This window comes from Pseudomonas sp. BJa5 (genome assembly GCF_030272875.2).
Lineage (GTDB): Bacteria > Pseudomonadota > Gammaproteobacteria > Pseudomonadales > Pseudomonadaceae > Aquipseudomonas.
In genome coordinates this window covers 1-57,671 of the sequence record NZ_JALRNG020000021.1, presented here as the reverse complement: position 1 = coordinate 57,671, position 57,671 = coordinate 1, and the positions used below count along the sequence as shown (strand labels likewise).

The 57,671-nt window shown below is 65.2% G+C and carries 42 protein-coding genes (1 of these 42 running past the window's edge); 19 read left to right on the top strand and 23 right to left on the bottom strand.

The features are described from left to right. The 13 genes in view from M2D63_RS13900 to M2D63_RS13840 are tightly spaced (at most 23 nt apart) and all read right to left on the bottom strand, a layout consistent with a single transcriptional unit that may run on beyond the window. Positions 1-831, bottom strand: the beginning of a protein-coding gene (locus M2D63_RS13900) for a hypothetical protein (RefSeq protein WP_285863522.1). Its footprint begins 1,089 nt before the window's first position; 831 of the gene's 1,920 nt are visible here — the first part of the coding sequence; it begins with the start codon at positions 829-831; its stop codon lies beyond the left edge, outside the window. Next, positions 831-2,135 carry a lipopolysaccharide biosynthesis protein gene (locus M2D63_RS13895; protein ID WP_285863502.1) on the bottom strand — a complete coding sequence of 435 codons (1,305 nt, stop codon included), beginning with the start codon at positions 2,133-2,135 and terminating at the stop codon, positions 831-833. Before M2D63_RS13895 ends, M2D63_RS13900 begins: the two co-directional genes overlap by 1 nt. Continuing rightward, a complete protein-coding gene (locus tag M2D63_RS13890) occupies positions 2,132-3,142 on the bottom strand; it encodes a polysaccharide deacetylase family protein (RefSeq protein WP_285863501.1) in 1,011 nt (336 codons plus the stop codon). The genes M2D63_RS13895 and M2D63_RS13890 overlap by 4 nt, the downstream gene beginning before the upstream one ends. 9 nt (positions 3,143-3,151) lie before the next feature. Continuing rightward, positions 3,152-4,288 carry a glycosyltransferase gene (locus tag M2D63_RS13885; protein WP_285863500.1) on the bottom strand — a complete coding sequence of 379 codons (1,137 nt, stop codon included), beginning with the start codon at positions 4,286-4,288 and terminating at the stop codon, positions 3,152-3,154. Then, a complete protein-coding gene (locus tag M2D63_RS13880; protein WP_285863499.1) occupies positions 4,281-5,246 on the bottom strand; it encodes a glycosyltransferase family 2 protein in 966 nt (321 codons plus the stop codon). Before M2D63_RS13880 ends, M2D63_RS13885 begins: the two co-directional genes overlap by 8 nt. Beyond that, positions 5,243-6,613 (bottom strand): O-antigen ligase, encoded by a 1,371-nt coding sequence (locus M2D63_RS13875; RefSeq protein ID WP_285863498.1) that lies wholly within the window; start codon positions 6,611-6,613, stop codon positions 5,243-5,245. The genes M2D63_RS13880 and M2D63_RS13875 overlap by 4 nt, the downstream gene beginning before the upstream one ends. Next, positions 6,610-7,698: a glycosyltransferase family 4 protein gene (locus tag M2D63_RS13870; RefSeq protein WP_285863497.1), complete on the bottom strand. Its 1,089-nt coding sequence runs from the start codon at positions 7,696-7,698 to the stop codon at positions 6,610-6,612. Before M2D63_RS13870 ends, M2D63_RS13875 begins: the two co-directional genes overlap by 4 nt. After that, a complete protein-coding gene (locus tag M2D63_RS13865) occupies positions 7,695-9,287 on the bottom strand; it encodes a lipopolysaccharide biosynthesis protein (RefSeq protein ID WP_285863496.1) in 1,593 nt (530 codons plus the stop codon). The genes M2D63_RS13870 and M2D63_RS13865 overlap by 4 nt, the downstream gene beginning before the upstream one ends. 20 nt (positions 9,288-9,307) lie before the next feature. Further along, positions 9,308-10,327 (bottom strand): polysaccharide biosynthesis/export family protein, encoded by a 1,020-nt coding sequence (locus M2D63_RS13860; RefSeq protein WP_285863495.1) that lies wholly within the window; start codon positions 10,325-10,327, stop codon positions 9,308-9,310. A 23-nt stretch (positions 10,328-10,350) separates the two neighbouring features. Then, a complete protein-coding gene (locus M2D63_RS13855) occupies positions 10,351-10,998 on the bottom strand; it encodes a CpsD/CapB family tyrosine-protein kinase (protein ID WP_285863494.1) in 648 nt (215 codons plus the stop codon). Further along, the gene (locus tag M2D63_RS13850; RefSeq protein WP_285863493.1) at positions 10,999-11,745 is read right to left on the bottom strand and encodes a sugar transferase; all 747 of its coding nucleotides are present in this window, start codon (positions 11,743-11,745) and stop codon (positions 10,999-11,001) included. It abuts the gene before it with no gap. Continuing rightward, positions 11,742-12,812, bottom strand: a complete 1,071-nt coding sequence (locus tag M2D63_RS13845) for an NAD-dependent epimerase (protein WP_285863492.1) — start codon at positions 12,810-12,812, stop codon at positions 11,742-11,744. The genes M2D63_RS13850 and M2D63_RS13845 overlap by 4 nt, the downstream gene beginning before the upstream one ends. Further along, the gene (locus M2D63_RS13840) at positions 12,809-14,161 is read right to left on the bottom strand and encodes a UDP-glucose/GDP-mannose dehydrogenase family protein (RefSeq protein WP_285863491.1); all 1,353 of its coding nucleotides are present in this window, start codon (positions 14,159-14,161) and stop codon (positions 12,809-12,811) included. The genes M2D63_RS13845 and M2D63_RS13840 overlap by 4 nt, the downstream gene beginning before the upstream one ends. A gap of 400 nt (positions 14,162-14,561) precedes the next feature. On the opposite strand from M2D63_RS13840, the gene M2D63_RS13835 reads away from it, so the two are divergent. After that, complete coding sequence (locus M2D63_RS13835) at positions 14,562-16,271, top strand: sulfatase-like hydrolase/transferase (protein WP_285863490.1); 1,710 nt, start codon at positions 14,562-14,564, stop codon at positions 16,269-16,271. A gap of 379 nt (positions 16,272-16,650) precedes the next feature. Next, positions 16,651-21,621 (top strand): DUF6543 domain-containing protein, encoded by a 4,971-nt coding sequence (locus tag M2D63_RS13830; protein WP_285863489.1) that lies wholly within the window; start codon positions 16,651-16,653, stop codon positions 21,619-21,621. A gap of 17 nt (positions 21,622-21,638) precedes the next feature. Here the strand turns inward: M2D63_RS13830 and M2D63_RS13825 are convergent, their stop codons facing one another. Next, positions 21,639-22,595: a LysR substrate-binding domain-containing protein gene (locus M2D63_RS13825; protein WP_285863488.1), complete on the bottom strand. Its 957-nt coding sequence runs from the start codon at positions 22,593-22,595 to the stop codon at positions 21,639-21,641. Between the two features lie 146 nt (positions 22,596-22,741). Between M2D63_RS13825 and M2D63_RS13820 the strand changes: the two genes are divergently transcribed. The 3 genes from M2D63_RS13820 (at position 22,742) to M2D63_RS13810 (ending at position 26,029) form a co-directional block, all read left to right on the top strand. Then, positions 22,742-24,115: an L-serine ammonia-lyase gene (locus tag M2D63_RS13820; RefSeq protein ID WP_285863487.1), complete on the top strand. Its 1,374-nt coding sequence runs from the start codon at positions 22,742-22,744 to the stop codon at positions 24,113-24,115. A 141-nt stretch (positions 24,116-24,256) separates the two neighbouring features. Beyond that, positions 24,257-25,555, top strand: coding sequence for a serine/threonine transporter (locus M2D63_RS13815; protein ID WP_285863486.1), 1,299 nt, complete (start codon positions 24,257-24,259; stop codon positions 25,553-25,555). Between the two features lie 66 nt (positions 25,556-25,621). After that, positions 25,622-26,029, top strand: coding sequence for an OsmC family protein (locus tag M2D63_RS13810; protein WP_285863485.1), 408 nt, complete (start codon positions 25,622-25,624; stop codon positions 26,027-26,029). 95 nt (positions 26,030-26,124) lie between these two features. On the opposite strand, the gene M2D63_RS13805 is transcribed toward M2D63_RS13810, so the two are convergent. The 3 genes from M2D63_RS13805 to M2D63_RS13795 are packed head-to-tail and all read right to left on the bottom strand — an operon-like array spanning position 26,125 to position 28,399. Then, a complete protein-coding gene (locus M2D63_RS13805; protein WP_285863484.1) occupies positions 26,125-26,544 on the bottom strand; it encodes a DUF1810 domain-containing protein in 420 nt (139 codons plus the stop codon). 40 nt (positions 26,545-26,584) lie between these two features. Further along, positions 26,585-27,067, bottom strand: coding sequence for a thioesterase family protein (locus M2D63_RS13800; protein WP_285863483.1), 483 nt, complete (start codon positions 27,065-27,067; stop codon positions 26,585-26,587). Positions 27,068-27,094: 27 nt separating this feature from the next. Further along, a complete protein-coding gene (locus M2D63_RS13795; protein WP_285863482.1) occupies positions 27,095-28,399 on the bottom strand; it encodes an MFS transporter in 1,305 nt (434 codons plus the stop codon). 256 nt (positions 28,400-28,655) lie between these two features. Between M2D63_RS13795 and M2D63_RS13790 the strand changes: the two genes are divergently transcribed. The 7 genes from M2D63_RS13790 to M2D63_RS13760 all read left to right on the top strand — a co-directional run bounded on the left by M2D63_RS13790 (position 28,656) and on the right by M2D63_RS13760 (position 40,013). Further along, positions 28,656-29,798 carry an acyl-CoA dehydrogenase family protein gene (locus M2D63_RS13790; protein ID WP_285863481.1) on the top strand — a complete coding sequence of 381 codons (1,143 nt, stop codon included), beginning with the start codon at positions 28,656-28,658 and terminating at the stop codon, positions 29,796-29,798. Between the two features lie 185 nt (positions 29,799-29,983). Then, positions 29,984-32,665, top strand: coding sequence for a LuxR C-terminal-related transcriptional regulator (locus M2D63_RS13785; protein ID WP_285863480.1), 2,682 nt, complete (start codon positions 29,984-29,986; stop codon positions 32,663-32,665). Between the two features lie 257 nt (positions 32,666-32,922). Then, positions 32,923-34,068 (top strand): acyl-CoA dehydrogenase family protein, encoded by a 1,146-nt coding sequence (locus M2D63_RS13780; protein ID WP_285863479.1) that lies wholly within the window; start codon positions 32,923-32,925, stop codon positions 34,066-34,068. Between the two features lie 31 nt (positions 34,069-34,099). Continuing rightward, positions 34,100-35,239: an acyl-CoA dehydrogenase family protein gene (locus M2D63_RS13775; RefSeq protein ID WP_285863521.1), complete on the top strand. Its 1,140-nt coding sequence runs from the start codon at positions 34,100-34,102 to the stop codon at positions 35,237-35,239. 23 nt (positions 35,240-35,262) lie between these two features. Beyond that, positions 35,263-37,080: an SDR family oxidoreductase gene (locus M2D63_RS13770; protein ID WP_285863478.1), complete on the top strand. Its 1,818-nt coding sequence runs from the start codon at positions 35,263-35,265 to the stop codon at positions 37,078-37,080. Positions 37,081-37,141: 61 nt separating this feature from the next. Next, positions 37,142-38,245: a thiolase C-terminal domain-containing protein gene (locus M2D63_RS13765; RefSeq protein ID WP_285863477.1), complete on the top strand. Its 1,104-nt coding sequence runs from the start codon at positions 37,142-37,144 to the stop codon at positions 38,243-38,245. A gap of 70 nt (positions 38,246-38,315) precedes the next feature. Continuing rightward, entirely contained in the window at positions 38,316-40,013 is a 1,698-nt protein-coding gene (locus tag M2D63_RS13760; RefSeq protein ID WP_285863476.1) for an AMP-binding protein, read from the top strand. Between the two features lie 916 nt (positions 40,014-40,929). On the opposite strand, the gene M2D63_RS13755 is transcribed toward M2D63_RS13760, so the two are convergent. Then, entirely contained in the window at positions 40,930-42,300 is a 1,371-nt protein-coding gene (locus tag M2D63_RS13755) for a DUF1329 domain-containing protein (protein WP_285863475.1), read from the bottom strand. A gap of 25 nt (positions 42,301-42,325) precedes the next feature. Beyond that, on the bottom strand, positions 42,326-44,200 hold the full coding sequence (locus tag M2D63_RS13750; RefSeq protein WP_285863474.1) for a DUF1302 domain-containing protein: 1,875 nt from the start codon (positions 44,198-44,200) through the stop codon (positions 42,326-42,328). A 319-nt stretch (positions 44,201-44,519) separates the two neighbouring features. On the opposite strand from M2D63_RS13750, the gene M2D63_RS13745 reads away from it, so the two are divergent. From M2D63_RS13745 to M2D63_RS13715, 7 genes are read left to right on the top strand one after another with little or no spacing between them, the layout of a single operon-like run. After that, positions 44,520-45,707, top strand: a complete 1,188-nt coding sequence (locus tag M2D63_RS13745; RefSeq protein ID WP_285863473.1) for a lipid-transfer protein — start codon at positions 44,520-44,522, stop codon at positions 45,705-45,707. A gap of 57 nt (positions 45,708-45,764) precedes the next feature. Then, on the top strand, positions 45,765-46,205 hold the full coding sequence (locus M2D63_RS13740) for a MaoC family dehydratase N-terminal domain-containing protein (protein ID WP_285863472.1): 441 nt from the start codon (positions 45,765-45,767) through the stop codon (positions 46,203-46,205). Between the two features lie 10 nt (positions 46,206-46,215). Then, positions 46,216-46,635 carry a MaoC/PaaZ C-terminal domain-containing protein gene (locus M2D63_RS13735; protein WP_285863471.1) on the top strand — a complete coding sequence of 140 codons (420 nt, stop codon included), beginning with the start codon at positions 46,216-46,218 and terminating at the stop codon, positions 46,633-46,635. 26 nt (positions 46,636-46,661) lie between these two features. Then, on the top strand, positions 46,662-47,489 hold the full coding sequence (locus tag M2D63_RS13730; protein ID WP_285863470.1) for an SDR family NAD(P)-dependent oxidoreductase: 828 nt from the start codon (positions 46,662-46,664) through the stop codon (positions 47,487-47,489). Between the two features lie 50 nt (positions 47,490-47,539). Beyond that, complete coding sequence (locus M2D63_RS13725; RefSeq protein WP_285863469.1) at positions 47,540-48,121, top strand: DUF2889 domain-containing protein; 582 nt, start codon at positions 47,540-47,542, stop codon at positions 48,119-48,121. Between the two features lie 45 nt (positions 48,122-48,166). Beyond that, a complete protein-coding gene (locus M2D63_RS13720) occupies positions 48,167-49,573 on the top strand; it encodes a DUF1254 domain-containing protein (protein ID WP_285863468.1) in 1,407 nt (468 codons plus the stop codon). 25 nt (positions 49,574-49,598) lie between these two features. After that, a complete protein-coding gene (locus M2D63_RS13715) occupies positions 49,599-50,636 on the top strand; it encodes a DUF1254 domain-containing protein (RefSeq protein WP_285863467.1) in 1,038 nt (345 codons plus the stop codon). 192 nt (positions 50,637-50,828) lie between these two features. Here M2D63_RS13715 and M2D63_RS13710 read toward each other — a convergent pair whose 3' ends face one another. The 4 genes from M2D63_RS13710 to M2D63_RS13695 all read right to left on the bottom strand — a co-directional run bounded on the left by M2D63_RS13710 (position 50,829) and on the right by M2D63_RS13695 (position 57,441). Then, complete coding sequence (locus tag M2D63_RS13710) at positions 50,829-51,608, bottom strand: SDR family NAD(P)-dependent oxidoreductase (RefSeq protein ID WP_285863466.1); 780 nt, start codon at positions 51,606-51,608, stop codon at positions 50,829-50,831. A 63-nt stretch (positions 51,609-51,671) separates the two neighbouring features. After that, complete coding sequence (locus M2D63_RS13705; RefSeq protein ID WP_285863465.1) at positions 51,672-53,783, bottom strand: 3-hydroxyacyl-CoA dehydrogenase NAD-binding domain-containing protein; 2,112 nt, start codon at positions 53,781-53,783, stop codon at positions 51,672-51,674. A 29-nt stretch (positions 53,784-53,812) separates the two neighbouring features. Then, positions 53,813-55,615 (bottom strand): acyl-CoA dehydrogenase, encoded by a 1,803-nt coding sequence (locus M2D63_RS13700; protein WP_285863464.1) that lies wholly within the window; start codon positions 55,613-55,615, stop codon positions 53,813-53,815. 29 nt (positions 55,616-55,644) lie between these two features. Continuing rightward, positions 55,645-57,441: an acyl-CoA dehydrogenase C-terminal domain-containing protein gene (locus tag M2D63_RS13695; protein ID WP_285863463.1), complete on the bottom strand. Its 1,797-nt coding sequence runs from the start codon at positions 57,439-57,441 to the stop codon at positions 55,645-55,647. Positions 57,442-57,671 lie beyond the last annotated feature (230 nt).

Here is a 57,671-nt window from a genome sequence, read left to right as displayed (position 1 = left end):
GCTGTAGTAACCGGCGGCCTGTGGCGCCAGGGCATCGAGCACCCCGTAGCTGGAAGCCGGCGGCAGCACATAGGGCAGGTTGACGCCCAGGTCAGGCGTGCGGCCCAGCTGTTTAGTGCCCAGGCGCAGCGCCACCTTGCCGTCGGCACTGGGCAAGTCGCCCAGTTGCTCGGCCTGCTGGGCGAACAGGTTGGCGCTGCCGTCGAGCCAGAACGCCACCTTGCCACGGCCTTCCAGCTTCAGGCGGAAGGTCTGGTCGCTGCTCGATACCGGCAACGGCAGGCGGTCGAACTGCCAATAGGCGCGGTAGGGCCGCAGGCCAAGGTTCAACTGCTGGCCATCGCCCAGGCGCCGTACCTGCAGGCCGTGCACGCCGCCATGGTACTTGCCGGCCAGTGTCGCCTGCTGGCCGGCAGGTACGCGAAAGTACAACTCGACTCCCGGGCCGACTTCGGCGCTGAAATGCACCTTGGCCGGGGCGAACAGGGCACGGGTGCTGTCAGCGTGCTCGATGCGGTAGCGGCGGAAGCTGTAGCCGGGGATCTCCAACTGGTAGGGGGCACTGCCGGCGGCCAGCGGCCAGCGCTGCCGGCCACGGGTTTCGTCGGGTTTGATCAGCCGTTCGGCCTGCAGGTGGCCCTGGCCGTCGAGCAGGTACAGGCGCTCCTGGTTGGCATCGGCCTGCCAGGCCGGCTGCCAGCTGATGTTCAGGGTGTCGGGCTGGTGTGCGACGAAGTACAGGCTGCCGTCGCGGATATCGCCCCAGTACAGCGGTGCAGCCTGGGCACCGGCGCCCAGCAGCAGGGTGGCGAACAGCAGGCCGGGGCGCATCATGCGGGCCTGCGTTGCAGCATCTGGCGCAGCGGCGACAGGTCGCTGGGCAGCACCAGCAGGGTCTGCCACAGCGCTACGCCGCTGAGCTTGCAGTACAGCAGCAGCATCGCCAGGGTCACCGCCAGGTAGGCGATGGACGAGGCCATGGCGGCGCCGACGATGCCGTAGGCCGGGATCAGCAAGACGTTGAGCACCAGGTTCAGCGCAGCGCCCACACCCATCATCAGCGACACGGTGCCGGGGCGGTTCTTGCCCAGCAGGTCCAGGCGCAGGATGCTCGCATAGCACAGGCCGAACAGCCCGGGCAGCAGGGCCAGCAGCGCCGGGTAGGCCGGTTGGTACTCGGCGCCGAACAGGGTGACGATCAGCCACTCGCCGATCAGCGCCATGCTCAGGCACGCGCCGAGCATTACCGTGGCGGTCAGGCGCAGGGCCAGCGGGGTGAGCTTGTCCATGCCGGCGTCCTGTTGCAGCAGACGCTTCATCAGCGGCGTGGTCACCGCTTCGGGGACGATCAGCAAGAGTTCGGCGGCGGCGCTGGCCATGGCGTAATGGCCCAGGGCGGCGCTGCCGAGCATGGCGCTGATGAACAGGTAGTCCGAGCGCAGGATCACCTGCTGGAACAACAGGTCCGGGTGGCTCTTGGCACTGTAGCTGAGCAGTTCGCGCTGGCCGCTGCGGTCCCAGCACAGGCGGATCGAGTGCTGGCGCGCAAGCCAGTACAGGCCCAGCACCACCACCAGGCTCAGGCCCAGCAGCCAGCTGATCAGCGCCGCTTCCAGGGCCGCGTTCTGCCACATCCAGAACAGGCCGACGAACAACAACAGCGGCACCAGCGATTCGGTCAGGCGCAGGGCATTGAAGGCGCCGACCCCGCCGGTGGCGTTGTGCAGGGTCAACAGGCCGCTCTTGAGTACGGTCAAGGGGACGGCGAGCAGCAACAGCCAGGCCAGCAGGCCGAGCTGGGTGGTGACTTCCAGTTCGGTGCCGAAGGTGCGCGCCAGGGCCACGCAGATCAAGGTCAGGGCGCCGGCCACCAGGCAGCCGAAGATCAGCACCTGGCTGAGCAGCAGGCCCATGGAGCGCTGCTTGGCCGCCTGGTAGCCGACGGCGGTGTTCAGGCCACCGCTGGTGGCCGCGCTGATCAGGTCGGGCAGGGTGCTGAGCAGGGCGAACAGCCCGCGTTCGCTGGGGCCGAGGATGCGTGCCAGGAGCACGTTGCGCAGCAGGCGCAGGGCGATCATCGCCAGGCGCGTGCCCATGCTCAGCAACAGGTGGCGCATATAGCTGTTGCGGCTCATGTGCGCCCTCCGCGACTGATCCGCCAGGCCAGCAGCGACGGCCGGCTGGCGGTGCGCTGGCTGACGCTGATGCGCGGCAGCGCCAGGGGGTCGTCATGGCCCTGGCAGATGCCGGCCTGGGTGCCCAGGGCGAAGGGGTAGCGGTGCGCTCTCAAGCGTTCGCGTACCCGCGCATCGTGGTCGCCATTGGGGTAGCAGTACACCGGCAACGGCTGCTTGCAGCCTTGCTGCAGGGCGAAATGGCTGCGGGTCAGTTCTTCTTCCAGGCGCTGGTCGTCGAGCCCCGGCAGCAGGGCGTGGCTGGCACCGTGGGGGCCGAAGCTGATCAGCCCGGAGTTCTCCAGCAGGCGCACCTGGTTCCAGTCCAGGGCCTGGGGCAGGGATTCGGCCGGGCAGGTGTCGGTCAACAGGTGCAGGGCCTGGGGCGGTAGCGACTTGAGGCTTTGCAGGTACCTGGCCAGGATCTGGCTGCGGGCCTGCTCGCGCTCGTTCATGAACCAGGCCGCCGGCAGCGGCCGGCCGATCTTGCGCAGTTGTTCGACCAGCGCCCGGCGCGGCACTTCGCCGTGGCTGCCCCACAAGGTCTCGCCCAGGCTTTCCCACCAGAAGCGCTGGCGGCTGCCGATGTAGTCGGTGGAGAGGAAAATGCTCGCCGGCACCTTGTACTGTTGCAGCAAGGGAAAGGCATTGAGGGCGTTGTCGCGCCAGCCATCGTCGAAGGTCAGGGCGACCTTGGGCCGTTGCTGGCCGCGCGGCTGCTCATGGACCTTGAGCAGGTCCATCAGGTGCACGCAATCAAAATGCCGGTGCAGCCAGCGCAGCAGGCGCTCGAATGCCTCGGGGCCGACGCAGAGTTCATTGCGGTGGGGCAGGGCCGCGCTGATGTCGTCGGCCAGCACCCGGTGCAGCATCAGGATCACGCCGGCGCCGCGCAGTTGATTACGGCCTTTGGGGGAGTTCAGGTAGAGCCAACCGCTGGCACGCTTGAGACTGGTCTTGATCGGCATGTCAGGCTCTCATCGGGTCTGGTCCGGGTTCCATTGGTTGTAGCTGTGCCCGCGCAGGAACTGCCACAGGCCCACGCTCATGCCGGCCAGGGTCACCAGCACGAAGGCGGCCAGGCGAAACGGCTTGGGCAAGCGCCGGCGCTCATCCAGCAGACCGGCCACGGCGACGGTGTAACCGAGTAGCTGGGCCAGCAAGGTCAGGTGATAGAAGCCGTGGTCATCGAGCAGCCAGAAGTTGGCCAGCAACAAGGGCAGCAACAGCACCGGCGCCAGGCGGCGGATCAGCTTGTGGCTGATCAGGGCGATGGCATACAGGCCGTGCTTAAAGGGGTTGAGCAGCTCGCGCCGGGCAGCCAGGCTGATCAGACCGCCGACGGTGACGCGCTGGCGGCGGCTGAACTGACGCTCGGCTTCGTCCACGCCCTGGTCCAGCACCTGGGCCTCGTCGACATAGACCACGCGCTTGCCGGCCACCGGGGCGCAGGTGTTGATATAGAAGTCGTCGTTGACCCGCGCCGGAATCGGCTGGTACAGCTCGCGGCGCAGGGCCTGCAGGGCGCCGTCGGCCGACACCGTGCAGCCGGTATGGCTTTCCACCCGGCGCAGCCAGGCTTCGTAATGGCGGTACAGGCTTTCACCCACACTCAGGCCCTTGCCGGCGACGGGGATGATCATCTTGCCGACGGTGCCGCCCACCTCGGGGTCGGCGAAAGGTGCCAGCAAGGCCGCCAGGGTGCCGTCGATCCAGTGCACGTCGGCATCGGTGAACACCAGGATATCGCCCGTGCACTGGCTGACCGCGACGTTGAGCACGCTGTTCTTGCCCATGCGCGGCAGGTCCAGGACCTGGATGCGCGGGTCGTCGAAGCGCCGCGCCAGCTCCACGGTGCGATCGCTGGAGCCGTCGCTGGCGACGATGATCTGCAGGCTGGCGACCGGGCAGTCCTGCGCCAGCAGGTTGCGCAGCTTGTTGTCGATATTGCGTTCTTCGTTGTGCGCGGCCACGACCACGCTGACCCGTTGCGGCGCCAATGGGCCGGGTTGGTGACGACGGAACAAGGGGGCGGCGAGGGTGAGCAGCAGCGGATAGCCCAGCCAGGCATAGAAAGGCAACAACAGGCACAGCCAGAAAATGAACTCAGCCACGGGCGGGCCTCCTTGCGTTCCAGTTGAACAGACTGAGCACGAAGGCCGCGCCGGCCAGGTGCAGGCGAATCCAGTGCAGGCCCCACAGCTGCAGGCTGAACAACAAGTCGTTGTGGCTCAGGCTCTGGCGCAGGCTCAAGGCCAGGGCCGGCAGGGCGCTGATCAGCAGCAGGAACAGCGCCACATGGGGGAAGCCATCGAGCAAGGCCGACAGGGCCATGAAGTCCAGGGTCCAGGCACCCACCGACAACAGCGGGAAGCGCAACAGGCGCAGGCTCACGCCATTGCTGCGCAGCAGCTGCAACTGGCTGCCCTGGCGCCACATCTCCTTGCCCAGCCATTCGCTCCAGCTGCCTTCGTAGCCCCAGTGCAGGGCGGCCGGCTCGCGCAGGGCCAGCAGCCGTGCGCCGGCATGGCCCAGGCGCAAGGTCAGGTCCTTGTCTTCGCCGGTGCGCAGGTGCTCGTTGAAGCCGCCCACCTGGTCGAACCAGTGACGCTGCATCAGCAGGTTGGGGGTCGGCAGCCATTGCGCCCGGTGCTCGACGCGCCCGGCGCGCAGGGTGCGGCGCTGCCAGGCGCGGGCGAACCAGGGCGCCTGGCGCGGGGTGTCGCAGTCCAGGGCGAAGACATCGCCACGCTGGTCGGCGTGCAGCGCGAACAGTGCGCTCAGCCAGTCGTGCGGCATTTCGATATCGGCATCCAGAAAGGCCAGCCACTCGCCCTGGCAGGTGGCCGCGCCACGGTTGCGCAGGGCGCCGATGGTCAGGCCCGGCAAGGTCAGAACCCGGGCGCCGAGGCTGCGGGCAATCTGCGGGCCGTCGTCGCTGGAGCCGTTGTCGACCACCACCAGCTCGCAGTCAAGGCCGGCCGCCTCGGCGGCGTTGCGCGCCGACTGCAGGGTGCGGCCAATGTGCCGGGCCTCGTTGAACATAGGTATGACGATACTGATCTGCGTCATGCCGCCTCCTGGGGCAGACGCGCCCGCTCGGCTTCCAGGCGCAAGACACTGGACAGCGCGAGCATGATCCACAGGTACTTGTGGTTGGGCGCACTGAGGAACATCAGGAACAGGCCGATGGCGAGCATGCTCATGCACAGGTGGGTGAGCATGTCGGCCTGTTTGTGATTGCCCTGCTGCAACCACAGCCGCCTGGCGTACCAGAGGTTGTACAGGGCCAGGATCACCATGGCGGTGAACAGCAGGCCGGCCGGCACACCCACTTCACTGAAGATTTCCAGGTAGGTGTTGTGCGCCCGGCGGTACAGGTCGCCGACCTTGCGATTGGCCGAGAACGCCTTGGCATAGCCGGTGGTGGCGTAGTGCAGGGGGAAGGTGCCGGGGCCGGAACCGAGCAGCGGGTTCTCGCGGATCATCTTGCTGCCGACGACGATGTAGGAAGAGCGCCGGCCCAGGGAGTCGTCCTTGAAGGCGTTGACCCCGGACTTGAGGTAGGTCAGCGACTGGATCCGGGCGATGTAGGTGTCCGGCATCACCGCCACGGCGGCGGGCAGCAGGATCGCCAGGCCGAGCATGGCAAAGCCCAGGTGACGCGGGCGCAGGCGGGCGACCTGTTCGCGGTAGTGGACCAGCACGATGCCCAGGCTGATCAGCAGCACCACCAGGCCCGAGCGCGAGTTGGTCTTGGTCATGCCGGCCAGCAACAGCAGGCAGCAGGCGATCCAGAACAGCCTGTGCAAGCGGTTGGGGCTGTTGAGCACCAGCCACAGGGCCATGGGCACGGCGATGGCGATGAGCATGGCGAATACGTTGGGGTCCGAGAGCAGGCCGGCGGCGCGGCCCTCGTCCTGGTACTTGGCGGAGAACATGGCCATGATGCAGGTCAGGCCGACGCTCAGGGTCACCAGCCGGCACATCATGGGCAGGTTCAGCTCGCGGCCGATCAGCAGGGTGATGGCGAACAGCAGCAGGCCCACCGCCAGCTCACGGAAATGCCCAAGGGACATCTCGCTGCTGTCGCTGGCCCAGAAACTCAACAGGTACAAGGCCATGAAGCCCAGCAGCAGGCGCCACATGGAGCTGCGCAGGCGCTCGCCGGGCAACTGCTTGACCGCCAGTTGCAGCAACAGTACCAGAGCCAGGGAGGCGCCGATGAGCTTGGCAGCCGACAGGTCGCTGTCCTTGAACAGGCCTTCGAGGGGCACTACCGCGATGATCGCCAGCAGGCCCCAGGCCGGGCGCCGGTACAGCACCAGCAGGCCGACCAGGCCGATGGCCGCGCCGGGGGCCAGGTAGGGCCAGGGGCTGGCCAGCAGGACCAGGGCGGCAATCGCAAACAGACCGATCAACGACAGGGGAATGATCATGCGCAGGTCTCCGTGGCCGCGCCCAGGTAGACCCGGGCCCAGCGTTGCGCCAGCGTCGGCAGGTGAAAACGTTCGCGTTGGGTGTGCCGCGCCTGGGCGATCAGTTCGGCGGTCTGGGCCGGGTCCAGCAGCAGCGCTTCGAGCTGCGCGGCCAGTTCGTCGACCGCCAGTGGCCGGGCCAGCAGGCCGCTGCGGCCGTGTTCGATGACATCGGGGATGCCGCCCACGCCAAAGGCCACCACCGGTACGCCATCCTGCATGGCTTCGAGCAGGATCATCGGCGTGCCTTCGGTGCGCGAGCTGATCACCAGGGCATCCAGGCGCGCCATCCAGGCCCGCATGTCGCGCTGAAAGCCCGGCAGGCGGATACGCTGGTTGAGCCCGGCGGCATCGATGCGCGCCTGCAACTGATCGCGTTGCGGGCCGTCACCGAGCATCACTGCATCCAGCTGCGGATGGCGCTGGCACAGCGGGATCAGGGTGTCGAGAAACAGGTCGGGGCCCTTTTCACTGCTCAGCCGACCGACATAGCCGGCCAGCCAGCGGCCGTCGTCGTGGCCGGGATCGGGCAGGGCGCAGGCGTCGGGCAGGCCATTGGGAATGACTTGCAGCTTGTTGGCCGCAACACCGGCCCGGCGCAGCAGCACGGCGATACTCTCGGCCACGCAGACCACCCGGGCGATGGTCCGGGTGCGACACAGTTGCAGGGTCAACCAGCCGTAAAGACGCTGCTTGCGGCTGGTGGGGGTAAAACCGTGCTGGGTGCTGACCATCGGCAGGCCCCAGCGCCTGGCGACCACCCAGCCGAACACCAGGCCCCTGAAGTTATGGGCGTTGAGCAGCGGCCGCAGGTGCCGCTGTTTGCCCAGTTCGACCAGCAATTGGCCGAGGCCGTCGCAGCTCTGGCAGGCGACACCGGCGGCGCGAAAGCGCGCCACCAGGTCTTGCGGGGCCCCGAGGAACAGCACCTGGTGCTGTCCCGGGGTGGCCTGGCAGTGGTCCAGCAGCATCCGCTCGGCGCCGTAGAAGCCACCGCTGCTCAGCAGGTGGACGATCGGCCGGGTCGGGGTCAGGGCTATGTTCAATTGCGCACCCAATGGATCAGCCGTGGCAAGGTCCAGCCGCTGTGCGGGTTGGGCGTTTCCGGGGTCTGGTCGTTGATCACCAGCAACACCGGCAGGTCCAGTTGATGGCCGATCTGCGCCGGATGCTTGAAGCGATGGTCGAAGAACTCACGCACATAGACCAGGGCAATGGCCAGCAGCAGGCCGGTGAGCATGCCGAACGGCACGATCAGCAACGGTTTGGGGAAGGCCGCCTCGGATGGCTCGTAGGGCGCGCTGAGAATCCGCGCGTTGGACAGGTCGCCCGCCAGCAGGCGCTCGCCACGTGCTTCTTCATAGCGCTGGGTGTAGGTGAAGAAGGCCTTGTGCAGGGCGTCGATCTCGGTGTCGAGCTGACGCGCCTTGCTCTGGGTCTCCTGCAACTGATGCACCCGGCCTTTGTAGTCGGCAATGCGCTGGGTCTTCTGGGCGATCACGTCCTGGACCACGGCCAGGTCTTTCTCGCGTTCCTTGATGCGGTTGGAGACGACCTTGAGGAACTGCTGGCGGGTCTTGGCGATCTGTTCGCGTTGCAGCACCATCTGCTCGCTGTTGGGTTGGAACACCGCCAGGTCGCTGACGTAGGTCAGCACCAGGGTGGTCAGTTGCTCGCCCAGTTGCTTGATCTCGCGGTCTTCGAAGGCCACGTTGTCGACGGTGGTGGTGAAGGTGTAGGGGAACGCGAAGTCACGCATGCCGGCGTTGCTGGCCGCGGCCAGGCTGGACTTGAGGTACTCCAGCCACTGCTTGCTTTGCAGCAGGCGGTCGCGGTACAGGTTCAGCGCCTGTTCCTCGGTGTTGATGGCATTGAGGCGGAAGGTGATTTCCTCCTTCGGATCGGACGAGCCGATGCTTTCGAGCATGCCCAGGCGTTTGCTTTCCAGGTCATCCATGCGCGCCTGGTACTGCAGTTTCTTCTGCTCGTAGAACTCTTGCGGCAGTTCGTTCGATTGCAGGTTCTGGCGGTTTTTCAGGTAGTTGTCCAGCAACCGGCTGACGAACAGGGTGCCCAGTTTCGGGTCGGGGAAGCTGTAGGTCACCGAGACCACGTTGGAGCCGGGCAGGGTTTCGATCTTCAGGTCCTTGATCGCCTCGTCGGTGAGGGTGTCGAGCTGGGTGTCGCGCACCGGGTCGACCTCAAGGCCGAACAGCGAGCGTACCGGGTTGATCACATGCTCACGCAGCGGGTTGACCACCAGGCTCTTGATCGGGCCGAACACCAGGCGCTGCATCAGGCCCGGTGGCAGGTCGTACTGGCCTTCGTCGCGCAGCTGGCTGATGGTCTGGCGGATCAGGGTCGGCGAACGCAGGATGTTGCTTTCAGTCTCCATGTCGGCCAGCGACGGCGGGATGAACTTGTCGGTCTCCTGGGCCAGGGCGGTGTTGGTATCGCTCTGCGACAGCTTCTTCGACTGGACGATCACCTCGGCGGTGATGTCGAAGCTCTGTTTGAGCACCAGGGGCAACAGCAGGGCAATCACTGCAAAGACCAGGAACACCCGCTTCACCAACTGGCGGTTGGCGAAGAAGATCCTGAAGAATTCATGCAGGTAGTTTTCTTTCGTGTTCATGCTCATTCACCCGCCTTGAATTAGTCGTCGCTGTCTTTGTTGTCAACACGGTAGGCAAAGCTGAAACCGAAGCCCTGGAACAGCACCACGTCGGCCAGTTGCCGGGCCAGGTCACCGGCGCTGGCCAGTTTGGTCTTGGGTACGTAGAGCATGTCGTCCGGTTGCAGGTAGGCCACTTGCGCGGCGCTGGCATCCAGGGCCTTGTCGACGTTGTAGGGGAAGGCCTGCACCTGGTTGCCGCTGCGGCGCAGGATCATCACCGAGTCCAGCCGCGCCTTAATGTTCGGGCCGCGGGCCAGGGTCAGGGCTTCGAGCACCGAGATCGGCCGACGGATCGGGTAGGCACCGGGCTGGCCGACCTCACCGAGCACATAGACCTCGTTGGCGGCCGTAGACTTGAGCATCACGTCCACGGTCATGCGCCCGGGCAGGCTGGCGTAGCGATTGTTCAGGTAGGTTTGCAACTGATTGACCGTCATGCCCTGCAGCGGCACCGAGCCGATCTCGGGGAAGCTGGCCTGGCCGTCGGTGCCCACGGTGATCTCCCGGCTCATGCCGGTGGCCGGGTGGTTCAGGGCGCTCTTGAGGTTCTGCTCGTTGGTCAGCGGGCTGATCACCTGTACGGTCAGCTGGTCGCGGTTGGGCTGGAACAGGCTCTTGTTGCGGTAGGCCTGCTGGATGGTACGGCGAGCCTCGTCGGGGGTCTGCCCGGCGATGTTCACCGAGGTGTTGGCCCGTGGCAGTTCGATGCTGCCGTCGGGCAGCACCAGCTGGTTGCCGTTGAGCGAACTGGCCGAGAGGAACGCCAGGCCCACGGTGTCACCCGGCTGGATGCGGTAGGCATCGGAGCCGCTGGTGCTGATATGGAAGATCACATCGAGCACATCCTGTGGTCGCAGCACCTGCTCACGGCGCGGCAGTTCGGTGTCCTGGGCATTGGCCGGGGCGGCCGTCATGATCTGCACCGGCATTTGCCGGGATTCCTGGGTGGCGCAGCCGGCCAGGGTCAGCAGGCACAGCGCGAACGATGTGTATTTCATGGAAAGCTCCTGGGCTGCTGGCCTCAAAGGTTGTTGTACAGCCACTTGGGCATGTAGTACTTGCGTCGGTTGAAGACGCTGCCGATCAACCGCGCGCCGGCCTGGGTCAGGCGCTGGGCCGCCGCCTGGGCCGCCTCCCAGCGCGTTTCCTCGGCGCACACCACCAGGATCACGCCATCGACCAGGGTGCCGATCACCAGGCTGTCGGCGCTGGCGTAGACCGCCTCGCCGTCGATCACCACGAAGCGATAGTGCTCGCCCATGTGGCGCAGCAGCACCTTGAGCAGGTCGGGGTTCAGGCGCGCCTTGCCGCGTCGGTAGGTGCCGGCGGGCAACACGTCGAACGGCTGGTCGGACAGGCGCACGATGCAGTCCTGCATCAGTGGCGGGGTCTCCTGGTCGAACATCAGGTCGTTGAACCCGCGCAGTTTGTGCAGGCTCAGTTGCTGGCTGAGGTTGTTGCCGCTTGGGCTGCTGTCCACCAGCAATACCGGGCCGCCGCTCATCAGCGCCAACTGGCTGGCGAAGGCCAGGGCGCTGGTGCTGGTGCCGCTGCCGGTATTGGCGGCGGTCAGCAACAGGATGCGCTGGTCCTCGTCGAGCACGGTGGACGTCAGGTTGGTTTCGCTCGGGGTGGCGATGGTCAGACTTCTTGAAGTAGAACCGTCCATTCAACTTGCTCCGTGGCCGCTGAAGACTTTGAAAGGCGTCTTGAAGAGGATTTTCAGGTCCAGCATCAAGCTCTGTTCGTTGATGTAGCTAAGGTCCAGTTCGACGCGCTGGTCGAAGTCGATGTTGCTACGGCCGCTGATTTGCCAGAGGCCGGTCATGCCGGGGTAGATGCTCAGGCGCGCAAGGTGGTTGTCCTTGTAGCGATAGGCGTTGAACGAAGTGGGGCGAGGACCGACCAGGCGCATATCGCCGAGCACCACGTTGAACAGGTTGGGCAGTTCGTCCAGGCTGCTGCGCCGCAGCCAGTGGCCGATGGGGGTGACACGCGGATCCTTGTCGATCTTGAAATCGATGGAGTCGGCGCCGTGTTTGTTGAGGTGGCGCACCGAGTCCTTGAGCGCTTCGGCGTTGGCCACCATGGTGCGGAACTTGTACATGCCGAAGGCGCGGCCGCGATAACCGGTGCGTTTCTGCACGAAGAACACCGGGCCCGGGCTGCTGAACTTGACCAGCACGGCCAGCACCAGCAGCAGCGGCGAGATCAGCGCGAGGATGCACAGGGCGCCGATGCAGGCGAGTACCCGGTTGGTGCGCGACAGGGTCCAGGGACGCCCGCCGGCACGGCCGGTCATCCAGCCACGGCCCTGCATGTGGATCGCCGCGTCGATGCGTTGGCGGTGTGCCGGGTCCATGCGTTTGTCTTGGCGCAGTGCCTGCAATTGCGCACTCTTGGGTTGTCCTGTCATACCGCCCTCCGTTGATGCTCGGGTGTTGACCCGGTGACCCGCCTGTCGTCCCTGGTTAGGTGCGGGTAGTACTGATGAAACCAGGCAATAAAGCGCCCGAGTCCTTCATCGAGTGAAATGTGCGGGGTGAAACCGGTGACCTGCTCCAGGCTGCTGGCATCGGCGCAGGTGGCCAGTACATCGCCGGGCTGCAGGGGCAGCAGTTCGATCTCGGCCTTGCGCTGCAGGTGTTTTTCCAGCAGGGCGACGTAGTCGGTCAGCTCCACCGGGCGCTGGCCGCCGATGTTGAACAGGCGCCAGGGCGCGTGGCTGCTGGCCGGGTCCGGCTGCTCGCGGTTCCAGTCGGGGTTGGCCTGCGGCGCCAGGGGAATCAGGCGCACCAGGCTTTCGACGATGTCGTCGATGTAGGTGAAGTCGCGCTGGTGGCGGCCGTAGTTGAACAGCTGGATCGGCCGGCCCTCGGCAATCGCCCGGGCGAACTGGATCGGCGACATGTCCGGCCGGCCCCAGGGGCCGTACACGGTGAAAAAGCGCAAGCCCGTTGCGGCGATGCCGAACAGGTGGCTGTAGCTGTGGGCCATGGCCTCGTTGGCTTTCTTGGTCGCGGCGTACAGCGACAGCGGATGGTCCACCGCGTCCTGGACCCGGTACGGGGTGTGCTGGTTGGTGCCGTACACCGAGCTGGACGAGGCATACAGCAGGTGCTGCACGGGATGGCGGCGGCAGCCTTCGAGGATGTTGAGGAAACCGCACAGGTTGCTGTCGATATAGGCCCGCGGGTTCTCCAGGGAGTAGCGCACCCCGGCCTGGGCCGCCAGGTGGATCACCACCTCGGGTTGCTCGCGGGCAAACAGCTCGGCCACGCCGGCGGCGTCGTTGAGGTCCAGGCGATACAGCGCGAAGGGACGGGCCTGGGAAGACACCCAGTGCACCCGGGCTTCCTTGAGCGCAGGGTCGTAGTAGTCGTTGAAGTTGTCCAGGCCGATTACCTCATGGCCATCCTGCAGCAGGCGCAGGGTGCAATGAGCCCCGATGAAACCGGCGGCGCCGGTGACCAGTATTTTCATGGTGCCGGCGCTCCCGGCAGCACCTGTCGCAGGCCGATGCCGCTGTAGCTCAGGCCGTAGGTGGCGACCTGGTCGGGGTTGTAGAGGTTGCGACCGTCGATGATCACCCGGCTGCGCAGCTTCTTGGCCAGCAGGGCGAAGTCGACCACGCGGAAGGTCTTCCACTCGGTGCAGATCACCAGGGCGTCGGCGTCTTCCAGGGTGTCGTCGCGGGTGGCGCACAGGCGCAGGTCGTCGCGGTAGCCGTAGATGCGCCGGCATTCGGCCATGGCTTCCGGGTCATAGGCACAGACGGTCGCACCCTCGGCCCACAGGGCTTCCATCAGGTAGCGGCTGGGCGCTTCGCGCATGTCGTCGGTGTTGGGCTTGAACGCCAGGCCCCAGAGGGCGATGGACTTGCCGGCCAGGCTGCCGGGCAGGTGCTGTTTCAACTTGGCGAAGAGGATCTGGCGCTGGGCGTCGTTGACCTCGCTGACGCTTTGCAACAGACGCAGCGGCATGCCGCTGTTCTCGGCAGTGTGCAGCAGGGCGCGCAGGTCCTTGGGGAAGCACGAGCCACCGAAGCCGCAGCCGGGGTAGATGAAGTGGTAGCCGATGCGCGGGTCGGAGCCGATGCCCTTGCGCACCGCCTCGATATCGGCGCCCAGGCGCTCGGTGAGGTTGGCCAGCTCGTTCATGAAGCTGATGCGCGTGGCGAGCATGGCATTGGCCGCATACTTGGTCAGCTCGGCGCTGCGGTTGTCCATGAACATCAGTTTTTCATGGTTGCGGCAGAAGGGCGCGTAGAGCTCGGCCAACTGGTCCTGGGCCTGCTGGTCGCTGGTGCCGACGATGATCCGGTCCGGACGCATGCAGTCGGCCAGGGCGCTGCCTTCCTTGAGGAACTCGGGGTTGGAGACCACCCGCACCTTCAGGTTGTCCTTGGCCAGGTGCTGGAGCTCTTCCCGGGCCAGCTGGACGACCTTGTCGGCGGTGCCGACCGGCACGGTGGACTTGATGATCAGGGTGCGGTCGGCGTCCATCAGCCCGGCGATCTGCCGGGTCACCCCCAGCACGTGGGACAGGTCGGCCGAACCGTCTTCATCGGGCGGGGTGCCGACGGCGATGAAGATCAGCTCGGCATGCGCCACCGCATCGCTGGCCTGGGTACTGAACAGCAGACGGCCTTCCTTGATGTTTTCTTCGAGCATGCCCGACAGGCCAGGCTCGCTGATCGGGGGAACGCCCTGACGCAATTGGTTGATCTTGTGTGCGTCGACATCGACGCACAACACACGGTGACCAACGTCTGCCAGGGCAGCAGCTTGTACAAGACCGACATAGCCGGTGCCAAATACGCTCACGTCCATGTCGGCGCGCCTCGTATGGAGTAATGAGAATGAAACAGGTGTGAAGAGGGTATAGCCCACCGGCGACGGGTTGTGTCAATCAAATGGCATGTTTCGTCGGATTTACAATCGCTACAAAATGGGCTTTTTGCCATCAAGCCTTTTGAAATCCGTACCTTAGCGAATCTGGGCAGTGGCCATTGGCCGCTTGCCAAACCGATGAACGGTCATTAGCCCCTAAAAACGTGGCCTGTAGGAAGGGGGTTGTTTCACGAATGCAACGCTTTCGCGTTCTCGCCCTGTCAGAATTGGCACACGTAAGTTGAGTCAGATTATTGACGAATTCGGATTTGCGCTTTGTAACTGCGCTGCTAACGTGGAAGATGCCCGGGACGTAAAAGGGCCCATTTGCGAGGGAGCCATGCGCCGATATTTCAAGGAATTGCTGCTCGTCCTGTACCTGCTCAGCCACTTTCCCTACTACCTCGAACGCATTCAGGCCATCGGCCTGGGGCCGGCGTTGGTGTTGTATGGCGGGGTGTTCGTGCTGCTGGTGCTGGCCTTGCTGCTGTGCGCCAATATTCGCCAGGGCTGGCTGCGCTGGGGCTTTGCCCTGGTGTTCTCGGCCAGTGCGCTGTTTTTCGATGCCTACACCCGCATCACCGCCGATTACCTGACCTACAGCGCCTTCATCTCCATGGTCTATTCCGGCGGCTTCATCGGCGAGGCCCTGGCCCAGTACCACAGCGTGATCCTGCAGAGCCTGGGGCGTACGCTGCTGTTGCTGCTGGGCCTGGGCCTGCGCCCGCGGCGCCAGCTGCCGGGGCCGGCGCTGCTGCCCTGGGCCGCGCCGCTGCTGGCCATCGCCCTGTTGACCACTATCCTGTTCGTGCGCGCAGGCGAGGGCGCCCGTGGCCTGCCGATCATGTACACGCCGCTGGCCTACCTGAACCTGATGGCCTACGAATCGCTGAACAATCATGTCGGCCCACGCGAGCCGGTGACCCTCTCGCGCAGCGGGCCGGTGCTGGCCCGTGACATCGTGCTGATCATCGATGAAAGCGTCTCGGGCAACTACCTGGACCTGAACACCGCCCAGGGCGTGCGCAGCCACCTCAACCAGGCCCAACCCGGGGCGAGCATCTTCAACTACGGCTACGCCGCCTCCATCGCCAACTGCAGCGCCGACACCAATGTCACCCTGCGCTACGGCGGTACCCGCAGCGACTACCTGCGCATCAACTCGACCCTGCCGTCGATCTGGCAGTACGCCAGGGCGGCGGGCCTGGGCACCGTGTACATCGATGCGCAACGCACCGGTGGCAACCTGCAGAACCTGATGACCCAGACCGAGAAGCGCGACATCGACCAGTTCATCCAGTTCGACGACACCCCGGTGCAAGACCGCGACATGGCGGCGGTGGGCAAGCTCGTCGAGCTGCTGGGCGACGACCAGGCGCAACTGATCGTGGTGAACAAGGTGGGCGTGCATTTTCCGGTGCACGACAAGTACCCCGATGCCTTCATGACCTACCGCCCGGCCTTGCCCCGCGGGCAGTACGCCGACATCACCGACACCGGCCGGCGCGACGGCTTCAGCGGGCAGCCGGAAGACTGGGTGCTGTACCGCAACGCGTACAAGAACAGCCTGCTGTGGAACGTCGGCGAGTTCTTCAATCGCCTGTTCGCCCAGGCTGATCTGAGCCAGGCCGTGCTGATCTACACCTCCGACCACGGCCAGGACCTGCACGAGCGTGGCAATCCGGGGTTGAACACCCATTGCGACAGCGACCCGGTGGAAGAGGAGGGCCTGGTGCCGCTGGTGGTGATCCAGGGCAAGCAGCTCAAGACCCTGGACTGGGATGCGGCGCTGGCCAGCAACAAGGATCGCTCCAGCCACTACAACATCTTCCCGACCCTGTTGCAGTTGCTCGGTTACGACCCGGCCGGCTTCACCCCGGTCTACGGCCGCTCACTGGCGGTGCCGACCGAGGATGACTTCAGTTTCAACACCCGCTTCAACGCGCGGCTGGGGGCGGAGCCGGTGTTCAAACGCATCGACCTGAACCAGGTGGTCACGCCCCAGGGGCCTTTTGTCGAGCAGGCGCCTGTGCTGGGCGGGCGCGAGTGAGCCAGTGACACGCCCATGCCTTGGCATGGGCGTGTCCTGTAGGGAGAGTCCCGGTCAGCGATAAGTAATTACCACTTCGGGGCGTGGCGCACGGTTTTTCATGGGCGCTCACATTCCCCGGAGTACGCTCATGTTGAACAATCCCCTGCCTGTCCCCGATGCCCGCAGCGACGACTTCATCCTCTCGGCCGATGACAGCGGCATCAGCAAGACCCTGCAATACCTCATCGATACCACCCGCGACGCGCTCGGCCTGCTGGCACCGGTGGACAAGCACCGGTATCGACAGCTTTGCCTGGGCACCGCGCAACTGCGCAACGCACTGGCCAGGGAGGTCCAGGCGTTTTCCCGCGAGCTGGACGTCGCTAGCCAGGCGCAGTTGCGCACGGCACTGTTCGAGGAACTGGGGCGACACATCGACATTCACCAGACCCGGATCCGCGTGCCCGTCACCGGCGGTACGCGACCGCGGCGCAGCGCTACCGACGGCCTTGAGCCGGTCTACGAGAGCCGCAGCCTCTGGGACGCAGCCAGGCGCAACTTCGGGTTTCACCAGGGCAGTCGCTGGCTGACCGGCAGTGGTGAGCAATTTCACGCGGGGGCTGCCATCCTGGAAAAGGATCGGCCAGCGGGTGCCAAGGCGCTTACCTCCCTGGCGTTTGTCGACATCTGCCGCAACCTGGACCTGGGTGAGCATTTTCTTGACGCCTTCGAACGCGGCTACCCGACACGGATCAAGCCAGTGCTGCTTGGTTACCAGCGCGCGTGCCTGGAGCTGGCCGTGCTGGAAGCCTTGCGCAGTGGCGAGATCAACGCCGCCGAGAAAGTGCAGCTGCTGAGCGCCTGGGAGGATGAAGACAAGCCCTGGAGCAGCTACCGGCTGAACTTTGCCGGCAGCAGCGTCCCGATCACGCTGTTCCTGCGTCCTGCCGCGGGCCCGGTAGAGCCGATTTTCACCTACGTGCCCGGGTTCCCGGGGGAAATCAAACGCTATGCCACCCAAGCCATCGCCGAAGACGCCTTGCGCGACGCCTTGAGAGGCGCGGCCTCGAGCAGCGGCAGCCCCTGGTTCTTCAATCTGCTCAGCCGGGCTGACCAGCTCAGGTTATACAGCCACCTCAAGACCCCGGCGGTCGACACCCGCGAGCTGAACTGGCTGGCCCGGCAATTGTACGCCTGGTTCGCCGACACCACGCCAATTGCCCGGCGCTTGCACCTGGAGGTCGATGTAACTGGCCAGTCGCTGGCCACGGCCATGGGCAATGGTGTTTCCCTGCGCTACTACGCCGATCTCTCCAGTGGCTATCGACCGGTCAGCGACGTTGACCACCAGACCTGGCTCGAGGCCCTGGCCCATATTGGCAGCGAGGTGCTCGAGCTGCTGCTGATCCCGGTTCCGGGTGGTGCCCGCGGCCTGAACAAATTGATGCTCAGTGCCACCTTCAGCACCCTGGGCTATCAGACCTACCAGGCCAGTGTCGCCCTGGTCCGCGGCGAAACCGATCAGTTCGTGCAAGCCATGGCCGACATCATGGACCTGGCCATCACGGCGGCCCTGCAGGGCGCTGGGGCGAAGATCTCCCGGTTACGCAGCCAGGCCTTGATCCGCGCCTTGCACAGCCCGCAACTGGTGACCGATTCGCTAGGGCGCTCGCAGTTGAGCTGGCGCTCGACTCCGGCGCAGCACACATCCAATGCATCACTCAGTGACGCGCAGCGGCTCAGGTCGATGCTGGCGCCAGCAGTGTCTGCGCTGAACGACACGCAGCTCGAACGCCTGCTGGAGGTGAGCGGCACCTCGCGTACTGTGCTGGACGCTGTCTGGGCGGGCACGCTCGAGGCGCCCTGGCGACTGCGTGAAGCGCTGGACCTGCAGCAACTTCGGTGGCAACTGGACAGTCTGCTCAGCGCCCTGGAACAGCATCTCGCAGTGGTGCCGGCAATCGCCGATCAGGTGTTGCCTGCCCTGTTCGCCGTGCACTGCAATAGCCGGATTTCGATCTACGCCAGCGATCGCGTCACCTTGCTGGCTCAGTATCAACCCAGGCAGCCCGATTCGAGCACGCCTCACCTGCTACTTATCCGCCTGGGTGTCAACCTGTACGCCAGCCTGGCTGCGGGCGCGTCAGGGGGCGAGGTGTTCCTGGCCGCAGCCTTGCACGAGCATGACCGACTGCTGCCGGCCGCCAGGCTCGGGGCTGAGGACAGGACCACGTCGTTCGACCAGCGATTGCAGAATGTGACCGCGCAACAGACCGTTCACTTGAAGCAGAACCAGGCAGCACTCTATCAGGTGTTGCAGGATGGACGACCGCGAGCCAGCCTGGACCCCGAGCTGCCGGGGCATGGCTACGCCAGCACCGTTGGACCGGCCAGCGATGCCCAGGCACGCTTCGATGGACTGCTCTCGCGTTTTCCGGATCTGAGCCAGACAGCGGCGGTTCAGCTGTTGCGTCAGCACCCGGATATCCGCTTAGCTGCAGGTGACACCCTCAGTGCCCAGGTGCTTGAAGCAATAGACGACGTCCGTACCGACAGCCGTACCCAACAGGCCGTCAGCGCCCTGGAGGATCCGTTGGGGCGCGGCCTTGGCGATGATGCCGAGGCGTTGTTCGGCCACCTGGTCACCGCCTTGCAGACCTGGCCCGAGGCACTTGGCCTGAAGATTGTGGATGGCACCCATGCAAGGGTGCCCAGTCAGTGGGCGCGTTCTGACACCCAGCTGGCGTACTACGGCCAGACCTCCGCTGGCGATCACATCGAACTGCTCAGGAAGGGCGACACCTATGCCGGTTACGATGCGCGCAATGACGATGCGCTGGTGCCCAGGCCCGGGGATCATCCGTTGGTGGGCTCGGTGTTGCGCAGCCTGAGTGACACGCAGCGCGACCAACTGGGCTACGGGCTCAATGACAGCGCCCGGCTGGCCAGGCGTATCACCCAGTCGGCTATCGTGCTGTTGCGCGACTGGCGCGTTCCGCTTGCCGAGCTCACCACCTACGGCTTGAGCGACACACGCCTGGCGGCGTTCCAGACCACTGTGCAGATCAAGGCGAACAGCGTCGCCGCCGAGGGCATTTATCGACAGGATGGCAAGTGCTACATCCTGATCCGCAGGCAGGCTTACCAGGTTGTCCACGATGCCGAGGCGTCCACTACGCAGTGCGCTGTGTGGCGGATCGTCCGTCCGCAAGATGCGGTGGCCCAGGATCAGGGCAACCGTTATGTCTCCACTCGGCCCGGGCGCAGCGAGCCTGTGGTGCAGGACGCCATGGGCAGGTGGCGAGGCGTCGTCGTGGGCGGTGCGGCAGGGATGGAGCGCTCCCGCGACGGGACGCCGATCGATTCCCGGGTATATGTAATCCTCAACATACTTGTAAGAAATCAAACGAAGATTGACTCCAAGACAAAGGAAGTTGAAGACCTCTCCTCAAGCATGAGTGACAAGCTTCGCACGTCTCAGCTCACTGCCGATGATGAAGACATTATCAGTTTTAAAAAGCTGAACGATGAAGTAATAAAATTGCATGAGGAGGATGCGCGGAACTACAACAGGTTCGCCTCAGAGCTTGAACTAGATAAGGGATTTCGCTTCGAGTTTATGCATAACTACGCAATAAACTGCATCAGGCTTGCGGAACGCTATCACACCAAAGCGGTAGTCGACCAACTCGAGCACAATCAACGGACAGCCTCGCTGGGAGAAATCCATCCCGAGCTAAATCCAAATAATTTTCGCCCGCTGAACAGCTACAACATAGGCTTCCTGGAAACCAGGCTGCCGCTTTCGATGGCTCAGGAAGATGCTGTGGCAGGCGCTATGAGTAAAGTAGACATGTTGAAAGTCGGTTTGGTTGATGCACTGCGTCTTGAGCAGAGCTTCGATGTTGCGTGGGCGAAGATCCGCGAGTTGAAAAAGAAAATGCCCACCGACATGGAAGGCCGACGCCGGGAGCACAAGAAAATCACCGATGAGTTGAAAAGAAGTCTCCACCCCAAGGCCAGCAAGACACAGGTCAAGAAGATGATTGACCAGCTGGTTGACCTGCTGATCAATCTGCAAAATTGCCGCGACAGTCGTGCGTTACCTGCATCAAACTACGTTCGAATGGCGTTGGTCTTCTTTCACTGCAATCTTCTGATCGTAAGCGATACCACCAACCCAACGGCATCTTTTCAATTGCGCGGTGAGTTCAACGAACTCTACCAGAGTGTATTTGACGGCGTGACTAGCCTGGAAGCAGCAAGGCGTGCGCCTCCCGCGTTCAGGCTGGGCATGCTGGAAAGTAGTCAGTCCAGCCTGGAGGCTTGCCTGAGCCTGGCCGAAAGCCAGGCGCTGCCGGAGCTTGATCGCGACAAGCGCCACCTGGAAAAAGTGATTGGTTACATCCGCGAGATCAAAGAACAGGCCGACCAGGATGTGACTGCGATGTTTGGGCAGTCCGGCGTTGCCGTCGGGCACCTGCGCGATGAGGCGATAGACTATGATTTCATTCCGCCCCATAACATTGCGCGTACCACGGAACAGCGCCGCAAGGTCATTCGTGTGCGGCGTCCGCAGGGCGACTTGCTGCTCGAAGGCACTGTCGACCCGGACAACGCTGATGTCGTGCGTGTGACCCTGCCTGAAGGCTTTGGCGCGCAGAAGCAGACGACCTATAAGAAGACCGACAATGCCTGGCAGGAGCAGGTCGGCGCTGTCAGTCGCACGGATTACGCCACTGTGCGCAGCGAGGCCCGGCAACTGCTGGACGAGGTTGACCAGGCCAAGCGCCAGGCCGACCGCGAAGCCGGGGGTAAGATCAATCCGATCAACCTGTTCGAGTCCCTCGAACGCCGTGCCGTCAGACTCAAGGCGCTGGCCAGTACCCTGCGCTCCGACACGGATGTCGGCCACCAGGCGCTGATCAACCAGCTCACCCTCACTGCCGAAAGTCTGCTCGACCATGGCAAGGCACTGCTGATCAAGGGCTACAAGGACAAAAACTACCTGAGCGCAGCGCGGCTGCGCTACCTGATCGGCGAGGGGGAAGTGAGCGTGGAAAAGGGCGGCGTGCGTCTGGCGCGTGGCAAGGGCAACAACAAGTACTATCTCGACGTCTATTACATCCTTGACCGGCGCACGACGGGTGAGCGCCTATGGACAGCGCACTTCCATTATCCCCGGGCCGACAGCGGCAACCTGGATTTTGCCTGGAAGGCGGGGCACCTCAAGCGCCTGGACCAGGATCACCAGGGGCTGGGCCACCAGCAGGGCCAGGCGCAGGCCGGTGTGCCGGTGACGGCCATCTGGCGGGAAACCATCGACCGTGATACCGCTGGCAAGCTGTTCGCCCTGCTGCCGGCCTGACCTCAGCCTGGCATCTGTCACTCACCGGTGGACCTGGGCGCTACCAGGGGGTGCAAGCTGCGAAAGCCTTGCGCCTCTTCCACCAGCCAGTCATGCACGGCCCGGGCGCCGGGGTGGGTCAGGCCACCGGGCGGGTAGTGCAGCACGTAGCGCTTGTGATTGGCGATCGGCAGGCCGAAGGGCACGATCAGGGTGCCGCGCTCCAGTTCGTCATTGAGCAGGGTGCGCCGGGCGATGGCCACGCCGATGCCGGCGATGGCTGCTTCGATGGTCAGGTGGTTGCGGTTGAAGGTATGGCCGCGGCGCACATCCAGGCCGGCGGCGCCGATACCCTCCAGGTAGAACTCCCACTCCGCGTATTCGGAACTGCCGCGCCAGGCGGTGATGTCGTGCAGCAGCGGATAGTGCACAAGGTCGGCGGGCCCGTGCAGCGGCGGGCGGCCGCGCAGCAGGGCCGGTGAGCACACCGGAAAGATCTGCTCGTCTAGCAACGGGGTGGAGTGCATGCCCGGGTAACTGCCGTCGTTGAGGTCGATGGCCAGGTCGAAGTCACCTTCGCGCAGGGCCTGGCTGCTGTCTTCGGCCACCAGGCGCAGCTGGATGTCCGGGTAGCGTTGCTGCAGGCGCGGCAGGCGCGGCGTCAACCACTTGGCCAGGAACGAAGGGATCGAGCGCAGGCGCAGGGTGCCGCGAATCTCGCCGGCGTCCAGGCGCCGCAGTTCGGCATCGATGTTGCCGTAGGCTTCGCTGACCGTCTGGGCCAGGCGCTGGCCTTCGGCGCTCAGCTCCACGCCGCGGGCCCGGCGCAGGAACAGGCGAAAGCCCAGGCGCTCTTCCAGCTGGCGGATCTGCTGGCTGACCGCGCCCGGCGTAATGTGCAGCTCCTCGGCACAGCGGGTGAACGACAGGTGCCGCGCCGCGCAGGAAAACACATGCAGCCAGACATACATCTGGCCATTCATTTGCCGTCTCATCGTTTAGTTCTGCTAAAGGCTTGCTTAGAAAGTTTCGTTGGTCAATGCCACGGTGACCGGGCAGTATCGCGCAACTTCGCGAAACCCTTCAATTTTTTCATAGAGCGGTAAGGCGACATTCGTCGCTTGAGTGTGCAGGCATTAGCATGGCTATCAGTGTTTTCGACCTTTTCAAAATTGGCATCGGGCCTTCGAGCTCCCATACCGTCGGCCCGATGCGGGCGGCTGCCACCTTCGCCCAGGCCTTGCGCGAGCAGGGTTTGCTGGCCCAGGTGAGTCGCCTGGAGGTGCGCCTGTATGGCTCGCTGTCGGCCACCGGTGTCGGTCACGCCACGGACCGGGCCTGCCTGCTCGGGCTGATGGGCGAGTGGCCGGACCAGATCGACCCGCGCAGCATCGAGGCGCTGATCACTCGGTTGCAGGACAGCCAGGTGCTGCTGCTCGACGGCAGCCAGCCGGTGCCCTTCGATTGCGCCCGCGACTTGCTGCTGCTCGACGAAAGCCTGCCGTACCACCCCAATGCCATGACCCTGGAAGCCAGCAGTGCCACCGGCTCCCTGTTGCAGCAGACCTACTACTCGGTGGGTGGCGGCTTTATCGTCGAAGCCGGGGAAATCGGCAGCGTGGCCAGCACCGAACAGGTGCAGTTGCCCTATGACTTTGACAGTGCCGCCCAGTTGCTCGCCCTGTGCAAGCAGCACCAGCTGCGCGTGAGCGAACTGATGATGGCCAACGAGCTCGCCTGGCGTCCTGAGGCCGAGGTGCGCAGCGGCCTGCTCAAGCTCTGGGCGGCCATGCGCGAGTGCGTCGACAACGGCCTGCGCAACGAAGGCATCCTGCCGGGCGGGCTGCAGGTCAAGCGCCGCGCCGCCAAGCTGCATCGCAGCCTGCAGGAACTGGGCAAACCCAACGTGATCGGCTCGACCCTGAGCGCCATGGAATGGGTCAACCTGTTCGCCCTGGCGGTCAACGAAGAGAACGCCGCCGGCGGGCGCATGGTCACCGCGCCCACCAATGGCGCCGCCGGGATCATCCCGGCGGTGTTGCACTACTACATGAAGTTCAACCCGGACGCGTGCGACAACGACGTGGTCGATTTTCTCCTCAGCGCCGCCGCGGTGGGCATCCTGTGCAAGAAAAACGCCTCGATCTCCGGCGCCGAAGTGGGCTGCCAGGGCGAGGTCGGCTCGGCCTGCGCCATGGCGGCCGCCGGCCTTGCCGAGGTGCTCGGGGCCACGCCCATGCAGCTGGAGAACGCTGCCGAGATCGCCCTGGAGCATAACCTGGGCCTGACCTGCGACCCGGTCGGCGGCCTGGTCCAGGTGCCGTGCATCGAGCGCAACGCGATTGCCGCGGTCAAGGCCATCAACGCCGTGCAAATGGCCCTGCGCGGCGATGGTGAACACTTCATTTCCCTGGACCGGGTGATCCGCACCATGCGCGACACCGGCGCCGACATGCACGCCAACTACAAGGAGACCTCGCGCGGCGGCCTGGCCGTCGCCTTCGTCGAGTGTTGAGCCCGCTGCCGGCAGGCTGCCTGTAGGTGCGGGCTTGCCCCGCGAAGCGATGTGACTGACAGCTCGCAATCGCGGGGCAAGCCCGCTCCCACAGATCCCAAGTTATTCATACGCAACAAAAACAACTACAAGGCAATATCGATGACTGATGTAAATAGCACCACGACCCTTCGTGTGGAATCGGCTGCCCCTGCGCAAAGCAAAGCCTGGAACCGCCACGACACTACCTGGGTCCTGGGCCTGTACGGTACCGCCATCGGCGCCGGTACCCTGTTCCTGCCGATCAACGCCGGGGTAGGGGGCTTCTGGCCGCTGCTGATCCTGGCGCTGCTGGCCTTCCCCATGACCTTCTACGCGCACCGCGGCCTGACCCGCTTCGTGCTCTCGGGCAAGCGCGGCGCCAGCGAAGACATCACCGAGGTGGTCGAAGAACACTTCGGCGTCGGTGCCGGCAAGCTGATCACCTTGCTGTACTTCTTCGCCATCTTCCCGATCCTGCTGGTGTACAGCGTCGCCCTGACCAACACCCTGGGCAACTTCATGGAGCACCAGCTGCACATAACCCCGCCACCGCGGGCCGTGTTGGCCTTGCTGTTGATCTGCGGCCTGATGATCGTGGTGCGCAGCGGCCAGGGCATCATCGTCAAGGTCATGAGCCTGCTGGTCTATCCCTTCGTCGCCGCGCTGCTGTTGCTGGCGCTGAGCCTGATCCCCAACTGGAACGGCGCGTTCTTCGCCCAGGCCAGCGAAGGCATGTCCATGGAGCTGTTGATCAAGACCCTGTGGCTGGCGATTCCGGTGATGGTGTTCTCTTTCAACCACTCGCCGATCATCTCGGCCTTTGCCGTCGACCAGAAGCACCGCTACGGCGAGCAGGCCGACCAGAAGAGCGGCAAGATCCTCGCCAGCGCCCATGTGATGATGGTACTGACCGTGATGTTCTTCTGCTTCAGCTGCGTGCTGGCCCTGAGCCCGGCCGACCTTGCGGCGGCCAAGCAGCAGAACATCTCGATCCTGTCGTACCTGGCCAACCACTTCCAGACCCCGGTGATTGCCTTCGTCGCCCCGCTGATCGCCCTGGTGGCGATCACCAAGTCGTTCCTGGGCCACTACATCGGTGCCAGCGAGGGCTTCCAGGGCATGATCATCAAGAGCCTGCGCAGCCGTGGCAAACAATTGCCGGCCAAACGCCTGGAGCAACTGACGGCCTTGTTCATGGTGCTCACCTGCTGGGCGGTGGCCACGCTCAACCCGAGCATCCTGGGCATGATCGAGAACCTCGGCGGCCCGGTGATCGCCTGCCTGCTGTTCCTGATGCCGATGTACGCCATGCACAAGGTGCCGTCCTTGCGCAAATACTCGGGCAAGGCCTCCAACGTCTTCGTGGTGCTGATCGGCCTGATCACCTTGTCGGCGATCCTCTATTCCTTGCTCGCCTGATGCCTTAGTGTAGGGACTCCGTGCCGGGCCTCTGGGGCCTGGCCGTTGTCAAGGAAGCCTGCACCGATGAGCGATTCGACCGTCCACGCCGAACTGGGCGAGATCCCCTACAGCGTCAACCTGTCCGCTGGCGTGAACCAGTGGCTTGCCGATGAAAGCAAGGCACTCGGTGGCCACGACAGCGGCCCCAACCCCCACCAACTGTTGCTCTCGGCCCTGGGCGCCTGCACCGCGATCACTCTGTCCATGTATGCCCGGCGCAAGGAGTGGCCGTTGCAGCATATCCACGTGCAGCTGGATATCACCCGGGAAGATAAAACCACGCCCATGCACACCGAGATCAAGCGGGTGATCGAACTGCACGGTGAACTCGATGCGGCCCAGCGCGAGCGCCTGCTGGGCGTGGCCAATGCCTGCCCGCTGCACAAGCTGCTCAGTGGCAACATTGTCATTGCCAGCCAGTTGGCTGACTGAAGGCCTGTAGGAGCGGGCTTGCCCCGCGATCACGGTCCGCCAATCACACCGTAATCGCGGGGCAAGCCCGCTCCTACCGATCACAGCCTGCGCAGTTAGAGCAGGGCCAGGCTCCTGGGATCGGGCTCGCCGTTATAGAACTGATCCAGGCCAGCCTGGAACAGCGGATGGTCGGGGGCGACGCTGGCGAACAGGGTAAGACAGGAGCGCAGCTTCAGGTCGTCGGGGTGGCCGAGGATCTGCAGGGCGCTCTTGTCCTTGTGCTGCAGCAGGGCGCCGACACATTCCTCAAGACGTGGCCCCAGCAGCGGGTGCTGTAGATAGGCCACGGCCTCCTTGCGTCCGCTGATCGCATAGAAATCGGCGATGTCACTATGGGCCAGGCCATAGAGCTGCGGAAAGATGAACCAGATCCAGTGACTGGTCTTGCGTCCGTTCTGCAACTCTTGCAGGACCTTGCTGTAGACCGGCTGCTGGGCCTCGACGAAACGCTGAAGATCGGAGGGCTCGAACATGATCGTGTTCCTCGTCGTTACGCCAGAACAGTATGCCCCTTCATGGCGTGACCTCAAGGGTTTCCAGGGCCTGGCGCAGCCTGTGCGGCAAGGGCACCGGGCGCCGGCTCAGGCGGTCGACGTAGACATGGACGAAATGCCCCTGGGCCGAGGCCTGGCCACTGTCGTTGGCGAACAGCCCCACCTCGTAACGCACGCTCGAAGTGCCCAGCCGCGCCACCCGCAGCCCACCACAGACCCGGTCGGGGAAGGCGATGGACGACAGGTAGCTGCACTGGGTTTCCACCACCAGGCCGATGGTCGGGCACGTCTGGAAGTCGAGCAGGTCGTGCTCCAGCAGCCAGCCGTTGACCACGGTGTCGAACCAGCTGTAGTAAATGACGTTGTTGACGTGCCCATACACATCGTTGTCCATCCAGCGGGTGGTGATCTCGCGAAAGTAGCGGTAGTCGCCACGCTGCTGCACCAGGGGTTTGCTGGCGTTGGCCTGGGCCGGCGGGGCGCTGTGGAGGGACGGGGTCATGGAAAGCTCCTGAGCGTGGTGAGGGGGTCAGGCGACCTGGAGGGTGGTTTGCGGTGCACGAAACCCGCGCAGGACGATGAAGGCGGCCAACAGGTACAGGCTCATCACCAGGTACAGGCTGTGGCTGGTGCCGCCGCTGGCAGTGTTCAGGGCCGTGGTCAGCGGGGGGCTGATCGCCCCACCCAGGTTGCCGATGCTGCTGACCAGGGCGATGCCGGCGGCCATCGACGCCTTGGGCAGGTACTCGGACACCAGGGCGAAAAACACCGGGGTGATCGAGGTCAGCCCCATGACGGCCAGGCACAGGCCGGCCAGCGACAGCGCCAACGTGCCTTGCGCCAGGACGATCAGGCCCAGGCCGGTGCTGGTCAACAGGGCGCCAGCGGTGAAATGCCAGCGTCGTTCCTGGTGGCGGTCGGAGCTGCGACCGAGCAGGAGCACGCCGGCGATCGCGAAGAACTGCGGCAGTGTCGCGTAGAGGCCGATCTCCAGCAGGTCGGTGACGCCCCAGCTCTTGATCAGGGTCGGGGTCCAGAACACCACGCTGTAGGTGCCGCCGACCATCAGCACATAGGTCAGCGCCAGCATCCAGACCCGGGTGTCACGCAGGAACCGACCCAGCGAGCCGTGCTCGGCCTTGGCGCTGCTCTGGCCCTCGGCATCGAACGCCTGGCGCAGTTGGGTCTTCTCTGCGGGGCTCAACCATGAGGCCTGTTCGGGGCGGTCTACCAGGCAGAACCAGGCCAGGATGCCCAGCAGGGGCGCAGGCAGGCCCTGGACCAGGAACAGCCACTGCCAGCCGTGCCAGCCGTTGATTGCGTCGAAGTACTTCATGATGGCGCCCGACAAGGGCCCGGCGATCAGGCTGGCGGCAATGGCGCCGAGCATGAAGATGCCGATCATCCGCGCGCGCCGCGCCGGTGGGTACCAGTAGGTCAGGTAGAGCAGGGCGCCCGGGGTGAAGCCGGCTTCGAACACGCCGAGCAGAAAACGCAGGACATAGAACTGGGTCGGGGTCTGCACGAACATCATCGCTATGGCCACCAGGCCCCAGCAGACCATGATGCGCAGCAGGGTCTTGCGTACGCCGATCCGTTCCAGCATCAGGTTGCTCGGCACCTCGAACAGCAGGTAGCCGACGAAGAAGATCCCCGCGCCCAGGGCGTAGACAGCGTCGCTGAAGGCCAGCGTTTCCTTCATCTGCAACTGCGCGTAGCCGACGTTGATGCGGTCGAGGAAGGCCACCACGTAGGCGGCCAGCAGCAGCGGCATGATGCGCCAGCTGATCTTGCGAAACAGTGTCCGGTCATCCGGGGTGGCTGTCGGGTTCATCGCTGTCTCCGGGTTGTTGTTCTTGTTGTGAGGGGGCTCGGGCCGTTGTTTGCGCAAAGGCGGCAGGCTGGATGTTGCGTGCGTTGCAGGGCAGCGCACCCTCCCTGTTCGGGGGGGATAGGGAGGGGAGGAGTGGAGGGTCGCTGGCAACCTACCCGCTTAGAGGGGGGGGAGTGGCGGCCTGGCGGCCTAAGGTGGGGCAAAGGCGTCCGCAAGAGACGCAACCGTCGAACTCATCGAAATCAAAGGTATAACAATGATTCCTCGCACCCTTTTCGATCATGAGCATGAAGCCTTCCGCGACACGGTCCGGCGCTTCCTCGCCGAGGAATGCACGCCGTTCCATGAGCAATGGGAAGAAGACCACCTCGTGCCCCGGCGGATCTGGCAGCGTGCCGGTGAGCTGGGCATGCTCAATGCCACCACCCCGGAGGCCTATGGCGGCCTGGGCGTGGACCGCAGGTTTTCGATGATCGCGGTGGAAGAGGTGGCCCGTGCCGGGCTCTCGGGCCTGAACGGCTTCAACGTGCATGACATCTGCGCCGGTTACCTGATCAACTTCGGCACCGAGCAGCAGAAACTGGAGTGGCTGCCGAAGATGGCCAGCGGCGAGGCCATCGCCGCCGTGGCCATGACCGAAGCGGACACCGGCTCCGACCTGCAGGCGGTCAAGACCCGGGCGGTGCTCGACGGTGACGAGTACGTCATCAACGGCGCCAAGACCTTCATCTCCAACGGCACCAACAGCGACATCATCGTGGTCATCGCCAAGACCGGCAGCAGCGGCAAGGGCTCGCGGGACATCTCGCTGATCCTGGTGGAAGCCGATCGCGCCGGGGTCAGCAAGTCCCGGCCGCTACGCAAGGTCGGCATGCACGCCCAGGACACCACCATGCTGTTCTTCGAGAACGTGCGGGTGCCGAAAGCGAACATCCTCGGCGGCGAGCCGGGCCAGGGCTTCTACCAGTTGATGAAGGAGCTGGCCTGGGAGCGCCTGAGCATCGGCCTGCTCGCCGTGGCCGCGAGCCAGGCGGTGCTGGAACAGACCCTCGACTACACCCGTGAGCGCAAGGTCTTCGGCAAGCCGATCATCGACTTCCAGAACTCGCGCTTCAAACTGGCCGAGCTCAAGACCGACATCGTCCTGGGGCAGACCTATGTCGATCGCTGCATGGAGCTGGAACTGCAACACGCGCTGAGCCCGGAGGCGGCGGCCGCGGCCAAGCTCTGGTGCACCGAGTTGTACTCGCGGGTGGTCGACCAGTGCGTGCAACTGCACGGCGGCAATGGCTACATGCTCGAATACCCGGTCGCCCGCCATTACCTGGACAGCCGGGTCAACCGCATCTATGGCGGTGCCAACGACATCATGCGTGAGCTGGTGGCGCGCAGCCTCTGAAACGCTTCGTTACACCGGGCCGGCGACTTGCGCTGGCTGTACTGACTTTTGGCCAGCGTTGGGGTAAAAATCTGACGGGGTAGCCAGGTGGGAGCGGCCTTGCGCCGCGATGGGCTGCAGTGCAGCCCCAACGAAGCAATCGCTGCGCCCGGCAAGCGACCTGTGAATCGGAGAACGCTCAGTACATGCATACCGACAAACTGCTGGTGTCGACCAAATTCGCGCCGCCGCGCATCGGCCCCCAGACCATCCTGCGCCAGCGCCTGCTTGAGCAACTGCAGTGTATGGCGCAATGCCGCGTGGGCCTGGTCACCGGTAGCCCGGGGTTCGGCAAGACCACGCTGCTGGCCCAGTGGCGCCAGGCGATGATGCGCTCCGGCGCGGAGGTGGCCTGGCTGTCGCTGAGTGCCGACGACAAGCACCTGGCGATTTTCTTCGCCTACTTGCGCGGTGCCCTGCAGCGCCTGGGCATTGCCCTGGACAGCGGCATCCCCCTGGAAGGTGCCAGGCCCGAGTTCATCGATGAGGTGGTGGCGGCCATCGTCGAAGGGGCTGGCGCAATCAACAAGGAACTGTTCCTGGTCATCGACGACTACCAGCACGTCACCGATCCGCGCTCCCATCAATTGATGCAGAAACTGCTCGATCACAGCCCCGAGAACCTGCATTTCGTCATTTCCTCCCGGGTCGGCCCGCCGCTGAGCTTCAGCCGGCTGCGCCTGAGTGGCCAGTTGGTCGAGCTTGATTGCGCGGCCTTGCCCTTCGATCTGGCTGAGTCGCGGGCCTTCCTGGAACAGAGCCTGGCGGCCTTGAAGCTCAGTCCCGAGGAGCTGCACCAGATCCATGAGCTCACCAGCGGTTGGCCGGCCACCCTGCAGCTGGTGATCATCCTCCTGCGCAGCGACCCGGACTCGCGCAGTGCCCTGCGCGAGATGGGTTGGCGCTCGGACGACCTGCAGAGTTACCTGGCGGAAAACGTCATGGCCCACCTGCCGCCGGAGCTGGCGACCTTCATGGAACGTGTCAGCATCTGCCGGCGCTTCAACGCCTCGCTGGCCCAGGCGGTGACTGGCTGTGAATCGGCCCAGGCCATGCTCAAGCAACTCGACGAAGAAAACCTGCTGATCTTTCGCGTCGAAGCCGATGACCGCCAGCCCTGGTATCGCTTTCACGCCCTGTTCGCCGACTTCCTCGTCACACGCCTGGCCCGTCGCGACAGCGGTTCGCAGACCGAACTGCATTACCGCGCCGCGCGCTGGTTCGCCGAGCGCAAGCTGTTGGCCGAGTCGGTACGCCATGCCACCCTGGCCGGCGACCTGAGCTTTGCCGCGCAACTGATCGAGCGCGCCGCACCGGCGACCTGGAGCCTGAGCCAGCTCAGCCCCTTGCTGCGCCTGCTCGACCGCTTGCCTCAAGACATCCTGTTCTCGCGGCCACGCTTGTTCTTCCTCGGTTGCCTGGCCTACGCGCTGACAGCCCGTCCGGCCAAGGCCGAGGCCTGGCTGGAGCAGTTCCAGCGCAGTGGCGCGGCGCAGCAGGCCGACGTCGCCTACCGGCTGCCGCTGGTGCAGGCGGCCATCGAGGTCCAGCGTGACCGCACCGAACCGATCATCGGCTTGCTCAAGGACTTCCAGGCCTTGCCCGACGACTATTCGGCCACCCGGTTCGGTGCGCCGGCGCTGCTGGCCATCGCCTACGCGGCCGCCGGACGGATCGAGGAAGCCTTGCAGTGCCTGGACGACAATCCCATTCCCGAGGCCGAGCGCGACGCCGAGATGGCCCTGGTCGCCGAAGGCGCGCGTACCCTGTGTTACCTGCAGGCTGGCCGGGTGCAGGAAGCCGAGCGCATCGGTACCGCGCAGCTGGCCCGCGCCGTGGCGGTCCATGGGCATCGCTCGGCCAGCGCCTACCTCGGCGCCGCCACCCTGGCCGAGGTGTACCGCGAGCTGGACCGCACCGACGAGGCGCGGGAGATCCTCGCCAATCGCAACGGCCTGCTGCAGTGGGCCATGCCTGACACCATGCTGCGTGCGACCATCTGCCGGGCACGCCTGGATGTGCTGCAGGACAGCGCGGCAGTGGCCATGGCCTTCCTCGAGCGCCAGGAACGTCACTTCCGCTCCATCGGCCAGGACCGTGCCCTGGTCCACTGCCTGGCCGAACAGGCGCGCATCGCCTTGCTCGACAACGACAAGGCCGGGGCCTCCGAGCGGGTCGCCAGGTTGCAGGTCCTTGCCGGCAACTACCAGGGGGCGAGCGGCTTTCAGGCCGACATCCCGGCGATCGCGGCGCTGGCCAATGCCCGTCTGCAGCTCTCCACCAACTACCCGGCCAAGGCACTGGACGAGTTGCAGCGCCTCTACGCCTACGCCGGGCAGTTCAGGCGCGGCCAGCTACAGGTGATGGCGCAGGTGTTGATGGCCTGCGCCCATGCCGACCTGCTGCAACCGGAACAGGCCCAGGCGCATCTGCTCGCCGCCCTGTCCCAGGGGCGCGAGCTGGGTCTGGTACGGACCTTCCTGGACGAAGGCGAGGGGCTGCGCAAGTTGCTCGCCGGGCTTGCCGGCAGAGCCCCGAATGCCGAGGACGAGGCTTACCTGGCACGCCTGCTGGAGCGCTTCGGCACGGCCAGCGTCGGCCGTGGCAGCGAGTCGTCGGGCGGTGGCGCAAGCTCTGTGCTCACGCCCCGGGAGCTGGCGATCCTGCAACTGATCAGCCAGGCCATGGCCAACAAGCGTGTGGCCCTGACCTTGAACATTTCGTTGGAAACGGTGAAGTGGAACCTGAAGAACATCTACGTGAAGATGGGGGTTTCCAGCCGCTATGACGCGGTGTCCTGGGCGCGCAAGCACGGCCTGATCGAGTAAGTGCGAAAACACCGACGCAGGTCACCCGTGGCGTTGCGTGGACGCCACGGGAGGTGCCGTCGCCGGTATTTCGCCGGGCCAGTCTAGGGTCGCCGGCGGCTTGCCCGCCAACCCCTGAAGGGGGGGGCGCCAGTGCGAATTCCACAGCCCTTCACATCCCCCCCTCCCTGAGGGGGCGGCTCGCCGGAACCTGCTCCTATGATCGATCCAGAGCCCCTGTAAAGGTGGCGAAACGACGACCTAGGAGAGAACCAGCAATGATTCCGCGTAGCCTGTTTGATCATGAGCACGAGGAGTTTCGCAGCAGCGTGCGGCGCTTCCTGGCGCAGGAGTGTGCGCCTGGCCTTGAGCAGTGGGAAGCCGATCATCGGGTGCCCCGGGAAATCTGGAAACGCGCCGGTGCGCTGGGCATGCTCAACGCCACCACCCCTGAAGCCTACGGCGGCCTGGGCCTGGACCGGCGCTTCTCGATGATCGCCACTGAGGAAATCTACCGCGCGGGCCTGGCCTCGGGGCTGATCGGCTTCGGCGTGCACGATATTGTCGCCGGGTACCTGGTGAACTTCGGCAGCGAAGCGCAAAAGCAGGCCTGGCTGCCGAAGATGGCGGCGGGCGAGGCCATCGGCGCGGTGGCCATGACCGAGCCGGACACCGGCTCCGACCTGCAGGCGGTCAAGACCCGCGCGGTGCTCGAGGGTGACGAGTACGTCATCAACGGCGCCAAGACCTTCATCTCCAACGGTACCCACTGCGACGTCGTGGTGGTGGTCGCCAAGACCGGCAACAGCGGCAAGGGCGCCCAGGACATCTCGCTGATCCTGGTCGAAGCCGACCGCGCAGGCTTCAGCCGCTCGCGGCCCTTGCGCAAGGTCGGCCTGCACGCCCAGGACACCACCATGCTGTTTTTCGAAGACGTGCGCGTGCCGAAGGAGAACCTGCTGGGCGGCGTGGCCGGGCAGGGCTTTATCCAGCTGATGAAAGAGCTGGCCTGGGAACGCCTGTCCATCGCCGTCAGCAGTGTCGCCGGCGCCGAAGCGGTGCTGGAAAGCACCCTTGAGTACACCCGCGGCCGCACCGTGTTCGGCAAGCCGATCTTCGAGTTCCAGAACACCCGCTTCAAGCTCGCCGACCTGAAGATGCAGCTGGCGGTGTCGCAGAACTACGTCGACCGCTGCATGGAGCAGTGCCTGGCGCGCAGCCTCAGCCCGGAAGCGGCGGCTGCCGCCAAGCTGTGGTGCTCGGACCTGTACACCAAGGTGGTGGACGAGTGCCTCCAGCTGCACGGCGGCAACGGCTACATGCTCGAGTACCCGGTGGCCCGTCACTACCTCGATCACCGCGTCCTGCGCATCGCCGGCGGCGCCAACGACATCATGAAAGACCTGGTCGGGCGCACGCTCTGATCCGGGCCGCAGAGGAATACCTATGGAATACCTGATTCCCCGTACGCTGTTCAGCACCGAGCACGAAGAATTCCGCCGCGCCGCCCGCCGCTTCATGGAAGAGGAGGTCGCACCGTTCCACGCCCAGTGGGAAAAGGACAAGTGCGTGCCCCGCGAGGTGTGGCGCAAGGCCGGTGAGCTGGGCATGTTGCTGCCCTCCATGCCGGAAGAATACGGCGGCCCCGGTGCCGACCGGTTGTTCGACATGGTCTTCTCGGAAGAATTCATGCGCATCGGCGCCACCGGCCTGATCGGTTTCGGCGTGCACGGCCTGGTGGCCTTCTACATCCTCAACTACGGCACCGAGGCGCAGAAGCAGGCCTGGCTGCCGCGAATGATCGCAGGCGAAGCGGTCGGCGCCATCGCCATGACCGAGCCCAACACCGGCTCGGACCTGCAGGCGGTACGCACCCGCGCCGTGCAGGACGGCGATCAGCTGGTGCTCAACGGCTCCAAGACCTTTATTTCCAACGGTGCTTCCTGCGACCTGGCGCTGGTGGTGTGCAAGACCGGCACCAGCGGCAGCGCCAAGGATATCTCGCTGGTTATCGTCGAGAAGGAGCGCGAGGGCTTCAGCCGTTCGCAGCCGCTGGAAAAGATCGGCCTGCATGCCCAGGACACCAGCATGCTGTTCTTCGACGACTGCCGCGTGCCGGTCGAGAACGTGCTCGGCGGGGTGCAGGGCCAGGGTTTCTACCAGCTCATGCACGACCTGGCCTGGGAACGGATCATCGGTGCGGTGGGCTTCCAGGCCCAGGCCGAGGCGGCGCTGGAGCAGACCATCGACTACACCCGCACGCGCATCGTGTTCGGCAAGCCGGTGCTGGATTTCCAGAACTCGCGCTTCACCCTGGCGCAACTGAAGACCGAGGTGCAGATCGGCCGCTCCTGGGTCGACAGCTGCATGGCCTTGCTGCTGCAGGGCGAGCTGACTGCCGAAACGGCGGCGGTGGCCAAGTACTGGACTGCCGAACTCAGCAGCCGGGTGGTCGATGCCTGCCTGCAACTGCACGGCGGCAACGGCTACATGACCGAATACCCGATCGCCCGCCTGTACCTGGACACCCGCGGCAACCGCATCTGGGGCGGTACCAACGAAATCATGAAAGAAATCATCGCTCGCACCTTGTGAGCGCGATCTAGAGGAGTGCAAACGTGTCTCAAGAAATTCGCTTCGACGGTAAAGTCGCCATCGTAACCGGCGCCGGCAACGGCCTGGGTCGCGCCCATGCCCTGTTGCTGGGGGCACGCGGCGCCAAAGTAGTAGTCAATGACCTGGGTGTCACCACCGCGGGCCTGGGCAGCTCCAGCGCCGCCGCGGATGCGGTAGTCGCCGAAATCCGCGCCCTGGGTGGCGAGGCGGTGGCCGACTATCACTCGGTGACCGAGGGCGAGAAAATCGTCGCCACCGCGCTCGAGGCCTTCGGTACCGTCGATATCCTCATCAACAACGCCGGCGTGCTGCGCGACACCTCGTTCCACAAGATGAGCGAAGAACAGTGGGACCTGATCCAGGACGTCCACGTCAAGGGCGCCTTCCGCCTGACCCATGCGGTATGGCCGATCATGCGCGACAAGGGTTACGGCCGCATCGTCATGACCGCCTCCGGCGCCGGCATCTTCGGCAACTTCGGCCAGTGCAACTACGCCACTGCCAAGGCCGGCCTGATCGGCTTTGCCAGCGCCCTGGCGATCGAAGGCGCGAGCAAGAACATCCGCGTCAACACCATCGCCCCGATCGCCGCTTCGCGCATGGTGATCGCCAGCGGCATCTTCCCCGAGGCGTTGCATGACAAGCTCAAGGTCGAAGACGTCGCACCGCTGGTGGGCTGGCTGTGCAGCGAGCAGTGCGAAGACACCGGCGGCCTGTTCGAGGTCGGTGGCGGCTTCCACGCCAAGTACCGCTGGGAGCGTTCCCAGGGGCGCTTCCTGCACACCGACGGCCTGAGTCCGGAGCTGGTGCGCGACAACTGGGCGCGCATCACTCGCTTCGACGAGCACAGCGTCCACCCCGCCAATGGCGGTGAAAGCTTCACCGAGCTGTTCGCGCGCATGGAGTCGCCGGCCAAGGGCGGCAACGCCTACGTCGACATGGAAGTGGCGGCCAACGCGGTGTCGTACCTGGAGACCGAGTACGATCAGAACGACGCCGCCCTGTATGCGCTGGCCGTCGGCGCCGCCAAGGACCCGCTGGACCGCACCGAACTGCTCTACGTCAACGAGTTCACCGGTGACGACTTCCGCGTCCTGCCGACCATGGCCGTGTTGCCGGCCACCGAAGTGTTCCTGCGCGCCGCCAAATCCGGCGAGCCGCAGATCGAAGGCCTGAACCTGCCGTTCGCCAAGGGCCTGCATGGCGAGCAGTACACCGTGATGTACCGGCCACTGCCACCGAAGGCCAAGCTCAAGCACACCATGCGCCTGAAGGCGGCCATCGACAAAGGCAAGAGCTCGGTCAGCGTGCTGGCCATCGAGACCACCGACGAGCACGGCACGCCGCTGTTCTACAACGAAGTCACCGGCTTCTACCCGGGCGTCCCGGGCGCAGGCCTTGAGCGTGTGGCCAGCGAAGAGATCAACCTGCCGCCGGCCCGTGAGCCCGACGCTGTGCTGGCTGACACCACCGACGTCAACCAGGCCCTGTTGTATCGCCTGTGCGGTGACTGGAACCCGATGCACGTGGATCCGGACTATGCCGCCAAGGCCGGTTACGAGAAGCCGTTCCTGCACGGCCTGTGCACCTTCGGCTACCTCGGCCGCCATGTGATCAAGGCTTTCTGCGACAACGATTCGCGCCTGTTCAAGAGCGTGCGCGCCCGTTTCGCTTCCATCGTGATGCCTGGCGATACCCTGGAAACCCGCATGTGGCGTGAGTCGCCGACCCGCATCGTGGTGCAGATGCGCGCCGTGGAGCGGGATGTGATCGTGTTGAAAAATGGTGCGGTCGAACTGTTCGAGTCCGTGCCGGCCTGACCCCTGGCCACCTGCCGCGCCCCGAAACGGGCGCGGCAGCTTTCTATTTCAGGAGCGCACGATGCAACGTTGCGTCAATGTGATTGGCGTAGGAATGTCGCCCTTCAGTCCGGTTGCGCTGAACCCGGGCCTGGATGCCCTGATCGGCACCACGGTGCTCCAGGCACTCGGCGATGCTGGTGTGTCGGCAAGCGCCCTTGATCGGGTCCTGGTCGCCTCGGACCCGATCGAGGGCGCGACCCTGCAGCGTGCGCTGCAACGCGCGGGGCTGGCCCGGGTAGCGCTGCAACACTGCGCGCAAGACGCCGTGGAGGGCAGTATCCTGATCGCGCGTGCGCGTCAGGCCATCCTCCTGGGCCAGGCCGAGTGCGTGCTGGTACTGGGCGTGCAGGCTGCGCTGGCGGCGCCCGCGAGCGTGACTACCCTGGCGCCACTGGGCGTGACCGCGTGTGAATACATGCGCCGCTACCAGGCCCGGCGAGAGACCTTCGCCATGATTGCGGTCAAGGCGCGCCAGCATGCCGCGCTCAACCCCCTGAGCGCCTTCAGCCAGGTGTTGAGCCTTGACCAGGTGCTGCAGGCCGGGATGATCGCCGAACCGCTCACCCATCCGCAGTTCGCCTGGCCCAGCGTCGGTGTCGCCGCCGTGCTGCTGTGCTCCGGCGAGTTTGCCAGGCGCCACTGCCCGGGACCGAAAGTGCGCATGCTCGCCCAGGCCTGCGTGTCACCGCTGCAGGTCAGCGGCCAGGAGCCGGGATCGACCTTCGGGGTCGATTACGACCTCAACGTCGCCGCTGCCCGCGAGCTGTACGAGCAGGCGGGCAGGGGCGCGCAGGAGGTCGGGGTGTGCGAACTGCACGACAGCAGTACCCTGGGTGAATTGCTGCTCTACGAGGCGCTGGGTTTGTGCCCCGAGGGCGATGCCGAGAAGCTGGTCGAGGATGGCGACAACACCTATGGTGGCAACCTGGTCGTCAACCCGTCCGGCGGGTTGCTGTCATTGGGGCAGGCCGTAGCGGCGAGTCCGCTGGCACAATGCATCGAGCTGGTGCACCAGCTGCGTGGCAGCGCCGCTCGACGCCAGGTCGTCGACGCGCAATTGGCCCTGCAGCACCAGACGGGCACCGACGGTACAGTGATTGCCACGCTTTATCAGCGCGATTGAGTCAACGCGGCGGGCACAGACAGAATAATTTCAATGGGTGGAACACCACCCCTCGGATGCAGGAACTGCCATGAACAACAACAATAAGCACCCTACACTGTTGCATCGCTTCCTTCACTGGGAGCGCAGCACAGCCGATTCGATCTACCTGACCCAGCCCCTGGCCGATGGCAGTGTGCAGGACTACAGCTGGGGCGAAGTGGGCGACCAGGCGCGGCGCATGGCCGCGCACCTGCAGAGCCTCGATTTGCCGGCACAGTCCTCCATTGGCATCTACGCCAAGAACAGCGCCCACTGGATCATCGCCGACCTGGCGATCTGGATGGCCGGGCATGTCAGCGTGCCGCTGTACACCACCGCCAATGCCGACACGGTGCGCTATGTGCTGGAACATGCCGAAGTGCGCCTGCTGTTCGTCGGCCGCCTGGAAGGTGACCGGGCTGGCTGGGAGGCGGTCCGCGCCTCGGTTCCCGCCAGCCTGCCGCTGATCGACCTGCCGATGTCGGCGTGTGGCGAAGGCCAGGCCTGGGCGGATATCGTCGCCCGTACCGCGCCGTTGCAGGCGGTGGTCGAGCCCGCGCCCGAGGCCTTGGCCACCATCATCTATACCTCCGGCAGCACCGGCGATCCCAAGGGCGTGATGCACAGTTTCGGCGCCATGTATGCCGCGCCGGCGGTCACCGGGTGCATGTATGCCGACGGCAAGGGCACCCACAGCGGTGACCGCCTGTTGTCCTACCTGCCCCTGGCCCATACCGCCGAACGGGCGGTGGTGGAGGCGGTGTCGCTGTACAGTGGCTGCCGGGTGTTCTTCAACCTCGGGCTTGAGACCTTCAGCGACGACCTGCGCCGTGCGCGGCCGACCATCTTCCTGTCGATGCCGCGCTTGTGGGGCAAGTTCTACCAGGGCATCAACGAACGCATCGATCCGGCTACCCAGGCCAAGGTGTTCGCCGATCCGGTTGAGGGCAAGCTGATGAAGGCGCAGATCCTCTCGGCGCTCGGGCTTGACCAGGTGCACACCGGCCTGTCCGGTTCGGCGCCGTTGCCGGTCAAGGTCATGGAGTGGTACCGCCAGCTGGGCCTGGAGCTACTCGAAGGCTATGGCATGTCGGAAAACTTCGGCACCTCGCACTTCAGCCTGCCGGGGCAGGTGCGGGTTGGTTATGTCGGCGCGGCGATCCCGGGGGTGCAATGCCGTATCGGTGAAGACAACGAGATCCTGGTCAAGAGTCCGGCGCAGATGCTGGGCTACTACAAGCTGCCTGAGCTGACGGCCCAGAGCTACACCGCCGATGGCCTGTTCTGCACCGGCGATCGTGGCGAGTTGGACGAGCAGGGGCGCCTGCGCATTACCGGGCGGGTCAAGGAGCTGTTCAAGACCGCCAAGGGCAAGTACGTGGCGCCGGTGCCGATCGAGGCCAGGCTGGGCAACCACCCGCGGGTCGAGGCCTCCTGCGTGACCGGCGTCGGCCTGCCGGCGCCGCTGGCCTTGCTCAATGTGTCGGCCGACACCCGTGCTGTGCTGGCGACAGCCGAGGGCCGGGACAAGGTTACCACCGAGCTTGAGGTGTTCCTGGCCGAGGTCAATGCCCAGTTCGAGGCGCATGAGCAACTGGCGTGCCTGGTGGTCGTCGCCGAGCCCTGGACCATTGCCAATGCGCTGCTGACACCGACCTTGAAGATTCGCCGCAACCTGATCGAGGATCGGTATCACCGCGAGGTCGAGAGCTGGGGCGCCAGTCGTTGCAAGGTGATTTTCGAGTAGCTGCGGGAGCGTTGTTGAACCGGGCCGGTCCTTTGCGACCGGCCTTTTCTTTTTTGCGTAGGGCCGATCGCAGCCTGGCGGCAGCTCCCACAGGTTCCCCTGCAAGTGCATGACTACTGTGGGAGCTGGCGAAGCCTGCGATCGACTGCGCAGCAGTCGCAACCCGGCCACCACGGAGGGTCAGATATTCGGCGGTGGAGGTATCGCAGCCTGTCGGCAGCTCCCACAATGCCCCTGCAACCAGGTGACTACTGTGGGAACTGGCGAAGCCTGCGATCGACTGCGCAGCAGTCGCAACCCGGCCACCACGGAGGGTCAGATATTCGGGGTGGAGGTATCGCAGCCTGTCGGCAGCTCCCACAATGCCCCTGCAACCAGGTGACTATTGTGGGAGCCTGCGATCGACTGCGCAGCAGTCGCAATCCGGCCATCGCGGTGGGTCAGATATTCGGCGGTGGAGGTATCGCAGCCTGTCGGCAGCTCCCACAATGCCCCTGCACCAGGTGACTACTGTGGGATCTGGCGAAGCCTGCGATCGACTGCGCAGCAGTCGCAATCCGGCCATCGCGGTGGGTCAGATATTCGTCGGTGGAGGTATCGCAGCCTGTCGGCAGCTCCCACAATGCCCCTGCAACCAGGTGACTATTGTGGGAGCTGGCGAAGCCTGCGATCGACTGCGCAGCAGTCGCAACCCGGCCACCACGGTGGGTCAGATATTCGGCGGTGGAGGTATCGCAGCCTGTCGGCAGCTCCCAAAATGCCCCTGCAACCAGGTGACTATTGTGGGAGCTGGCGAAGCCTGCGATCGACTGCGCAGCAGTCGCTATCCGGTAACCTCGGTGTATCGTGTTCGGCCGCGGCTACAAAAACGCCCTGCAGTTGCAGGGCGTTCAGGTCGATACCTGTAGGCGCGGGCTCAGCGAATACCCGCGTTGCGCAGGGCTGCCGGGGTGAAGTCAGCCAGTTTGGTCCGGCCTCCGTACTGCGGCGCCAGCTTCGCTTCGTTGCTCATGGTGGCGACAATGTAACGCCCGGCAATCAGGTCATAGAAACCTTGCGCCGCCGGCGCGTTCAGGCCTTTTTCAAAGTTGTTGTAGGTGTAGTTTTCGCCCACGCGCCACAGCTGTCCACGCCCGTCGTAATGGTCCACCTCGGCCAGCACCCAGGTGTCTTCATCGAAGTACATGTCGCGCTTGGCATAGATATGCCGTTCACCCGGCTTGAGCGTGGCCTGCACATGCCACACCCGGTGCAGCTCGTAGCGGGTCAGGTCCTGGTTGATGTGGCCCGGCTTGATGATGTCGGCGTACTTCAGGCTCGGCGACTGCAGCTTGTAGTTGTTGTAGGGGATGTACATCTCCTTCTTGCCGATCAGCTTCCAGTCATAACGGTCGGGCGAGCCGTTCATCATGTCGGCGTTGTCGGAGGTGCGCATGCCGTCGGAGGCCAGGCCCGGGGCATCGTAGGCCAGTTGCGGGGCGCGGCGTACACGGCGCTGGCCGGCGTTGTAGGTCCAGGCCTTGCGCGGGTCACTGACCTGGTCGATGGTCTCGTGGGCCATGGACACGGTGCCGGCCAGGCGTGCCGGGGCGTTGACGGCGAAGATGTAGTAGTACAGGACATTCTTCGCCGCTTGCGGGTCTACGCCATCCATGTACTGCGGGAAGCTGTTCTGGTCATGGGTCTCGACGATGGTGTAGTCGCCATTGACCTGCGGAGCGGCCTGCACCGACCAGCGTTCGATGTTGTCGCCACGGTAGCGGGTGACGTAGTTCCAGTAGACCTCCACGCCGCTCTTGGGAATCGGGAAGGCGTAATAGCGCGAGTCGGCGAAGTTGCCCAGGCCATTGCCATTGCTGACCAGCTGGACACCGACCGCGCTCTTTTTCGCCAGGTCATAGATCTTCGCCGGGGCCATGGCGGTACGGTGGCTTGGATAGACCGGGATCTTGTAGGTGTCCGGATAGCGGGTGAACATCGCCAGCTGGCCGGGGGTCAGCTTGTCCTTGTACTGCTGGGCATTGGCTGCGGTGATGGTGAACAGCGGCTTTTCGTTCTTGAACGGATCGCCGAGGAAGCCCTTGGCATCCACTGGCGCGGCGCCAGCCTTGAGGCCCCCGGTCCAGGCCGGAATGCTGCCGTCGGCGTTGGCTTCCTTCTGCGCCCCCAGCGGGGTGAGGGCGGTGCCCAGTTGAGCCGCTTCCTGTTCGCTGATGGCGGCCATGACGCTGCTGGCCAGCAGGGAAAGTGCCAGGGTTGCCGAGGTGATGATCTTTTTGTGGTTCATGGAGATACCCTCTGTCGGTTGCGACTCAGAAGTTGACGCCGAAGCTGAGCGCGACGTAATCGCGGTCAGTGGTGGTGTTGAATTGGCCGCCAAAGAAGTCCGTGTAACTCAGGCTGGCGGTGTAGGTGTTGAGGTAGTCGGCGTCCACGCCGATGCTGACGGCCTTGGCGCCTTCCTCGAAGTTCGGCCCCCAGCCGTCCACGTCGTGGGACCAGGCCAGGTTCGGCGACAGGTTGATGCCGGCGATGACGTTGGAGTAGTCGAGCTTGGCGCGCAGGCGATAGCCCCAGGAGTCGGTGGTGTAGAAACCGTGGCTGTTGCACTCCTTCTGCGGGTTGCTGGCGGTGGCGCAGACGGTGGCGTTCTGGCTGCCGGGGAACTCGCCGGCGCCGTATACCGGGCTGCGACCGAAACGAATGTCGGTGCCGTTGGCGTCGCCCAGGCCATTGATGCGGTTGTAGCCGACTTCGCCGACCAGGGTCAGGCGGCTGGCGCCCCAGATCTGGTCGATGAAGTGGGTGGCGGTCATCTGCGCCTGCAGCACCGGCATGCGCTTGTAGCCGGGCAAGTCGCCACCCAGTTGTTGCGCGGTTTCACCCGAGGTGAACACCGGTGAGGTCTGGGTGCGCAGGTCGGTGTCGGTGGACTGGGTCGCCGCCAGGTTGAGGTCGGCGGTGTTGATCTGCAGCGGCATGTTCGGCCGGAAGCTGACTTCGCCCGCGACCGAAGTCGGCCCCAGGGTGGTCTGGAAGCTCACGCCATAGAGGCGGATATCTTCCGGGTAGTCGACGAAGTAGCGCGCCGAGCGCACCCGGTCGAACTGGTTCTGTGCCGCGGCGAGCGAGCGTGCCGCGGCAGGCAGGGCGCCCAGCTGGGCGGCGGTGATCGGCGCCACGGTGGTCTGCTTGAAGCTCAGGTAAGGGCTGCGGCTGTGGTAGTTCATGGCGTAGAAGCCGAACTCGGTGTCGTGCAGCTGCGGCACGAACCAGCGCAGCGCCACGCCATACTGGCCGCTGTCACGCGGGTCGTTGTCTTCCAGGCGCGGCATGTAGACGTCATCACGCACCGCGCCGCTGAGGATCTGCGCGGCGGTGGCGGTATTGCGCGCCACACCCGGGGCCAGGTCGGGGCCGGCGAATACCAGGCGGTCGTTGCAGCCCTGGGGCAGGGGGTCGGAGCCGAAGAAGGTGCCGCAATTGTCGACCACCGAATTGTCCCATTCCAGCTGGTAGAACGCCTCGGCGTTGAGGTTCTCGCTCAGGCCCTGGGAGAGGTAGAACATGTTCACCGGCACCAGGCCTTCCTTGACCTCGGCACCCGGGCGGCGCAGGGCGGCGACGTCGATGGGGTTGATGCTGTTGATCGAGTTGCCGATGAAGGTGCTTTCGCCCCAGCTCACCACCTGTTTGCCCAGGCGCACGTTGCCGGCCAGGTCGCCCAGCTCGTAGTTGTGGTAGACGAAGGCATCGAGGAATTCGGCGCCGGATGCCTTGGCCAGGTCGTCACGGCCGCTGTCGTCGATGTCGTAGAACAGGCGGTGCTCGTCCTTGAGTTCAAAGTCGTACCAGTACTTGCCACGCACGAACACGCCGCTGTCACGGTACTTCAGCTCCAGGTCATGCACACCCTTGAAGATCTTCGAGAAGGTCTCGCCCTTCTTGAAGTTCTGCCGGTTGTCGTCGGCGGTGCGGGTGGCCGATTCGCCGCGCAGCCCCACGGTGTTGGCGGCGTTGACGAAGGTCGGATCCGGCCCGCGTACTGCCCAGCTGGCGCCGATGGAAAGGGTCGAATCGAACTGCCCCTCGATTTCGCCGATCTGGAAGTCCAGGGCGTTGGCGCCGGTAGCGGTGCCCAGGCTCACGGCCAGGGCCAGCAGCTGAGGGCGCAGTTCGATGGGCATCAGGTTCGAAGGCCGTTGGCGTTGCGAGCGCGTATGTCGTGCGAAAGTCACGTGATGGTTACCCCTGTGATCTTGTTGTTGTTCTGGTGGACCGCGAGCAAACGCTACCGCCGTGTCTGCCGGTGCTTCCCCCTCCAGAGGGGGGGGAGCCCTCCCTCCTGTCGCCTCCCTCGCGTTCTGTGACCCAGGCCTCAAAGCCCCCTCCACCGGGGGGGGCGTTGTCGGGTCGTGGTTACGTGACCATCGGTTGACGGTTTGCCGTGATCGCCCCGCCAGCGGGCGAAGTCGCAGGCCATGACAACTGACCTTGGAGAAAGTGATGTCGCAGAAAGTATTTGTCGCCGGTGTCGGCATGATCCCGTTTGCCAAGCCTGGCCAGAGCGGTACCTACATCGAGATGGGCGCCCAGGCGATTCGCCAGGCCCTGCAGGACGCCGGTCTGGACTACCGCAAGGTCCAGCAGGCCTACGCCGGCTACGTCTACGGCGATTCCACCAGTGGCCAGTCGGCGCTCTATGAAGTGGGGCTGACCGGTATCCCGGTGATCAACGTCAACAACAACTGCGGCAGCGGCTCCACGGCGCTGTACCTGGCGCGCCAGGCGGTGGAAAGCGGCGCGGTGGATTGCGCCCTGGCGTTCGGCTTCGAGCAGATGCAGCCTGGCGCCCTGAAGTCCCACTGGCTGGACCGCCCGATCACCTACGGCAAGGGCCATGAAGTGGCCGACGCGATCTTCGCCGAAGGCCGCGAGATGCCCGATGCGCTGAAGTTCTTCGGCGGCGCCGGCCGCGAGCACATGCAGAAATACGGCACGAAAATGGAAACCTTCGCCGCCATTCGCGCCAAGGCCAGCCGCCATGCCGCCAACAACCCGCTGTCGGTGTTCAAGAAGGTGGTCACCACCGAAGAAGTCATGGCCGACCAGGTGATCTTCCCGGGGGTGATGACCCGGCTGATGGCCTGCCCGCCGACCTGTGGCGGTGCCGCGGCGATCGTGGTTTCCGAGCGTTTCGCCAAGCAGCACGGCCTGCGCACCGATGTCTGTATCCTGGCCCAGGCGTTGGTCACCGATCAGCCCGAGGCCTTCGATCCACCGTCGTTGATCAGCATCGTCGGCGTCGGCATGACCCGCCAGGCGGCTACCGAGGTCTATGAAAAGGCCGGCGTCGGCCCGGACGAGATCCGCGTCTGCGAGCTGCACGACTGCTTCGCCCATAACGAACTGCTGACCTACGAAGGCCTGGGTTTCTGCCCCGAAGGCGGCGCCGAGAAGTTCGTGCTCGACGGCGACAACACCTACGGCGGTCAGGTGGTGGTCAACCCGTCCGGCGGCCTGCTGTCCAAGGGCCACCCGCTGGGGGCCACCGGCCTTGCCCAGTGCTACGAGTTGACCCACCAACTGCGTGGCAGCGCCGACAAGCGTCAGGTAGAAGGCTTGCATCACGCCCTGCAGCACAACCTGGGCCTGGGCGGCGCCGGCATCGTGACCCTGTTCGGCCGCGGCTGATGACCCGGCGCGCTCGTTGCGGGCGCGCCTTACTACTGACTGACAGGACTGCGTGACATGGCAGACAAGAGTCTCATCGGCCGCTCGCTGGGGGTAACCACCTGTGAAGTGGAAAAAGGCCGCCTGCGCTTTTTCGCCAAGGCCATTGGCGAAACCGATCCGATCTATACCGACGAAGCCGCCGCCCGCGCGGCGGGGCACCGCTCACTGCCGGTGCCGCCCAGCTTTCTGATGTGCCTGGAGGCCGAGGGGCGCGACAGCGACCATATCGTCGAGGACATCTTCGGCTTCGACCTGGGACGCATCCTGCACGCCGAACAGGGTTTCGACTACCACGGCATGGCCTACGCCGGCGATGTGCTGACCTTCGATACCCGGGTGGTGGATGTCTACGAGAAGAAGGGCGGGGCCTTGACCTTCGTGGTGCAGCAGACCCGCGTCAGCAACCAGGATGGCCAGCCTATCGCTGACATCCGCTCGTCGCTCGTGCAGCGCTGAGGAACCCGCCATGAATGCTTTTCAATCGACCGATGTGCAAGTCGGCTTCGAACTGCCGCCGCTGCTGTTGCCTGCGATCAACCGTACCACCCTGGCGTTGTACGCCGGTGCCTCGGGCGACCACAACCAGGTGCATATCGACCTGGACTTCGCCCGCAAGGCCCGCCAGCCGGATGTATTCGCCCACGGCATGCTCTCGGTCGCCTACCTGGGCCGGCTGCTCACCGGCTGGGTGGCGCAGCGACAGATTCGCAGCCTCGCGGTGCGTTTTACCGGCATCACCCAGGTGGGCCACTTCCCCAGCTGCCACGGCAAAGTCACCGAACTGCTTGAGGTCGACGGCGAGCGCCGCGCGCGCCTGGCGATCCGCTGCAGCAACCAGTACGGCGACGACAAGCTGGTCGGCGAAGCCGTCGTGGCCCTGAGCTGAATCCAACAATAACAAGGACAATCCCCATGAAAAAACTCGAAGGTAAAGTCGCCCTGGTCACTGGCTCCGGCCGTGGCATCGGTCGCAGTGTCGCCCTGAAACTGGCCGCCGATGGCGCCCGCGTGGTGGTCAACGACCTGGACGCAGGCCCGGCCGAAGAAGTGGTCGCGCAGATCCGCGATGCCGGCGGCGAAGCCGTCGCCTGCGTGGGCAGCGTCACCGCCGTCGACTTCGCCGAGCGCTTCGTCAAGACCGCGGTCGACAACTACGGCGGCATCGACATCATCGTCAACAACGCCGGCTACACCTGGGACAACGTGATCCAGAAGATGAGCGACGAGCAGTGGTACGCCATCATCGACTGCCATATCACCGCGCCGTTTCGCATCCTGCGTGCCGCCCAGCCGATCATCAGTGCCATGGCCAAGCAGGAAGCCGCCGAGGGGCGGGTGGTCAACCGCAAGGTGGTCAACGTGTCGTCGGTGTCGGCCAGCGGCAACCCGGGCCAGGTCAACTACTCCACCGCCAAGGCCGGGGTGCTGGGCATGACCAAGTGCCTGGCCAAGGAGTGGGGACGGATGAAGGTCAACGTCAACGCCGTGGCCTTCGGTCACATCGAAACCCGCCAGACCCAGCCGGTGGAGGGCGATCCGAACTTCATCAATATCGAAGGCCGCGAGATCAAGGTCGGCATCAGCCCGGCGATCGTCGAGCAGTCCAAGAGCCTGATTCCCCTGGGCCGTCCGGGCAACACCGAGGAAGCCGCAGGGGCCGTGTACCTGTTCTGCATTCCGGAATCGGACTACGTCAGCGGCCAGGTGCTGGTCTGCGGCGGCGGTCTGGGCAACGTCTGATAACCGTGGCGGGGTGCCCCGGCGCTCCGCCATCCCTGGAGTTCATGGCCATGACCCTGTCCATTGCCGGCCAGCCCCGACGCCGGTTGCTGCATACCCGCCAGGTGGTCTGCACCGGATTCGAGCGCGATGACGGTCTGTTCGACATCGAGGGCCGGCTGCTCGACACCAAGGGCGTCGATACCGACTTTCCCTACGGCACCATCCCCGCCAACGGCGTGCTGCACTACATGCGCATCACCATGACCATCGACGAGGAGATGGTGATCCGCCAGTTCAAGGCCGTTTCCGAACAGGCGCCCACGCCCGTGTGCGGGCAGATCAATCGTGCCTACGGGGCCCTGGTGGGGCTGCGTATCGGCCCTGGCTTCAAAAAGCGGGTCGCTGAGCGGGTGGGGGGCATCAAGGGCTGTACCCACCTCACCGAAATGCTCGGCCCGATGGCCACCACCGCTATCCAGACCCTGGCCCCGGTGATGCAGAAGCGCTTGCGCCAGCGTGCCGCCCGCGATCCGGATTTTCGCATGCCCAGGCACTGGGTGATCGGCACCTGCCATGCCTACCACCCCGATGGCGACGCCGCCCACCGCGCAACGGTGTGGAACCCCATCGAGGACCCCTCACAGCACTGAACCGGCCCGGCGCCCGGCGCCAGGCCAGACGACAAGGAGATCGTGGTGAACAAGAATAACATCAAACACCTGTGCCTGGTTGCGTTGCTGGCCCTGGCCAGTCACCTGCAACTGGCCGTGGCCGACGCGCTGACCCCGGCCCAGGCCCGGGTGATCGCCAAGCAGGCCTACATCTACGGCTTTCCCCTGGTGGATCACTACCGCGTCCAGTACACCTATTTCCAGGACCGTGGGCACCCGGAGTTCAAGGCACCGTGGAACACCCTGCACAACACGGCGCGGATCTACACCCCCGACGACAAGGCCTACCCGACGCCCAACGCCGATACGCCATACTCCCAACTGGGCGCCGACCTGCGTGCCGAGCCGCTGGTGCTGACGATGCCGAACGTCGAGGAGGGGCGTTACTACTCGGCGCAGTTCGTCGATGCCTTCACCTACAACTTCGGCTATGTCGGCAGCCGCACCACGGGTAATGGCGGCGGTACTTACCTGCTGGCCGGGCCCGACTGGCAGGGCAGCGTGCCGCCGGGGATCGACCGGGTGCTGCGTTCGGAAACCGAGTTCGCCTTTGTCTTCTACCGCACCCAGCTCAAGGGGCCGGACGACCTGGAGAACGTCAAACGGGTGCAGGCCGGCTACAAGGTCCAGCCGCTGTCGGCGTACCTCGGTCAAGCGGCGCCAGCGCCGGCACCTGCGGTGGATTTCTTCGTGCCGCTTACCGCCGAGCAAGCGCGCAGCAGCCTGGCATTCTTCAAGCAGTTGAATTTCGTGCTCGGCTTCTGCCCGACCCATCCTGCGGAGCAGGGCCTGATGAAGGATTTCGCCAGGCTGGGCATCGGCCCGGGCCAGCGCTTCGACGAGCGCGCACTGCCGGCAGACATTCGCGAGGCCATGCGCGCCGGCATCGCTGACGCCTGGCGGGACTTCGATGCCCTCGGCCAGCAGGTGGCCCGTGGCGAGGTGTCCACCTCGCGTTTTCTGGGGAGCCGCGAGTACCTGGGCGACAACTACCTGTACCGCATGCGCGCGACGGTCACCGGCCTGTATGGCAATGACCGCGAAGAGACCCTCTACCCACCGTTCTACCTCGACGCCGACGGCCAGAAACTGGACGCCTCGCAGCACCGCTACACCCTGCGCTTCGCACCGGGCCAGCTGCCACCGGTCAATGCCTTCTGGTCCCTGACCCTGTACGACGCCAAACGCCTGCTGGTGGCCAACCCGCTGAACCGCTACCTGATCAACTCGCCGATGCTGCCGGACCTCAAGCGCGATGCCGATGGCGGTGTGACCCTGTACATCCAGCACCAGCAGCCGGACAAGGCGCTGCTGGCCAACTGGCTGCCCGCGCCGGACGGCCCGTTCTACATCGCCGGCCGCCTGTACTGGCCCAAGCCCGAGGCCCTCGACGGTCGCTGGCAGGCACCCAGGGTTCAACGGATAGATTGATCACCTCACAACAGGAATAACAACAATGAAAGACCTGAAAGTACTGCTGGCGGCTGCCGCCATCCTCGCGGCGTGCCTGCCGCTGGCCCATGGCGATGCGTCGCCGGCAACGCCGGTGGCGGTCAGCGTCGACAACTTCATCCGCGCCGAGACCGACCGCTATTTCGACCTCACCGTCAAACGCGGCGGCTTCGGCACCTTCGCCCATTGGCGCAACCTGATCCCGGTGGAGCGTCCGACCGTGGTCCGGCCCAACCGCGACACCCTGTACTCCACGGCGGTGTTCGACCTGGACGCAGGGCCCGTCAGCGTGACCCTGCCCGATGCCGGCGAGCGGTTCATGTCGTTGATGATGATCGACGAGGACCACCAGGTGGTGGGCGTTCATTACGGCGCGGGGGAGTACAGGCTGAGCAGGGCGGACGTCTCGACCCGTTATGTGCTGTTCGGCGTGCGTACCCTGATCAACTCGGCTGAGCCGCAGGAACTGGAGCAGATCAAGGTGCTGCAGGATGCCATCGTGGTCAAGCAGGCCAACGGCCCGGGACACTTCCAGGTGCCGGACTGGGACGAGACCAGCCGGGCGCAGGTCAGGAAAGCCCTGCTGGCCCTGGGCTCGACCCTTGAGGATTCCCGCGGCATGTTCGGCAAGCGCGGCGAGGTGGACCCGGTGCGGCACTTGATTGGCAGTGCCATGGCCTGGGGCGGCAACCCTGAGAAGGACGCCTATTACCAGGTGGTCACGCCAGCGCATAACGACGGGCAGACGCCGTATCGACTGGATGTCGCCAAGGTGCCGACGGGGGCGTTCTGGTCGATCAGTGTGTATGACGCGCAGGGGCAGTTTCGCAAGAATGACCTGGAGGCCTACGCCCTGAACAACCTGACGGCGCGCAAGGGCGAGGATGGCAGTGTCTCGGTACGCTTTGGCGGCTGCACGGCGGCGCACGCCAACTGCCTGCCGATCATGCCGGGGTGGAACTACATGGTGCGCTATTACCTGCCGGGCCAGCCGATCCTGGACGGCAGCTGGAAACTGCCTGAGGCGCGACCGGCTTCTTGAGTCGCTGTTGCGACCGCTGCGCGGTCGATCGCAGGCTGCGCCAGCTCCCACAGGGTCCGGGTATGTACAGAGCCCTTGTGGGAGCCAGCTGCCACAGGGTCCGGGTATGTACAGAGCCCTTGTGGGAGCCAGCTCCCACAGTGGTCCGCGTGGGAGCTGGCGAAGCCTGCGATGGGCTGCGAAGCAGCCCCGTTACAGACTCCCCACCAGTTGCCCGCCATCCACCGCCAGCACCGCGCCCGACATGTAGGCGCCAGCCTGGCTCGCCAGCAGCAGGAACGGTCCTTCAAGCTCCTGCAAGCGGCCTAGCCGGCGCATGGGCACCGCCTCGACGATGTAGGCCTGGCCCTTTTCACTGTCGAAGTAGCCATCGGTCATCTCGGTCTTGAAGTACCCCGGGGCAATGGCATTGACCCGGATTTGGTAGCGCGCCAGTTCCAGCGCCAGCGACTTGGTCAATTGCACCACGCCGGCCTTCGCCGCGCAGTAGTGGCTGTAACCGGTGCCCACGCGCAAGCCGAGCATGGAGGCGATGTTGACGATGCTGCCGCCACGCCCGGCACGCGCCAGGCGCTGCGCCGCACACTGGGCTACGCGCCAGACACCGTCGAGGTTGGTCGACAGCATGGCGCTCCAGTCCTGCTCGCTGATCTCCAGCACCCGCTGGCCCTGGCCAATACCGGCGTTGTTGAGGACCACGTCCACCGGCCCGAAGGCGGCCTCGGCGGCATCGAACGCCGCTTCGACGCTGGCGCGGTCGGTGACATCCATGGCCACCGGCAAGGCCTGGCCGCCATCCTCGCGGATGGCCTCGGCCAGTTGCTGCAGGCGTTCCACCCGGCGGGCCGCCAGCACCACACGGGCACCGGCACGTCCGGCGACGCGGGCCAGATGGGCGCCAATACCGCTGGAGGCACCGGTGACCAGCACGGTGTGGCCGGCAAGGGAAAAGAGGTTGGGGGTTTCGTTCATCAGGGGTGTCCTGCAAAGGGGAAGTGGCAGGCTCATCACGTTGGATGACGCCTGCCAGGGTGATCAGAAGCGTTCGATCCGGGTCTTGCCGGCGGCCACCAGGCGTTCGAGCAACGGCGCCGGGGTGAACCACATCCGGCCATATTCGCCCAGGCTCTGGCGATAGTGCTCGATGCCGGCCAGCACCTTGTCCAGGCCCAGCTGTTCGGCATAGTGCATCGGCCCGCCCAGATGAGCCGGGAAGCCGTAGCCGTTGATCCACACCAGGTCGATGTCGCCGGCGCGCAAGGCAATGCCCTCGTCCAGCAGTTGGATGCCTTCGTTGATCAGCATGAACAGGCAGCGGTCATGGATCTCCTGATCGGCGATCGGCCGTCGGGCCACGTGCAGTTCACCGGCCAGGCGCTCGGCCAGGGCGACCACTTCATAGTCATTCTGGCGATTGCGCCCCTCATACAGGTAGAAGCCGCGCCCGGTCTTCTGGCCGTAACGGCCCAGGCTGTACAGCTCGTCGCCGATCCGGCAGTAGCTGGGGTCATGGGCGATGGCGGCACGGTTGGCGTCGCGCACCAGGAAGTTCACATCGACCCCGGCAAGGTCGAGCATGCTGAATACGCCCATGTTCAGGTCAAGGCCTGTGAGCACGGCGTCCACCTGCTCCGGCGTTGCGCCTTCGAGCACCAGGCGATGGGCTTCGCGGGCATAGGGTTCGAGCATGCGGTTGCCGATGAAACCGAAGCACACGCCCGACACCACCGGCACCTTGCCGATGGTGCGGCCCATGCGCAGGGTGGTGGCCAGCACATCGGCGGCGGTTTCCCGGGCATTGACCACTTCCAGCAGGCGCATGACATTGGCCGGGCTGAAGAAGTGCAGGCCGATGACATCCTGCGCACGCGTGGTCACCGCGGCGATCTGGTCGACATCCAGCGATGAGGTGTTGGTCGCCAAAATCGCGCCGGGCTTGCATACCTGGTCCAGCTGGCGGAACACCTCCTGCTTGATCTGCAGTTGTTCGAATACGGCTTCGATCACCAGGTCGGCGTCGGCCAGGTCGGCGTAGTCGAGGGTGCCGGTGAGCAGGGCCATGCGCTGCTCCAGGCGTTCCTCGCTGAGCTTGCCGCGCTTGACGCTGATGCTGTAGTTCTGGCGGATCTGCGCCAGGCCGCGGTCCAGGGCATCGCCCTGGCGCTCCAGCAGGGTCACCGGGATGCCGACATTGATAAAGTTCATGGCAATGCCGCCGCCCATGGTCCCGGCACCGATCACCGCTACCTTGCGAATCGGCCGCAGCGGGGTGCTGGCATCGATGCCGGGTATCTTGCCGGCTTCGCGTTCGGCGAAGAACACATGGCGCTGGGCCTGCGACTGCAGGGAGTCTTCGGCCTGCTTGAACAGCGCTACTTCCCGGGCCAGGCCTTGTTCCAGCGGCAGCAGGCAGGCGGCCTCGACTGCGGAAAACACCAGGCGCGGTGCCAGGCGGCTCTTCCAGCGTGGTTCCTGTTCGGCGCGGTAGCGCTCGAGGAAGTCCGCCTCAAGGCCGCTGGCAGGATCCGGGAAACGCTCGGCCGGACGCGCCGGGGCGCCGCTTGCGATCAGCTCGCGGGCGAACTGGCAGGCGCAGTCGAGCAGTTGCCCGGCGCTGTCGGCCAGGCGGTCGAGAATGCCCAGCTCCAGGGCGCGGGCCGCAGGCACCTGGGCGCCGCTCAGCATCATCTCCAGCGCTGGCGCTACGCCCACCAGCCGTGGCAGGCGCTGGGTGCCGCCGGCGCCGGGCAGCAGGCCGAGGTTGATTTCCGGCAGGCCGACGTGGGTCTGCGGTTCGCCCACACGGTAGCCGCAGGCCAGCGCCAGCTCCAGGCCGCCGCCCAGGGCCAGGCGACCGATGGCGGCCACCAGCGGTTTGTCCAGGCGGGTCAGACGCAGCAGCACGTCGGGCAGATCGGGCGCGGCAAAGGAGGCGGGGCTGCCGAATTCGCTGATGTCGGCACCAGCGCAGAACAGGCCATTGGCACCGTACAGCACGATGGCGCGCACCGCGGCATCGGCGTCGGCCCGCTCGCAGGCCTGGAGGATGGCCTCGCGCAGTGGCTGGCCAAGGGCGTTGACCGGGGGGCGGGCGAGGCCGATCAGGGCCAGGCCGTCTTCAACCTGATAGGTGACCAGGGAACTCATGGTGACTCCTTTTTATTGTCTGTACGGGTTCAGAACCACGGGTCCTGCATGTCGAAGCTGGCGCGGTTGGCGCCGGCCAGCAGCAGCGCCTGCGCCTCGATGCTGGCCAGTTCCCAGTCCATGTAATAGCGGGCGGCCTGCAACTTGCCGTGGTAGAAGTCCGTTTCGCTGTCGGTGGCACCGGCGTCCAGGGCGCGGCTGGCGACGTGCGCCATGCGCAGCCACAGCCAGCCCACCAGCACCCGGCCGAACAGGTCCAGGTAAGGCGTGGCGTTGGCCAGGCCCAGGTCGGCGTCAGCGGCGACCTGCGCCAGCAAGCTGTCGGTGACCCGCTCCAGGTGCGCCACGGCACCGGCCAGCAGGTAGGCAAGGCCGGCGCAGCGGCCATCGCGGGCGGCGGCGTCCAGGGTGTTGCGCACCTGCTCCAGGAACTGACGATAGCCCGCACCGCCGTTCTGTTGCAGCTTGCGACCCAGCAAATCAATGCCGTGAATACCTTCAGTACCTTCGTGGATGGGGTTCAGGCGGTTGTCGCGGTAGTACTGCTCCAGCGGGTACTCGCGGATATAGCCCGAGCCGCCGAGGACCTGCACGCCGATGTCCGAGGCGATCACGCCGTATCTGGACGGGTAGGACTTGACCATGGGGATCAACAGGTCGAGCAACTCGCCGGCAGCTTGTCGTGCCGTCTGATCGGGCGCGGTGTGGGCGTCCTCGTACAGGCTGCTGGCATACAGGCACAGCGCCAGGCTACCCTCGGCATAAACCTTTTGTTGCAGCAGCATGCGCCGCACATCGGCGTGCTCGACGATCCGCACCTGCGGCGCCAGCGGGTCCTTGGCCCCCGGCAGCCGCCCCTGGGGACGCTCGCGGGCGTAGTCCAGGGCATGGATGAAACTCTGGTAGGCCAGCGCCGAGGCGCCCAGGGCCACGCCGATGCGCGCTTCGTTCATCATCTGGAACATGTACGACAGGCCCTTGTTCGGCTCGCCCACCAGGTAGCCGACGGCGCCGTCCTGCTCGCCGAAGTTCAGCACAGTGGAGGTGGTGTTACGGTAGCCCATCTTGTGCAGCAGGCCGGCCAGGGCCACGTCGTTGCGCTCGCCCAGGCTGCCGTCGGCATTGACCAGGTACTTGGGCACCAGGAACAGCGAGATGCCGCGGGTGCCTGCCGGTGCGCCCTCGATACGGGCCAGCACCATGTGCACGATGTTGTCGGTCAGGCCGTGATCGCCGCCGGAGATGAACATCTTCTGGCCGCTCAATCGGTAGCTGCCGTCGCCGGCCGGCCGCGCCAGGGTGCGCAGGTCGCCCAGGGCCGAGCCTTGACCGGGCTCGGTCAGGGCCATGGTGCCACTGAAGCGGCCATCGAGCATCGGCGCCAGGAAGCGCTCGCGCAAGGCCTCGCCGGCAAAGCTCTTGACCAGGTTGGCGGCGCCGATGGTCAGGAACGCATAGGCCACGGTGGCGATGTTGGCGGCATTGAAGTAGGCCATGCTGGCCCGCAGGATCACCTCCGGCAACTGCAGGCCGCCGTCGTCGGCGTTATGGTGGGCGGCGAGAAAGCCCGCCTGGGCGAAAGCGTCCCAGGCCGCCTTGGTTTCCGGGATCAGCCTGACCGTCGTGCCATCGAAGGTCGGTTCATTGGCGTCGCCTTTCTGGTTGTGCGGGGCGAAGTATTCGGCGGCGATGCCGCGGGCGGTCTCCAGCGTGGCGTCGAACACCGCGCGGTCGTGTTCGGCATAACGCGGGCGGTCGAGCAGCGCCTCGGTATCGAGCAGTTCATAGAGCTGGAAGTTCAGTTCACGTTCGTTGAGCAGGGCATCGGTCATCACAGGTTCTCGCGGCGAAGATAAAGGGGTCAGAACTGCAGGTCGTCGATCTCAAGCACCGCCGCGCTGCCTTGCAGCACCACTTGCGACAGCCCCTGGGCCTGGGCCAGCTGGTGATCGGCATAGAAGCGGGCGGTGAGCAGCTTGCCGCGATAGAAGTCCTGTTCGGCGCTGCCGGCCTGGAGCTGGCGGTGGGCGACCAGCGCCGAGCGGGCCATCTGCCAGCCGCCGGCGACGATGCCGAACAGTTCCAGGAACGGCACGGCACCGGCGGACACCGCGGCGGGGCGGGTGGCGAACTGCGAGACGATGAACTCGACGCTGGCGTCCAGCGCCATCAGTGCACGGGACAGGTAGTGGGCGATGACCAGCAACTGCGGATCGTCGGTGTGGACCAGTTGCTCCACCACCTGCTGCATGCGCCGGCTCAGTTGGCCGATGGCCTGGCCGTTGTCACGGGCGATCTTGCGGCCGATCAGGTCGCTGGCCTGGATCCCGGTGGTGCCTTCGTAAAGGGTGGTGATGCGCGCATCGCGCAAGTGCTGGGCAGCGCCGGTTTCCTCGATAAAGCCCATGCCGCCATGGATCTGGATACCCAGCGAGGCGATGTCCACGGCGTTTTCGGTGCAGCAGCCCTTGATCACCGGAATCATCAGCTCGACCAGCGCCTGCAGTTCTTCACGGCGTGCCGGGTCGGGGTGACGCTCGGCGCCGTCCATCGCCGCGGCGACTTCGCAGGCCAGGGCACGCATGGCTTCGGTGCGCGACTTCATCGACAGCAGCATGCGGCGCACGTCGGGATGGCGGATGATCGCCACCTTGCTCCGTTCGCGCGCACCGACCTCGGTGCCCTGGATGCGTTCGCGGGCATAGGCCAGGGCCCGTTGGTAGGCCCGTTCGCCAAGGCCAACGCCCTCGATGCCGACGCTGAAACGCGCGGCGTTCATCATGATGAACATGTACTCCAGGCCGCGATTCTCTTCACCCACCAACCAGCCGGTGGCGCCCTGCTGGTCGCCGAAGGCGAGTACGGCGGTGGGGCTGGCGTGGATACCCAGCTTGTGCTCGATGGAGGCGCAGCGCACATCGTTGCGTGCACCCAGGCTGCCGTCGGCCTGGACCAGGAACTTGGGCACCACGAACAGCGAGATGCCCTTGACCCCCTCCGGCGCGCCGGGAACCCGGGCCAGCACCAGGTGCACGATGTTGTCGGTCAGGTCATGCTCGCCGTAGGTGATGAAGATTTTCTGCCCATGAATGCGGTAGGTGCCGTCGCCTGCGGGTTCGGCGCGACTGCGCACGGCGGCCAGGTCCGAGACGGCCTGGGGCTCGGTGAGGTTCATGGTGCCGGTCCATTCGCCGCTGATCATCTTTGCCAGGTAGGTGTGCTTGAGCTCGCTTGAGCCACACAACTCGATGGCCTCGATGGCGCCCCGGGTGAGCATGGGGCACAGGCCGAACGACAGGTTGGCGCCGTTCCACATCTCGTCGACCAGCGCCGAGATCACCCGTGGCAGACCTTGGCCACCAAATTCAGGATCGCACGACAGGGCATTCCAGCCTCCCCCGATGAAACGTTGGTAGGCCTCGCGCCAGCCCTTGGCAGTCGCCACCTCACCCTCGCTCCAGCGCGCTCCCTGGCGATCGCCACTGACGTTCAGCGGCGACAGCACGCCATGGGCAAACTTGCCGGCTTCGCCAAGGATCGCCTCGACCAGGTCGTTATCGAGCTGGCCGCAGCCCGGCAGTTCCCTGACCTGGTCCAGGTAACCCAGTTCGTTGAGGACGAACTGCATGTCGCGCAGCGGGGCGTTGTATTCACTCATGAAGAACTCCGAAGGGGGCCGATGGGCAAAAGCCGTTTGCCAGAGTTCAACAGAATGGGGGGGTAGGGGCGCCCACTCTGGAAGGGTGGGCGTGGCAGCAATTGTCTGTGTGGCTGCCGGCTCCCACAATGGATCTCGGAATAGCTCTGGATTCCGTGGGAGCAACTGTCTTTTGTAGGAGCGGGCTTGCCCCGCGATTGCAATCGGTCAGTTACATCGCATCGCGGGGC

What these genes read in the sequence shown, in the direction of transcription:
- M2D63_RS13895 (WP_285863502.1), bottom strand. Translation starts at nt 2,135, where the DNA reads ATGAGCCGCAACAGCTATATGCGCCACCTGTTGCTGAGCATGGGCACG.
- M2D63_RS13890 (WP_285863501.1), bottom strand. Translation starts at nt 3,142, where the DNA reads ATGCCGATCAAGACCAGTCTCAAGCGTGCCAGCGGTTGGCTCTACCTG.
- M2D63_RS13880 (WP_285863499.1), bottom strand. Translation starts at nt 5,246, where the DNA reads ATGACGCAGATCAGTATCGTCATACCTATGTTCAACGAGGCCCGGCAC.
- M2D63_RS13875 (WP_285863498.1), bottom strand. Translation starts at nt 6,613, where the DNA reads ATGATCATTCCCCTGTCGTTGATCGGTCTGTTTGCGATTGCCGCCCTG.
- M2D63_RS13865 (WP_285863496.1), bottom strand. Translation starts at nt 9,287, where the DNA reads ATGAACACGAAAGAAAACTACCTGCATGAATTCTTCAGGATCTTCTTC.
- M2D63_RS13860 (WP_285863495.1), bottom strand. Translation starts at nt 10,327, where the DNA reads ATGAAATACACATCGTTCGCGCTGTGCCTGCTGACCCTGGCCGGCTGC.
- M2D63_RS13855 (WP_285863494.1), bottom strand. Translation starts at nt 10,998, where the DNA reads ATGGACGGTTCTACTTCAAGAAGTCTGACCATCGCCACCCCGAGCGAA.
- M2D63_RS13850 (WP_285863493.1), bottom strand. Translation starts at nt 11,745, where the DNA reads ATGACAGGACAACCCAAGAGTGCGCAATTGCAGGCACTGCGCCAAGAC.
- M2D63_RS13845 (WP_285863492.1), bottom strand. Translation starts at nt 12,812, where the DNA reads ATGAAAATACTGGTCACCGGCGCCGCCGGTTTCATCGGGGCTCATTGC.
- M2D63_RS13840 (WP_285863491.1), bottom strand. Translation starts at nt 14,161, where the DNA reads ATGGACGTGAGCGTATTTGGCACCGGCTATGTCGGTCTTGTACAAGCT.
- M2D63_RS13835 (WP_285863490.1), top strand. Translation starts at nt 14,562, where the DNA reads ATGCGCCGATATTTCAAGGAATTGCTGCTCGTCCTGTACCTGCTCAGC.
- M2D63_RS13825 (WP_285863488.1), bottom strand. Translation starts at nt 22,595, where the DNA reads ATGAGACGGCAAATGAATGGCCAGATGTATGTCTGGCTGCATGTGTTT.
- M2D63_RS13820 (WP_285863487.1), top strand. Translation starts at nt 22,742, where the DNA reads ATGGCTATCAGTGTTTTCGACCTTTTCAAAATTGGCATCGGGCCTTCG.
- M2D63_RS13815 (WP_285863486.1), top strand. Translation starts at nt 24,257, where the DNA reads ATGACTGATGTAAATAGCACCACGACCCTTCGTGTGGAATCGGCTGCC.
- M2D63_RS13810 (WP_285863485.1), top strand. Translation starts at nt 25,622, where the DNA reads ATGAGCGATTCGACCGTCCACGCCGAACTGGGCGAGATCCCCTACAGC.
- M2D63_RS13805 (WP_285863484.1), bottom strand. Translation starts at nt 26,544, where the DNA reads ATGTTCGAGCCCTCCGATCTTCAGCGTTTCGTCGAGGCCCAGCAGCCG.
- M2D63_RS13800 (WP_285863483.1), bottom strand. Translation starts at nt 27,067, where the DNA reads ATGACCCCGTCCCTCCACAGCGCCCCGCCGGCCCAGGCCAACGCCAGC.
- M2D63_RS13795 (WP_285863482.1), bottom strand. Translation starts at nt 28,399, where the DNA reads ATGAACCCGACAGCCACCCCGGATGACCGGACACTGTTTCGCAAGATC.
- M2D63_RS13790 (WP_285863481.1), top strand. Translation starts at nt 28,656, where the DNA reads ATGATTCCTCGCACCCTTTTCGATCATGAGCATGAAGCCTTCCGCGAC.
- M2D63_RS13785 (WP_285863480.1), top strand. Translation starts at nt 29,984, where the DNA reads ATGCATACCGACAAACTGCTGGTGTCGACCAAATTCGCGCCGCCGCGC.
- M2D63_RS13780 (WP_285863479.1), top strand. Translation starts at nt 32,923, where the DNA reads ATGATTCCGCGTAGCCTGTTTGATCATGAGCACGAGGAGTTTCGCAGC.
- M2D63_RS13765 (WP_285863477.1), top strand. Translation starts at nt 37,142, where the DNA reads ATGCAACGTTGCGTCAATGTGATTGGCGTAGGAATGTCGCCCTTCAGT.
- M2D63_RS13760 (WP_285863476.1), top strand. Translation starts at nt 38,316, where the DNA reads ATGAACAACAACAATAAGCACCCTACACTGTTGCATCGCTTCCTTCAC.
- M2D63_RS13755 (WP_285863475.1), bottom strand. Translation starts at nt 42,300, where the DNA reads ATGAACCACAAAAAGATCATCACCTCGGCAACCCTGGCACTTTCCCTG.
- M2D63_RS13750 (WP_285863474.1), bottom strand. Translation starts at nt 44,200, where the DNA reads ATGCCCATCGAACTGCGCCCTCAGCTGCTGGCCCTGGCCGTGAGCCTG.
- M2D63_RS13745 (WP_285863473.1), top strand. Translation starts at nt 44,520, where the DNA reads ATGTCGCAGAAAGTATTTGTCGCCGGTGTCGGCATGATCCCGTTTGCC.
- M2D63_RS13740 (WP_285863472.1), top strand. Translation starts at nt 45,765, where the DNA reads ATGGCAGACAAGAGTCTCATCGGCCGCTCGCTGGGGGTAACCACCTGT.
- M2D63_RS13735 (WP_285863471.1), top strand. Translation starts at nt 46,216, where the DNA reads ATGAATGCTTTTCAATCGACCGATGTGCAAGTCGGCTTCGAACTGCCG.
- M2D63_RS13730 (WP_285863470.1), top strand. Translation starts at nt 46,662, where the DNA reads ATGAAAAAACTCGAAGGTAAAGTCGCCCTGGTCACTGGCTCCGGCCGT.
- M2D63_RS13725 (WP_285863469.1), top strand. Translation starts at nt 47,540, where the DNA reads ATGACCCTGTCCATTGCCGGCCAGCCCCGACGCCGGTTGCTGCATACC.
- M2D63_RS13715 (WP_285863467.1), top strand. Translation starts at nt 49,599, where the DNA reads ATGAAAGACCTGAAAGTACTGCTGGCGGCTGCCGCCATCCTCGCGGCG.
- M2D63_RS13710 (WP_285863466.1), bottom strand. Translation starts at nt 51,608, where the DNA reads ATGAACGAAACCCCCAACCTCTTTTCCCTTGCCGGCCACACCGTGCTG.
- M2D63_RS13705 (WP_285863465.1), bottom strand. Translation starts at nt 53,783, where the DNA reads ATGAGTTCCCTGGTCACCTATCAGGTTGAAGACGGCCTGGCCCTGATC.
- M2D63_RS13700 (WP_285863464.1), bottom strand. Translation starts at nt 55,615, where the DNA reads ATGACCGATGCCCTGCTCAACGAACGTGAACTGAACTTCCAGCTCTAT.
- M2D63_RS13695 (WP_285863463.1), bottom strand. Translation starts at nt 57,441, where the DNA reads ATGAGTGAATACAACGCCCCGCTGCGCGACATGCAGTTCGTCCTCAAC.